The following is a 40,760-nucleotide window of genomic DNA, read 5'->3' on the forward strand; positions in this document are numbered from 1 at the left end:
TTCAGGAATTAATTACGGGCGATATTCTTTTTTCATGTTTGGGAACAACTTTAAAAGACGCAGGATCAAAAGAAAAACAATGGAAAATCGATTATGATATTCCAGCCGATTTCGCTTCTGCTGCACGAAAAAACGAAGTACAATCTTTGGTTTTGGTTTCTTCGTATGGAGCTTCAGCCAAAAGCAGTGTATTTTATTCGATGATGAAAGGAAAGTTAGAAGATCATCTTCAAGAGCTAAATTTTTCACAATACATCGTTTTTAGACCAGGACCGCTTATTCGCGAAAATACAGATCGTTTGGGAGAAAAAATTTCAATAAAAGTGATAAAATTCTTCAACGCCATAGGACTTTTCAAAAACCTAAAACCAATCACTACGGCATTTCTAGCTCAAAAATTAATAAAAGCACCAAAAACGCTTCCATCAGGAAATACAACTCTTAAGCTGGATAGGATTCTTGAGTTATGAATTATGAATTATGAGATTACAGATGCTTTCCAACTTATAATTCATAACTCATAATTTTAAAAAAAACTATTTTTTATCTTCAGAAAGAATTAAAGTAGAAGGTATATTAGCCAGCCAAGGACTTTTATTCTCTACCAAATGTTTCCATCCATCAATAGAAATTAGCATAAGATCTTGGTGTTCTAGAAAATCTTTTTCAATAGATTGTTCTTTTCTCAAAGTTATTTGGTTTGGAGCTGCTTGTTCTATCATTCTAATTTTTTCTTTCGTATCTAGATCAGCCATAATTTTGCCTTCAATATCCAGAATTTCAATTCTCGCATTGATATTCTGAATGAACTTCTGAACGTAGTTCTGAACAGAATCCCAATCTTTTAAATTAAAAAGAGGAATAAAAATCGTATTGATATCAGTTAAATCCTTATCAATTAAGACGCCAACAGGAATATGCGATTTTGCAATAATTTGTCTTGTTCCATCGTCAAAAGGTGCAGATTCTAAAATGTTTTCCTTTCCAGTTACGGTATTTAATATCTTTTCAGGATTAATAATTCGGGTTGTAAATCCAAGTACTCGCCCTAGTAAACTTCCTTGGTAAATAGATTGTCCAATTCCAACCAATAATAAATCATGTTTGCTTTTATTAGCAACATTTACAATTTCATTGTCAATATCAGAAGAGGCTTTAAACATAGTTGTAATATTCCTGTTTAATGCAACAGATTCTTCTACAATGCCTTTAAATTTTTCATCTTCATAAACATCTGTGTTGTAGTGATGTAATTCTTCGGTAGGAAGAAAGTGCATTGCCGTAATTTCAGAACTTTCAGCTCTTTTGTTCGTTAATCCGTCAGCCACTTTAAGTAACGCTCTTCCAGATTCTGGTCTGTCAAAAGACAATAAAATTCTGTACTTATTTTTTAGCGCAATATCTTCTTCTTTTTCTTCTTTACTAGATTTAAAAAGCCAATTGATTAAATCTAATGTAGGGCCTGTCATAAATGTTGTGGCAAGCGCCATAATTACAAACATAGAAAACAATTCTGGGCTTAAAACTCCTAGATCGTAACCAATATTTAAGGCAACCAATTCTGTTAGACCTCTTGTATTCATTAGAGCTCCAATAGATAAACTATCTTTCCAGCTTTGACCCACAAATTTGGCAGCAAGCATACTGCTAACAAATTTACCCACAACGGCTACTGCAAAAATTAATCCCGCAATTTTCCATAAATAAGGCTCATTCAATAAGCCAATTTGAGTTCTCAAACCTGTAAAAACAAAGAATAGAGGCAATAAAAGTACAAGCGCAACGTCTTCAACTTTCTCAATAAAGAGATTTCTAAATCTAATGTTTTCAGGCATAATAGCACCTGCAATGAAAGCTCCAAACAAAGCGTGGATTCCTATAACTTCAGTTAAATAAGAAGAAACCACCAGCGTCAAAAAGAAAATGGCTACAATTGGTTTGCTTAATTTTTCGTTTGTAGCGTATAGATCTCCAATTCGTTTAAGGAACGGACGAACTACTTTTATCATTAAAAAAACATAGCCTAAAGCTAAAACAACTGTATATAAGGCACTTCCAAAAGAACCTGCTTTTACAATCGCAATTACAACTGCTAGAATACACCAAGCTGTAATATCGTCGGCTGCTGCACAAGTAATTACGATTGTCCCTAATTTTGTTTTATGTATGCCACGTTCTTGCACAATTCTGGCAAGTACCGGAAAAGCAGTGATACTCATCGCGATTCCGGCAAACAAACCAAAAGATGTAAATTGTACATCTGCGGGGGCAAACTCGTCATATATAAAATACGCTAGACCCATTCCTAAAACAAAAGGAATAATAATACTTGCGTGGCTTATAACTACAGCATCATGGGCTTTGTTTCTAAGAATCTTCATATCGATCTCCATTCCTACGATATACATGAAAAGGATTAAGCCAATTTGACTTAAGAATTGAAGATTTCCAAGAGATTCTGCTGGAAATAAAGCCGCAGAAAATTCAGGAAAATACATTCCGATTAAAGAAGGTCCCATTACAATTCCGGCAATCATTTCTCCAATAACGGCTGGCTGTTTTATTTTAATGCAAATCCATCCAAAAATACGGGCAACAAAGATAATCGTAACAATTTGTGCGAGTAAAAGCGCTAACGGATGGTGTAAGTTTTTTATAAGAGAATCAAGAAATTCGCTCCATTGGGTTTTATCTGAGGTTGGAATTTTAAGATTTCGACCGGTTTCTAGTTTTACTCCCAATAAAATAATCCAATACATTAAAAGAGAAAATCCTCCGATAACTCCAACGTAAAAAATACTGTTTCTTAAGTTTTTCATTTACTTTAATTTTTTGCTCTTCGCAATGACTTGATTTTCTTGTAAAAAAGATAGAAAAATGGCTTTTTTTGAAGAGATTAGTTGATAAAATCAGGGCAATTTTATAACAAAATTAGCATCTGCCCAATAGCAGCAATTCAATTTTGTAATGACCTAGAAAAAATTTGTAATGAAATGAAAAAAGGAAGATTTGACGGATAAAAATTTAGGCATCTCGAACAATTTTTCACAATAAAGTCGAGATAAGGCAGGGGTTTTAGTCTAAATTATTTTATCTTTATGCCTTTACCTCTATGAAAAAATGAATAAAGATTATCCAATTCCAGATAACGAACTACAACGTTTGGCTGCCCTAAAACGTTATAATATACTCGACACGCTCCCAGATGATGCTTTTGACGATGCTACAAAGCTTGTTGCTTACATTTGCGGTGTGCCAATTGCTCATATTTCTTTTATTGATGAAAACAGGCAATGGTTTAAATCTGAAATTGGAATAGGAGTTTCAGAAGTCCCTCGTGAAATCACTTTTTGCAATTACACTATTTTAGATACAAAAATTCTAGAAATTAACGACACTCATGTTAATGAAACATTCAAAGACGACCCAAATGTAACAGGCGGATTTAATGTGCGATTTTATGCAGGTGTGCCGCTTACCACGCCAGATGGCTATAATATTGGAACTTTGTGTGCAGTTGATCATGTTGTTAAGGAATTGAATGAAAATCAGCGCAACGCACTTTCTATCGTAGCAAAACACGTGATGGCGCAGTTAGAAATAGGTACAAAAAACAATCAACTATACGCACAGAGAAAAATTGCAGAACGTGCAGTTTTGGCAAGAGACAGTTTTTTGGCCAATATGAGTCACGAAATCAGAACGCCTTTAAACGCGATTATTGGTTTTACTGATTTGCTTGCGCAGACCGAACTCGATGATACACAGCGCGATTATATTGGAAGTGTACAGATTGCAGGCGAAAATCTGCTTCTGATTGTAAATGATATTCTGGATCTTTCAAAAATTGAATCTGGAAATTTACCTATAGAATCTGAACCTTTTAATTTGAAGAAAACGCTTAAACATGTTTATAGTTTACTGAAAGTTAAAGTACAAAAAGACGTCGAGTTTAATCTTTTTCTTGATGCCGAATTGCCAGATTTGGTTGTTGGCGATCAAGGCAGATTAAATCAGATCTTGGTAAACCTTATCGGCAACGCGCTTAAGTTTACAAATGAAGGAGAAGTAACCGTTTCGGTAAAGAAAATAGAGGAAACAGAAGATAGCTATTCGTTTAAGTTTTCTATAAAAGATACCGGAATCGGAATACCAAAAGATAAACTCGAAACAATTTTTGAACGTTTTACACAAGGCGAAGAAAGTACAACAAGAACATTTGGCGGTACTGGACTCGGACTTAATATTGTAAAACAGTTAGTAGAACTTCAGAAAGGAGAAGTTCACGTAAAAAGTACTCTAAACCGCGGTTCTGAATTTTTCTTTACCCTTTCGTACAAAAAATCAAACTTTGAAGAAACAACGGTAAAAACGGTTTCTAAAAATGATTTAGGAAATCTTAAAATATTGCTTTGCGAAGACAATGTTCTAAACCAAAAGCTTGCAAAAAGCGTAATTAATAATTTTGGTTTCGATTTGGATATTGCACAAAACGGTGAAGAAGGCATCGAACTTTTATCTCAAAATGAATATGATCTGGTTTTAATGGATTTGCAAATGCCTGTAAAAGATGGCTACCAAACCACAGAATATATCAGGAATGAAATGAATTCAAGCATACCAATTATTGCCATGACAGCACATTCTTTGGTAGGAGAGCAGGAGCGATGCTACAAAGTGGGAATGAATGCTTATGTGCCAAAACCTTTTAAACAGTCTATACTTTTAAAAGCTATAAAAACGGTAATGACGCCAGATAGCGATACACATCATAAAAGAATTATCGATATGTCTTTTTTGGATGAAATGTCTGGAGGCGATGCCGAATTTAGGAAAGATATGATAGATCTTTTTATTGAAAAGATTCCAAGTCAGTCGGAACAGTTAGAAGAAGCCTTTAAAAATACCGATTACGACAGCGTAAAAAAACTGGCGCATAATATGAAATCAAGCATGGATATTTTTATGCTGCAAGATTTAAGCAATTGTTTGTCGATTATCGAAGAAGAAGCGTCATCTGGCGAATTTACAGCAGAAACATTAGATAAAGTAAATATTTTTCACTGTGGAATTGAAGAAGTCGTTAAAATTTTAAAAGAGCTATGATATAAAGGAAATATACAATAGCTTTACTATATAAGACGTTATAATTTAAATTGTCCCCAAGATAAAAAAAATAAAAAATGAGAATTATTGTAGCCGAAGATAATGATATCCTACGCAAATCGTTATCTTTTTTCTTAGAGTCCAAAGGATTTAGCATTGACCAGTTTTCTGACGGAAAAGAAGCGCTTGAAGCGATCGAAAAAGAAAACTATGATTTAATATTGACTGATATAAACATGCCGGGCGTTAGCGGAATGGAAATTACGCAGCACGTGCGAGAAAACCTTAAATCTGATATTCCCGTAATTATATTAACCTCTTCAGGTGTGGAGCAGACAGAGCTTGATTCTTTTGACATTGGAGCAAATGAATTTATTGCAAAGCCTGTAAGTCCAGCTGTACTTTTAGTGAGGATTAATAAATTACTAAAAACCCGAATCTAATGAAGTTTATATATTACTCTATTTTCCTGGTTTTTATTTCTTCTGTTGCATTTGCACAAGAAATCAATATAGATGAGACTTTGGCAAATGTTAAACGCGAAGTCGAAAAAGAAAATTTTGATAAAGCATTATCGCTTATCGAACCTTTGCGTGCCAAATACCCAGAAAATGAAGATATACAAACCTACACAGGACGCATTTATAGCTGGAAGAAAGATTATAAAACAGCTGTAAAAATTTTGTCTCCAATGGCAGACAGAAACAATCCAAATCCAGAAGCTTTGCAAGCACTTGTAAATGTTTATTTCTGGCAAGAAGAGTATGAAAAATGTATTTCGTATTGTGATAAGTATTTAGCGATTGATCCAAAATCGGTAGATGTATTGAAGATCAAAGCGACTTGTTTAGAAAAACTAAATCGGGATCAGGAAGCATTAGATTTAATAGATAAAGCATCTTACATTGATAATAGTACTCAAGCCTTTAGCGGAATACGCACACTTATTGGGCGTAAAGCAAAAAATACAGTTTCGGCTTCTTACCTAAATATTTCGACTTCAGATCCTGGACAGCAACCATTTCATTATGGATATGTTGAGTATTCGCATAAATTTAGCAAATCGGCAATTGTTGGGAGAGCCAATATCGGAAACATAAGTGGCGACACGCAAATGTTATTTGAAACCGATTTTTATCAGACCTTTTCAAACAAAAGTTATTTGTATGCAAATGCTGGAGTTTCTACAGGAGAAACCATATTTCCTGTAGCCAAAGGAGGTTTAGAATACTATTTTAAGCCACAGAAAAAATTCGATTTTTCGCTTGGAGGACGATATATGCATTTTGAGACAGACAATATTACATTGCTTACTGGTCAAGTTGCTTATAATGCAGGGATTTATACTTTTGCTTACAGGCCTTACTACGATATTTCGAATGAATTATTTTCTCATGTTTTAAGTGTTCAGCGTGTAAACGAAGAAAAAGAGCGTCTTGTAAGACTGGAATTGCAATACGGAAATGTACCGTATTTGTATCTCTACAATAATTTTACACAGCCTCTAAAAGCGTATAGAGTAGGAATTCAATATCAGCACCGTTTTGGCGATTCGTTTTTTGTGCGTCCGATTTTCCTTTACGAATATGAAGAATATACACCAGGAGAATATCGAAATAAGTTTAATGTGCAGTTAATTGTAACGAAACGTTTTTAAGATGAAAGAGATCTGGGATTTATATAAAAGCGGAGGTTGGGAAGTACCTTTTCTCACGTTTTCCATTTACTTGTTTGTAACGGCATCATTTATCTTATATCTTATTATTGTAGCAAGCAGAAACAATAAAATAAAAAAGGAACGACTTACTAAAGAATACAGCACAGTAATCGATAAAGTAATGTCGGATATTATTTTTGGCAATATTCCTTTTTCCAAAATCAAAGAAGACAAGAATTTTCTAGTGCTTTTTGACACATCTTTTTTTAGAGAAGTTTTGACAGAATCTCTAATTAATCTGCATAAAAACTATGAAGGTATTTATGCCGAGAAATTGGAACGGTTTTATGAGGATTCTGGATTGATAAAATCTTCGTTTAAAAAGCTCAAAAGCTTAAGGTGGGAAGTAAAATGTAAAGGAATTACCGAATTGGCAGAATTTAATATCAAAGAAGCGTTTGATCAAATTATTATTTGTTCTAAAGCCAGAAATAAAACATTAAAAATTGTTGCCATAAATGCTTGCATAAAACTTGAGGGAACTCAAAGCATCCAGTATTTGGTGCAACATTCTGATCCTATAGACGATTGGATGCAACTGAATATTATAGGCGCTTTTAAAAAACACGATATAGGTGATACAGAAGGAATTGAGCATTTACTTGAATCGCAAAACACAACCGTTATTACGCTTGGTTTAAAGCTTATAAAAGAACTGAAATTATCGCAAAAAGTTCCGCAAGTAGCGCAACTGGCTGCCCAAACAACAAATGCTATCATAAAATACGAAGCGCAAAGTATTTTGCAGACATTAACAGCATAATAGTATAAGAAAATGACTTTTTTTAATCCTGAAATAACATGGTTTTTGGATGTATATATACTCCTAATACTTGGTTACGCCATACTGATAATGTCGTCTTATTTAATGCTGGCCTATATTTCGACAAAAGAGCTCAGAAATTACCTCAAACGTAACAGCTTTGTTGATTATGATGTGCTGTTAAGCACTGAGTTTGCACCAAAACTTTCGCTTATTGCGCCTGCTTATAATGAAGGTCTTACGATCGAAGAAAATGTAAAATCATTGCTTTCGCTTAATTATAATAATTATCAAGTTATTGTAGTAAATGATGGAAGTAAGGACAATTCGATGGAAATCTTGACTAAAACCTACGATTTGGTTTTGACTAATTTGGATTTTCATCCGCAGATTGAAACAAAAAAAATAAAAGGAATTTACACTTCTAAAAATGCCGCTTTCAAAAAGCTAATTGTCGTAGACAAAGAAAATGGAGGTAAAGCCGATGCATTAAACGTTGGACTTAACATTGCTCAGAATCCGTATGTGGTTTGTATTGATGTCGATTGTATTTTGGATAAAGATTCGCTTTTAAAACTGGCAAAACCGTTTTTAGAGGCATACGGAAAACGCATTATTGCAACTGGAGGAGTGGTTCGAATTGCTAATCAATGTGTGATCAAGAACGGACGTTTGGTCGAAGTGAATATTCCAGATGTTATGTTGCCGAGAATTCAAGTTTTAGAATACTTAAGAGCATTTCTTTTGGGAAGAATGGCTTGGGGAAAACTAGATGGCTTATTGCTTATTAGTGGAGCTTTTGGAGCTTTTGATAAAGAAATTGCCATACTTTCTGGCGGTTACAGCACCAAAACGGTTGGAGAAGACATGGAGCTGATTGTAAGAATGCGCCGTTATATGCTAGATAATAAATTGCCGTACTCAGTAAGTTATATTCCAGACCCACTTTGTTGGACCGAAGCGCCAGAAGATTTTAAAATATTCAAAAAACAGCGTTCGCGTTGGATGCGCGGAACTATAGAAACATTGAGTTTTCACAAAAAAATGTTCTTAAATCCAAAATATAAATTATTAGGAATGTTAAGCGTTCCATATTGGACTTTGTTTGAATTTTTAGCTCCTGCAATTGAATTTATCGGACTTGTAATAACAGTCGTGTTTATTGTATTGGGATTATTAAACTGGCATTTTTTCTTCTTATTACTTCTTTTTGTATATTCGTTTGCTGTTTTATTTTCGGTTATTGCTTTATATAGCGAAGAAAAAACCTATCATAAATATCCAAAACAAGCCGATTTTTTAAAGCTTTTAATGGCTGCTTTTATTGAACCTTTTTATTTCCACCCGCTTACTGTTTATGCCGCTTTGATTGGTTACAAAGAAAAAGTTATGGGAACTAAAGGTTGGGGCGAAATGACTAGAAAAGGATTTACTAAGAAATAGTGAATATGACAAAGAAAATTTTAATTGTCGATGATCATTTGGTAGTGCGAAATGGAGTTGCAATGATTCTTGAAAGACAATTTGAGGATGTTGCAATCTCGCATGCTGAAAATTTCTTTGAGGCTATTACACTTTTAAAAAATCTTCTTTTTGACTTAGTAGTTCTAGACATTAATATTCCTGGAGGAAAGAATACTGATATGATAACCGACATTAGAGCTATTCAATCTGAAGTAAAAATACTGGTTTTTTCGGCTCACGAAGAAGAACAATACGCCTTGAAATACCTTTCTAGCGGAGCCAATGGATATGTCGATAAATTGTGCAGTGAAGAAAAAATCATGTTTGCCATTACTTCCATTTTTGAATCAGGAACTTATGTTTCTCCTGAATTGGTAAGTAAATTGGTAAGCATCCAGACTAGTAAAAAGACTTTAAATCCTTTTGAAGGTTTATCTAAAAGAGAGCTTCAAATAACCGATTTATTGATTAAAGGAAATGGTAATTTAGAAATTTCAAACATTCTAAATATTCATATGTCGACCGTGAGCACTTATAAAGCTAGAGTTTTTGAAAAACTAAAAGTCAATAATCTGGTAGAACTCATTAACTTGTATAAAACTTTTCAGGGCTAGTTATATTCGACCATTATTTCTATTGTAGTCCCTTTGTCAATATCACTTTTAATATTGATGTTTCCTTCAATAAGAATAAGAAGCTCAATAATCATATGAAGCCCCAAATGATAATTTTTCGAAATTGGATTTTTATAAAAATTGTGATAGTAATCAATAAGTTCTTTACTCATTCCTTTACCATTATCAATAATTTTTAAGGTTAGAATATTGCTTTGAGTGGTGCATAATAATTCAATTCTACCATTTTTAGTGTTTTTTATGGCATTATCAATCAAATTATGAATAATAATAGAAAGCGCTTTTTTATTTGTCTTTACCCATAAATCCTTAGGTACACTATTTATAATCGCATTATTTTCTGCTTCTGCAATCTTTTCAAAAATATGAATGCTTTCTTCTATTAATTTGTTCAGAGAATAGCTTTCTCCTTCAAGTTTTTTCCCTTCAATAAAAATAGAGGAGTATTTGATAAGATTTTCGACATACTCATACAATTGTAAAGTTGATGTTTGCAACATGCCTAATTGCTGTTTAAGCTTTGGATCTTGCTGTATGGTACTGTTTTCGAAAAGATGTTTTACAGAAGAAGACAAGAATTTTAATGGACTTTTGATATCATGGCTCATGCTCTTTACAAGCATTTCGTGCTGTTTAATTTCCTGTTTTAAGTTGTTTTCTGTTATCTCAAGTTTCTGAACCGTAGCAGCTAATTTTTTTGTCTTCTTTGCAATAGTAATTTGAAGCTGTAAGCTTTTCACTTTTTGATAATATAATCTGATGTACCAGATTGAAATAACAAAACCAACAAAAAGAAAACAGCAGAGAATAGTGAACCAGATTGTTTGATGAAATTTTGCAGGCACAACAAGAATTACTTTTTTGTAGGCATAATTGGCATTAAAACCAGATAAACTTCTAAAGGTAAGTGTATAAGTTCCTGGAGGCAATGTTGTAAAAGAAATTGATTTATCGGCTTTTAGTCTTTCCCAGCGATCACTGCCAATTTTGTCCATTTTAGCTTCTATGGCCACATTTTTAGGATTACCGTAATAAGGATATGAAACTAAAAAACTTACTCGCTGAAAATTGTTTTTTAAGACAATAGTATCTTTCGGAGTAATCATTTTCTGATCTAGAACAACTCTGTCAATAAAAAGATCTTTTCCCGGAAGTAAAGGAGATATTTTATACGGATTAAAAAATACAATGCCATTCATGGATGGAAAAACAATATCATTATTTTTTAGAAAATTCCCGCAAGGTTGGCAGCCGCCGTTAAATTCATTAATCAGAAAACCGTCTGCTTTATTGTATTGATGGTAATATATAACCGTATTTTTATTTTTATAATGTTGTATCAACGCTTTTCTAGAAACCTGAAAAAGTCCTTTATTGGTTGATATCCAGAAAAACTCGTTTTTGTCTTCAATGATGCAATGAGCAGAATTAAGATAATGCTCTTCGTCTGTTGGAAAAGAATATAGAGTCTGATTTTCGTAAAGAAAAAAGCCTTTTTCGTATGTGGTAAGCCATATTTTTTGTTTGCTGTCTATAAAAACGCTTCTAATGTTTATCTTTTCAGTGTTTTTTGCAAAATGCGGTTTTTTAGTTTTTAAGTCATACAAAAACAATCCGTTATCTCCAGCCAAATACAAAATGCTGTTTTGCTGAACGATATAATTGATGTTGTTTTTAAAAACAGCTTTAAGCATTACAACTCCATTTTTTATAGCATACAATTTAGGTTTATGAAACTCATCTATTCCCAGAGAAACCCAAATGGTATTGCTATTATCTTTAAAAATGGTTTTCGGATTTTGATCAAAAGGGTAGGTGATATATTTTTTGTATCCTGATTTTTTTAGATAACAAAATACTTTCATGGCTCGACTAATCCATATATTTTTCTCATCGTCGAGAGCAATATTTATACGTTCATCCAAAAGAACACTTTTAGGAAAAGGAATACTATCAATAACTCTTTTATTATTAATAATCAATCCTTCAGAAGTGATTACAGTACTATCGCTAAAAGCTTGTGCAGCATAGTAAACTTCGGCTCTTTCGTTGCTTTTTTTGATGGTTTTAAAAAGAGGAAAAGAAATAATGCACAATCCGTTTGTACCGCTCCCTAAGTACAATTTATTATTTTTTTGATCAAAATAAGCTGCGATAATATTGCTTGTTTCAAAATCTTTGTATTCGACAATTAATTGAGCAGTTAATTGGTCATTTTGATTTTTTAACTGATAAATTTTATTCTTTACAGATAGAAAAACCTGACCTGTTGTGATGTTCCAGAATAACTTACGATTTCTTGTAGGTATTACATTCAGTTTTCCAGAAGATTCACCTTTTTTAGAAAAACAATGATAATAGCCGTTATCAGAGAGGTAAAAAAGAGAATTGCTGATTGCAAAAAAATTAAAAACATTATCGTTTTTAAAAGAAGCTCTAGAAATCCTTTTCATTTTAGAATCGCACAATTCAATGGTTTGATTATCTATAAAAAATATATTTCCATTAGATAATCGAATGTAATAAGGCTCATGCTGATTAATAGAATAGTTGGACGGAAGACCGTCATGAAAAAAGAAATGTCTTCCGTTTCGCACCAAACTAGATTTTGGAGCATTTTTTTTTAGAATTTGGACTTTGGCATTTCTGATAAAGACAAGTTCTTTTTTGCTTTCGTTGTAGCTTGTAAGACTGTCTTTTTCTATGTTTCCAAAAATGTCAGTAAAACGAGTATGTTCTAAAGAGGTATTGGATGAATTAAAAACAAGAAAATTATTGCCATCATAACGAACAATACCATTTTCGGTAGTCATCCATATAAAATTGTGTTTGCCCTGAACGATTGCTTTTATACTGTTCTGTTGCAGTTCATTATTATCCGCAGTGTACCATCTAGCCGTGTAGTTTTCTTGGCAGGCCATTTTAGTTGTAATAAGCAATAGCAAAAAACAACAATAACGAAATGAAAAAGAAGCCGTTATTTTGGACATCTGACTAAATTATAGCACAAACTTAGCAAACATAAATCAGAAATCATGGTTTGTAGTTTTAAATCTACAACGTTGTAGATTTATTGAGACAGACAAGATAAGCTATCTAATAGTCTATAAGACTATATTTGCCTTATAAGGTTAAAGGCAAAGTTTAGAAATATGAAGATAGGAGTAATTGGTTTATGTAGTTTTACAATGGATTTTGTGAGCCGTGCAGTCGAGGCAGGACATCAAGTATTATTGAGTTCTACCCGCGAAAATAGCCAGTTTAAAGATATAGGTAAGACCTTAGGAAAGAATGTAAAATTGGTAAGCAAATATGAAGCAGCAAAAGCTAGTATTTTGATATTATTTATTCCGCGTGAGGATGTTGGATTGTTCCTGACAGACTTGCCAGATATGAATGAGAAAGTATTAATACATTCTAGCAATCCAATTTTTAGTTTAGAATGTCTGGAGCCAAATGCAAAGGCATCATCTGAAATAATTGCATCACTTTTGCCAGAAGCTCATGTTGTTAGGGTGCTTAATATAGTGAATCCAGAAGTGCTTTCTATGATAAATCAAAAGCAAAATGGCAATGAAATATTTTATACAGGATTGGATAAACAGGCAAAAAATAAAGCTAAAACATTTTTTAAAAGCCTAAATCTTACTGGGGTCGATTTTGAAGAATTGCACCAACTTCCAATGCATTCTTGTTTCATGAATTAGAAAATATATTACGATACCAGCTTTGAATAATTAGAATTGTTCAAACCCTCGAAATGTTCCCAGAAAAGCTAACTTTCTGGGACATTTCTTTTTGGGATTTTTTTTATTCTTTAATCTAAATCTGTTTTCAAAACAGCTCCAGTACTTGCATTAGTTACTAATGCTCTATATTGAGAAAGCCATCTTGAGTTTAATGGTTTTTTTAATGGTTTGAAAGCTGCTCTTCTTGCTGCAATTTCTTCATCGCTTAAATTAACAGACAAAATATATTGATCTACATCAATGTGAATTTCGTCACCATCTTTTACCAAACCAATCATTCCGCCCTCGGCAGCTTCTGGAGAAACGTGTCCGATTGAAGCTCCTCTAGTTGCACCGCTAAATCTTCCGTCAGTAATTAAAGCTACAGAACTTCCAAGCCCCATTCCCATAATTAAACTCGTAGGAGAAAGCATTTCTTGCATTCCAGGTCCGCCTTTTGGTCCTTCGTAGCGTATAACTACTACATTTCCTGCTTTTACTTTTCCCATCATAATTCCGGCAATTGCTTCGGCTTGACCGTCAAAACAGACTGCGCTACCAGTAAATACGCGATCTCCAGTTAATCCTGCAGTTTTAATAACTGCACCTTGTTCAGCAAGATTTCCGTATAAAATAGCCAATCCGCCAACTTTGCTGTACGGATTATCAATGGTATGAATAATATTAGTGTCTTTAATTTCGGCATTAGCAATTTTCTCCAATAAAGTTTCACCGCTGATTGTTAGATTATCAATTAAAACGCCTGAACCTCTTTTGTTTATTTCCTTCATAACTGCATTTACACCACCAGCTCGGTTGATATCTTCCATATGAACCGTGCTTAAACTTGGCGAGATTTTAGCAATATGAGCAACATTTCCAGAAATGGTATTAATGTCTTGCAGTTTAAAATCAACATTAGCTTCGTTCGCAATTGCAAGCATATGAAGAACAGTATTCGTGCTTCCGCCCATTGCCATGTCTACAGCAAAAGCGTTGCGAACGGCATTTTCGTTCAAGATATTTTTCAATTTGAATTTTTCAATAGCCTGCTGATCTTTAGCAATATCACAAATTCTTCTTGCAGCCTCTCGATACAATTGTTCACGTTCTGGAGTTTGAGCCAAAATTGTTCCGTTTCCAGGAAGCGCAATTCCCATTGCTTCCATCAAAGTATTCATAGAATTTGCGGTAAACATTCCGGAACAGCTTCCACCGCTTGGACAAGCATTACATTCAATATCGTATAATTCTTCGTCAGAGATTTTTCCTGCTTCGTGTTTTCCAACTGCTTCAAAAGCTGTTGCTAAGTCAATTGCTGTTCCGTTTTTAGTATATCCTTTAGACATTGGGCCTCCGCTTACAAAAATGGTCGGAACATCCACACGTAAAGCGCCCATAATCATTCCTGGAACAATTTTATCGCAGTTCGGAATTGCAATCATCGCATCCAATTTATGAGCATTCATAACACTTTCTATAGAGTTGGCGATAATTTCACGACTCGGAAGCGAATACAGCATTCCGTCATGTCCCATTGCAATTCCGTCATCGATTCCGATTGTATTAAATTCAAAAGGAACACAGCCATTGGCGCGAATTTCTTCTTTGATAATTTCAGAGACTTTGTTTAGGAAAAAATGTCCTGGAATGATTTCGATAAACGAATTTGCCACTCCAATAAAGGGTTTGCTGAAATCTTCATTTTTCAAGCCCGTAGCTCGCAATAAGGATCTGTGAGGAGTTCGCTGAACGCCTTTTTTTACTTCATCACTTCTCATGATAGAAAATGTTTTTTAATGTTGTTTTTTGTTTTTTTTTGATAGTTAACAGATTATAATTAAATCTGCGATTTTATTCTGCTTAATGTTTCTGGCGAAATATTAAGGTATGCTGCAAGATTGGCATTGGACAATCTCTGAATAAGTTCTGGGTTGTTTTTGAGAAGATTTCTATACCGTTCTGCAGCATTTTGTGTCAATAGGCTGCTAAGTTTAGAAGTAATCACCGTAAGACCATATTCGAGAATATAGATGTACATTTTATCCCATTGCGGAATGGTGTTGCGAAGATGAAAGAAATCTTCATAAGAAATAGCCAAAAGCTCTGAGGCTTCAACTGCCTCAATGTATTCGGTGCTTGGTTCTCTAGAAATAAAACTGACAATCGAAGTTAGAAAGGTACCTTCAAAAGCCATAAAACGTGTAGTTATATTATGATCTTCTGTGCTGTAATACAATCGCAGACAGCCTTTTTTTATAAAAAATATTTTATTGGCAGCGGTTCCGCTTTTAAGCAACTGCTCATTCTTCTTTACTTGTATTAATTTAAAGCAGGATAAAATGGTGTTAAGTTCATCATTTTCCAATTGTAATTTGCTCTGAATTAAAGCCTCAAGTTCACTCATCATTTCTCAAAAATTAATCATTATCAAAAGTAAAGTTAATCAAGGAAAAAAACATTGACGAATGTCAAAATCGGTTTAAGAATGAATATAAATAACTTTGCGTCTTAGCGACTTTGCGAGCAATTTTTCAAAGGATGGAAAGAATGCTTAAAATATAATCTCGCAAAGTCGCTAAGGCGCAAAGTTTTGAAGTTTTAATCTGCTCAAATCTGCAGAATCTGCGTGAAACAAAAACAAATCTGTAATTTAGTAAAATGAAAATCGAACTGAAACAATCTTCTTTTCTTGAAAAGGCAATCAACGAACCGTATTACAAAATTTTGATGTTTGATGGAGAAGCGGCTTTTTCTGTTGATTTAACTGATTATGAATGCAGAGGAAAATGTCTTTTGTTTTTAACACCGTATCAGTTATTGCAATGGAAAAATTCGACAGCACCTTTCCTAAATATTCTAAGTTTTCACGGGGATTTTTACTGTATTGAATACCATAAAAAAGAAGTAGCTTGCAACGGAATTTTATTCAATGATATTTATAGTGAACCTTTTGTAGCTGTTTCCGATTTTATTTACGAGGAAATCACGAGCATTATGGAAAGAATGAAAAGGGTAGAAGACTCAGAAATGGATTATGATAATTCGATTCTAAAGTCTTATCTGCAAGTTATTCTAGCCTTGAGCAGTAAAGAAAAACAGCTCAAAATGTCACCACAGATTAAGGAATCTATTGGAAACGCTGATATTTTGAAGTTTCAGCATTTGTTGGATTCTCATTTTTCAGAGGCAAAAGAAGTTGCTTTTTATGCCTCAAAATACAATTTGAGCGTCAATACTTTCAGTAAAAGAATAAAAAAACATTTCGGGAAATCGCCTTCTCAGCTTATTCAAGATCGCATTGTTTTGGAAGCTAAGAAATTGCTTCATTTGACAACCAAAACAATAAAAGAAATTGCAGACGATCTTAATTTTGAAGACGAATTTTATTTCAGCCGATATTTTAAGAAAAGTGTAGGCATTTCGCCGAAAGAATTTAGAAAAGAAGTTGGCATTTCTATCGTGGCAAAATAGTCCATGAAAACTCCTTTACGTCCATTTTTATCCAGATAAGCATAAAGTAATTTTGATTTGTATTTAAAACAGAATCAAAATGGAAAAATTTATACGATTTATTGCGGGTGGACAAAACAACTTTATTCACTTTTTAAGAATTGCCATATTTGTTGTAATGGCGTGGATTGGCGGATTAAAAGCCTTTAAATATGAAGCTGATGGAATTGTTCCGCTGGTTGCGAATAGTCCGTTTATGAGTTTCTTTTATAAAGATGCTAATAAACAAGTTGTGAATGATGAAGGTAAAACGGTAAAAGCCTACACACTTTACAAAAACGTTGAAGGTAAAACTGTTGAGAAAAACATCAAATGGCACGAAGCCAACGGAACTTATATTTTTTCTTACGGACTAGGAACTGTTATTGTGACAATTGGTTTGTTGGTTCTTTTGGGAATCTGGTTTCCTAAAATGGGCTTTTTGGGCGGACTTCTGACATTCGGAATGGCGTTTGTAACCTTATCATTTTTAATCACAACGCCAGAAGTTTATGTGCCGAATCTGGGCGGAGATTTTCCAACACCAGAATTTGGGTTTCCGTATCTTTCTGTAGGAGGCCGTTTGGTTCTCAAAGACATTATCATGATGAGTGGCGGATTGATTGTCGCTTCAGACAGTGCAAAGAAAATTTTAAAACGATTTTACGATTAATCAAAAATAAAAAAAGCTGCGCAAGGGCTCAGACTTGCACAGCTTTTTACAAAAACTCAAAACTAACTTATTCGTATTTTAAATATTTTAAGACATCTACTTTGGTCACTTGATAAGCTTTTACCAAAACAATTGTCAGAGTTAGAAATAACAGTGACACAAAGGCAATTAAGAAAGGTAGAAATGTTATATCAATTCTGAAAACAAAATTTTCAAGCCATTTTTGCAATAATAAATATGCGGGAACTATTGCGATTAAAGAACCGATTATACAATAAATGACATATTGTTTTGATAGCTCTTTTAGTAATGCATTGGTTTCTGCTCCCAGTGTTTTTCGGATCGCAATTTCTTTTAGTCTTCTTTGAATAGAATATGATGCCAATGCAAACAAGCCAAACAATGCGATAAGAACTACAATAATGTTCAATATCGAAAATAAATTCTTTTGCTTAACGTATGATTCATAGGTTCGGGCATATTCCTTATCGACAAAATCATATTTAAATGGATATTCCGTATCGATTTTAGACCATAATTTTTCTATGCTCGCAATGGTATTTTCGGAGTCATCCATTTTTAATTTTATGAAAACTTTATTGATGTTGTGCACCATTCCTAAAGTCTTTAAATGATAGAAAGTGATGGGAGGTACTTCCATTTCTGGACTCAATAAATTAAAATCCTTTACAATACCAATGATTTGTACCTTTTGCTCTCGTACTATAAGTTCTGTACCAATAGGGTTCTTAATGTTCATCTGTTTTAAAGCACTTTCATTTATAATAACAGAATTAATAGTATCAGAAGCTAGTTTTCTGTCAAAATTTCTTCCTTTTATAATCTTGATATTCAGCATTTCTAGCATATCATAGTCTAATCCAATTGTTCTTTCTTTAAAAAGTTCATTATTATAAAGAACTGGACTAATAAAATTGTCAGAACCATCGAAAGCGATAAGACCTGTTGAAACTTGTTCAATACCTTTTATTTTGCTGAGTTGTTGTTTTATAAGACTGTATTTATTAGAGATGTTTTGTTCTACTTTTTCATCTTCATAATCTGAATGAGGAAAATTTAATGCTACAGAAATTACTTGATCTCCTTTAAAACCAAGATCTTTATTTTGCAAATATTTTATTTGTTCATAAACAATATAAGAACCAATTATAAAAAAGGCGGCAATTGCAAATTGAAAAATCAACATTCCGTTACGCAGCCAAATTCCGTTTTTACTTCTTCCAAAATTTCCTTTCAAAACTTTCAAAGTTTCAAAATTTGCTACGTAAATAGATGGAAGTAACCCAGCTGTGAATACTGTAACTATAAAAATTAGAATTAATTGCCAGTAAAATTGATTGCCAAGCAGAATGAGATTTTTGTTTAAAAAATTATTGTAAAAAGGCAAAGCTATTTCGACAATAACTAAGGCTAATAGAGTTGAAAATAAAGTTATTAAAACCGTTTCAAAAATAAATTGACAGATAATATTCGTTTTGGAAGCACCTGTAATTTTTCTCACGCCAACTTCTTTCGCTCGCTTTACGGCATTTGCTGTAGCGAGATTGATATAATTGACAATTGATAAAATGAGAATCAAAATTGATAATCCCATCATAATTATTAAAAACTGATAATTGCCTCTGCCTTCGGGATAACCGTCTGTTATAGAGTGTAATCTTGCTTTCGAGAGCGGTTCGATTACGACATTAAAATGACCTACTTTTTTGCTCATTTCCTCAAACGTAAATCCTGCTTCTTTAGATAAACGTTTAATGAAATCGTAGTTGTAGATATGATCCAATTTTTTTCTTGTAATCTCAAGCTTTGATGGATCTTTTACTTTCAACAATAATTTGAAAACAAATGGATTTTTAATATCCGAATTAACCAATTCCTCCATTTTATTGATTATCACATTTGGAGCGATTGATGAGTTTCCTGGAACTCGATAAACTGCTTGAACAGAAAAAAATTGATTAAGACATTTAATTTGTTTTCCAATCGGATTTTCATTGCCAAAGATTCTTTTTGCAGTGACATCAGAAATGGCAACACTAGAGTCATCTCTAATTGACGAAATCGCATCTCCCTTGATAATTTCAAAAGGGAAAAATGAAAAAAAGTTGTGTTGTACATTAATGATTTTATCTACAAATTCCTTTTTTCCTTTGTAAACAATTTTATCTTTTTGATACCAATCTTCTCCATACATTACAGCTTCAATGTTTGGATCTGCATCCAAAGCTGGTTTTAAAAACAAAGCACAATTTGACCAAGATGGCATGCCGCTTATTTGCACCAAAACCTGATATACATGGTCTTTTCCAGGATTCCAAGAATCATAACTTTGTTCATCGTTCCAATACAATAGTGCGAAAATTAGACCTGAGATTCCTATTGATAATCCGAGAATATTGAGAGCAGTAAAAAGCTTACTGTGTTTGATTTGATAGATAAATATGTTGATCCAGTTCTTTAGCATTTTATTGGTGTTTTTTGGTTTTGGAGTTAGTTTACTCGTATTTTAAATATTTTAAAACATTTACTTTGGTCACTTGGTAGGCTTTTGCTAAAACAATCGTCAGCGTTAAAAACAACAGTGATACAAAAGCAACTAAGAATGGTAAAAACGGAATATCGATTCGAGAAGCAAAGTTTTCTAGCCATTTTTGCATCAATAAATAAGCGGGAACAATTCCGATTAAGAAACCAAGTGCGCAGAAAATTACATACTGTTTTGATAATTCCTTCAATAGAATATTGGTTTCCGCTCCAAGTGTTTTTCTAATGGCGATTTCGCGCAATCTTCTTTCCATAGAAAAAGAAGCCAAAGCAAATAATCCGAAAACAGCAATTAATATTACGACCACATTCAGCAGAGCAAACAAGTTTCTTTGATCCTCGTATTTTTTATAGGTTCTGGCAAAGTTTTTATCTACAAAATCATACTCAAAAGGATATTCCTGATCGACTTTAGATTTCCAGAATTTATTAATTGCAGCAATGGTTTCAGGCATTTGATCTGGCGATATTTTAACAGAAATATAGTGCATATCATTTGTAATCCAGTCAAAAGCATTGATATGGAAGAAAATCATTGGAGCGATATTATATTCCATTCCGACATAATGGAAATTTTTGACAATACCCACAACTTTAAATTTTTTCCCTCCAAAAGTGATATCCTGATTTACAGGTTCCTTTACTTGAAGCGTTTTTGCGGCGGTTTCATTCAATAAAGCACTCGAAATGCTGTCTGTTGCCAATTCAGGATTCAAATCTTTTCCTTTGATTACTTGGATTCCTAAAAGATTTAATTGTCCAAAGTCCATTGGCATTTGCTGTGTTATGACTGCTTTATTGGATTTATAATGAAGCTCTTGCCAAGAATTATCATTGCTTCCAATAGAAAACATTCCTGCAGAAACTCCTTCAACACCTTTAATTTTTTGTAGTTCTTGTTTAATGGTTTTGTACCTTTCGTATTGATTTTTTCCTTTTTGCGGTTTAAAAGAAATATCCATAACCTGAGATCCATTAAAACCTAAATCTTTCGCCATCATAAAGTTTACCTGTCTATAGACAATAAACGACCCGATAATAAAAAGGGTAGCAATAGAAAACTGCAAAACAAGCATTCCGTTACGAATCCAGACACCGTTCTTACTTCTCGAAAAATTGCCTTTTAATACTTTCAGTGTTTCAAAATTTGCAATGTAAACAGCAGGAAAAACGCCAGAAACAATAATTACAAAGCAGAAAATTAGAATTAACTGCAGGTAAAATTGAGTTCCAATTAGCATTAAGTCTTTGTTTAAAAAAGCATTATAAAAAGGAAGCGAAAGTTCTACGATTACCATTGCCAATAGAACCGAAAACAAAGTAATAAGAGTGGTTTCAAAAACAAACTGCATAACAATCTGCGATTTGGTGGCACCAACTATCTTGCGAACGCCAACTTCTTTTGCTCGCTTTACTGCATTTGCAGTAGCCATATTAATGTAGTTTACAACCGAAAGTATTAAAATTAAGATAGATAAACCCATTACAATTTTTAGAAATTGCAAATTGGCATTCTGTTCAGGAAATGCATAATTTCCTTGACGAAGCCTTGCTTTTGTAAACGGAAGAAGCCTTGTTTTTATAGGTTCTCCGTATTGCTTAATAAACTGTTCAATTGATAAGCCTTCAGCTTTTGCCTGTTTTTTGTAGTTGTCTTCAAGAAATATTTTATCTAAATTTTGAATAACAGCTGTTGTATCGCTAGGTCTTTTTAGCTTAAACATTAATCCGTAGCTAAAACCCCAGTTATCTTTGTTTTGTTCTAATTCCTCTTCTACAACAGGAGTAATTACCGAAGGCATTACTGACGATTTTTCAGGCGTTTTATATACACCGCGAACAACAAAAATTCGATCGGCGTATTTGACCTGTTTTCCCATTGGGTTTTCATTCTTAAAAATGCGCGCAGCAGTTTCTTTAGAAAGCACCATGCTGTTGCGATCGCTAAAAGCTGTCTTGGCATTACCTTGAATAAATTCAAAAGGAAAGAAAGAAAAGAAACTTCTTTCGGCTGAAAAGATTTTGTCAACCAATTCGATTTTTCCATTATACTGAATAGTTTCCGTGGTATAGTTTACTCTGAAATAGCAGTATTTATCCAAATATGAAGTAGTTGCATTAAGCATTTTACCTGGAATTGGAGAATTTGTTGTCCAGATATTTCCACCGCCAAAATCGTTCATTGCAATGAAAATTTTATCTTTCTCAGGGTTCCATTGATCATAAGAATGCTCGTCGTTCCAGTATAGAATCGCAAAAATTAAACCTGCAATTCCAATACTTAAGCCCAATATATTTAGGGCAGTAAAGAATTTGTTGTTCTTTATATGATAAACAAATATGTTTGTCCAATTTTTAAGCATCTTACTCGTATTTTAAGTATTTTAAAACATCCACTTTTGTTACTTGATAGGCTTTTAGCAATACTATTGTCAGTGTAAGGAAAAGCAAAGACACAAAAGCAAGAATAAAGGGTAGAAGAGTAATATCAATTCGGAAAGGGAAATTTTTAAGCCATTTCTGCAATAAAAAATAAGCAGGAACAATTCCGATAAAGAAACCAATGATACAGAAAACTACATATTGTTTAGATAGTTCTTTCAGTAAAGTATTGGTTTCGGCGCCAAGTGTTTTTCTGATCGCAATTTCTTTCAGTCTTCTTTCCATAGAAAAAGAAGCTAAGGCAAACAGCCCGAAAACGGCAATTAGAATCACAACAACATTCAATAATGCAAATAAGTTTCTTTGATCTTCGTACTTTTTAAAAGTTTTCGCAAAGTTTTTATCTAAGAAATTATACTCAAAAGGATATTCTGAATCTACTTTTTTAGACCAATAAGTTTTAAGTGCCGATATAGTTTGAGGCATATCTTTTGGTGAAACTTTTACTGTAATAGATCCGATATTACCTTGTGTCCATTTTTGGGTATTGATATGAAAGAAAATCATTGGACTAATCTCATAATCGAGACCATAATAATGAAAGTCTTTTACGACTCCCACAACTTTGTATTTTTGGCCTTGCCAGTCAATAATTTTATCCAAAGGATTTTTTTCATTTATTTTTTTGACTGCTACTTCATTAAGTAATACATTAGAAATCGTGTCGGAAGCCAGTTTTTCGGTAAGAAACCGTCCTTTAACTAATTTAACACCCAACATTTCCAGCATTCCAAAGTCAGAACCCAATTGCTGAACGAGAACTTCTGGAATGCTTTTATAATGTAATCCACCTTTTGAAGACCAATTTTCTCCAATAGCAAAAGCGCCAGCAGAAACGGCTTCAACACCTTTAAATTTCTTTATTTCCTCCTTTATGGTTTGATATCGCTTAAATTGTTCTTTGTCCTTTTGTGCTCTAAAAGTGATGTTCATTATTTGAGATCCGTTAAAGCCCAAATCTTTTTCTACCATAAATTGAACTTGCTGGTATACAATAACAGAACCGATAATAAAGAAAACAGCGATCGAAAACTGTAAAACAAGCATAGTGTTTCTAAGCCACAAACCGTTTTTGCTGTGCGAAAAATTTCCTTTTAAAACATTCAAAACTTCAAAATTTGAAATGTAAATTGCAGGAAAAACACCACTCACAATTACCACAAGAATAAAAATTACAACAAGCTGTAAATAAAATTGAGATCCGATAAGAACTAATTCTTTGTTTAAAAACTGATTGTAAAAAGGCAGAGAAACTTCCACAATAACAAGTGCCAATAATAAAGCAAAAAGCATGGTTAGGGCAGTTTCAAATATAAATTGAAGAACAATCTGTCCTTTTGTGGCACCAATTATTTTTCTCACGCCAACTTCTTTTGCTCGTTTTATAGCATTGGCTGTAGCAAAATTGATATAATTTACAATTGACAGCAATAAAATCACAATTGATAAACCCATCAAGATTCGTAAAAACTGAAGATTTCCTGTTCCTTCTGGAAACGGATAACTTTCATTGTGAAGTCGAGAATTTTCAAAAGGAACAACTATGGTTTTCAATGGCTCACCGTATGTTTTTATAAACAATTCAAGCGTCATTCCTTCATTTCTTGCTTGTCTTTTATAGTTTTTTTCTATAAAAATTTCATCTAAAGATTTGGCTACAAATCCGGCATCACTCTTGTTTTTCAATTTTAAGATTAAACCAAAATTAAAGCCCCAGTGGTCTTTATGTTTTTTAAGATCTTCTTCGATGCTGTTGGTAACCGCGCTTGGCATTACAACAGATTTTCCAGGCATTTTGTAAACGCCTCGAACAACATACATTTTGTCGGCATATTTTACTTGCTTACCAACTGGATTTTCATTTTTAAATAATTGAAAAGCAGTTTCCTCTGAAAAAACAATACTTTGTGGTTCTTGAAGTGCTGTTTTTGCATTGCCATATTTGAATTCATAAGGGAAAAAAGAAAAGAAACTTTTCTGTGCAGAAAAGATCTTATCAACGATTTCTATTTTGCCATTATATTGTACCGTTTCCTTGGTGTAATAGTCATTGAAATAACAATAATTTTCTACATATGGAGTAGACGATTTCAATAATGGCGCGGTAATAGCAGAGTTTGTCGCAAAAATATTTCCTTTTCCTACATTGTTCATAACAATAAATGTCTTATCCCTTTCAGGATTCCATTTATCATACGAGTATTCATCATTCCAATACAGCGTTGCAAAGATCAAACCCGCAATTCCAATGCTAAGACCTAGAATGTTCAGAGCTGTGAAAAGCTTATTATGCTTTAATTGATAAATAAATATATTAATCCAATTCTGAAGCATAAACTAGTTGTTAGAATTAACTAAAACATCAACATTTCTATGATTTACTTTTTCGGAAAGGATTTCACCATCTTTCATTAAAATTGTTCTTTGAGAGAAAGAAGCGTCATAATCTGAGTGCGTTACCATCAAAATTGTCGATCCGCTGGCATGAAGATCGGTCAACAATTCCATTACTTCATTTCCGTTTCGGCTGTCTAGGTTTCCTGTTGGTTCATCGGCCAAAATAATTTTCGGATTATTGATTAAAGCTCTTGCTACGGCTACACGCTGTTGCTGTCCGCCTGAAAGCTGTTGCGGAAAATGCTTCAATCTATGAGCGATTCCCAAAATTTTTGCCATTTCGTTTACGCGTGATTTTCTTTCGGCAGAAGGAACATTGTTATAAATTAAAGGCAGTTCGATGTTATCAAAAACCGATAATTCGTCAATTAAATTGAAGTTCTGGAAGATGAATCCGATGTTTTCTTTTCTGGCTTGCGCTCTAGACTTTTCTTTTAAGCCAACCATTTCCTGATCCAAAAGCTGGTAACTTCCGCTAGAAGCGCTATCCAGAAGTCCAATGATGTTCAATAAAGTCGATTTTCCGCTTCCAGACGGTCCCATAATCGATACAAAATCGCCTTGATTGATGGTTAACGAAATTTCACTTAATGCTTTGGTTTCTAATTCCTCAGTTCTAAATACTTTTGAAAGTTTTGTAATGGTAATCATAATTTTGACTGTTTTAATTTTTGATTGATTTTCTTTTAAAATTTTTATGTCCTCGGAAATGAAAGAAACAAGTCTGAAAATTAAGATAAATTATTTTTAATTTATCGCTATTTATTTTGTTATTTGTACTTCCGAAAGAGGTTAATTATTAATGATTTACAAGTTCTAATGTGATTTTCGTGCCAGTAAATTAAACATTGTAAATACCTTGTTTTTAAGGGATTATTTTTCTGAATGAATTTAAACTGTCCATAAGTGGACACCTTTCGTCCAAAACTGAACAATAATGAAAAAGACCAACGCATCTATTTTAATCATCGACGATCAAGAAGACATTCTTTTTGCGTCAAAAGTCTACCTGAAAAAGTATTTTGAAAACATTTATACGCTCAATAATCCGAAAAACATTGTCGAATTGTTGGCAAAAAATGCCATTGATGTTGTTCTTTTAGACATGAATTACAGATTAGGATTTGAAGATGGAAGGGAAGGTTTATATCTATTGAAAGAAATAAAAACGCTTTCGCCTAAAACGGTGGTAATTCTAATGACTGCTTTCGGAAAAGTAGAAACAGCTGTTGAAGGCTTAAAATCGGGTGCTTTTGATTATATTCTCAAACCTTGGGAGAATAAAAAGCTTTTAGAATCGGTAAAACAAGCTGTAGACAAAGCAAGAAAAGAACAGAAGAAAAACAAGGAAGTTGAGATAAAAGAAGAATTTTTTGTTGGCAGTTCTGAGATTATAAAAAAGGCTTATTCTCTGGCAGATAAAGTCGCAAAAACAGATGCAAATGTTCTGATTTTGGGCGAAAATGGAACAGGAAAATTTGTTCTCGCACATCATATTCATACACAATCCGAAAGGAAAAACCAGCCGTTTATTGCGGTTGACTTGGGTTCTTTAAATTCTAATATTTTCGAAAGTGAATTGTTTGGTTATGCCAAAGGCGCTTTTACAGATGCTAAAACCGATACAGCCGGACGTTTTGAAATGGCACAGAACGGAACCATTTTTTTGGATGAAATAGGAAATGTGCCACTTCATTTGCAATCAAAATTGCTACAAGTTATTCAAACTAAAACGGTGACAAGATTAGGAGAAACCAAAGCGAGACCTTTGAATGTGAGAATTATTACTGCAACAAATTTGAACCTGAAATTAGAAGTTGCTGATAAAAACTTCCGTGAAGATTTGTATTATCGTATAAACACGATGGAAATTATTTTGCCTCCGTTAAGAGAAAGACATGAAGATAAAATTCCGCTTGCGGAATATCTTTTGGATAAAATGATTGAAAAATATAGCCGTGACGAAATCACTTTTGATAAAAAAGTCTTGGAACAGATTGAAAAACATGCTTGGAATGGAAATATTCGTGAAATGGAAAATAAGATTGAACGTGCCGTTATTCTCTGCGAAAACAATACCATCACGGTTTCTGATCTGGATTTAGAAACAATAACGCCTTATGAGGAAAACTCAGATGATGTTCAGCTTTCTTCGGTTGAAAAAGCAGCGGTTGAAAAAGCACTGCTTAAAAACAATAATAATATCAGTAAAACAGCCGAAGAATTAGGACTGTCAAGAGGCGCGCTGTATAGACGTTTGGAGAAATTTAATATCAATATCGACTAATTATGCTAAGGACTTTACAAACTTATAAACTCCTTTTTCTGCGATTAATTTTTATCGTGATCGGAATCGAATTGTCGCTGTATTTCTTTAGAATTGGTTTGCTCTTTACGGGAGTTTTTGGTCTCTGCATGGTTTTTCTGCTAGGAAGGGAAATGTATTTTTATGTTAGAAATATGGTCTTGATTTATAATAAAACCATTTCTTCGATATTGCAGGATGATTTTAGTTCCGATTTTTCGAAGCATAAATTCAATAGTACTTATAATGAGTTGTTTACTTTGTATGAAACTTTAAAAAGTAAACAAAATGAGCAAGTTACGAGAGATATTATTTATCGTTCGATTTTAAACAATATAGAATCGGGTGTAATTATTTTACAGAAACAAGAAAGCGATTGGAGTATTTTTTTGATGAATGATTACTTTTCGAGCCATTTTAATGTTCCGAAAGTTTCAAAATGGAAATACCTGAAAAACCAGTTGCCATCTTTGTGTGAAATAATCGAAGAAGATGATTTTCATGAAATTAAAACTTCAATCGAGCTTAGTATAAACGAACAAAGCAAACAGACGTTTGTTTTGCAGGCTTCTCGTACTGAAATTTTTGGACAGGATTATTTTATTGTTCTATTAGATTCTATTCAGAATGTTGTAGAAAAGAAAGAAAAAGATGCTTGGATTAATTTGATGAAAGTGATTTCGCATGAATTGCTAAATTCTATAACACCAATTCGTTCAATCTGCCAGAATTTGGAAGATTTGGTAGAACAAGATTCGCTTTCGACAGAAGACTTAGAAGATATAAAAAATAGCGTGCAGACGATGCTGAGACGAAGCGACCATTTGCAGAAATTTGTTGAAGGGTATCGAAAACTGGCTATGTTGCCTTCTCCTAAAAAAGAAAAAGTAGCATTGCCACAGCTGGTTGAAAATTGCATTCAGGTTATGAATCCTTTGTTTAGGAAAAGTAATATTGAAGTCAAAAATGCTGTTACCCAAAATTATCTTATAAATGTCGATTCGCAGCAAATAGAACAGGTATTAATTAATTTATTGACAAATTCTATTAATGCTTTAGAAAATAGTAATACGAAGCAAATTTCGATTTCGGCGGAAGCCAAAAACAACCGTATTTTTATAAAAGTTTCGGACTCAGGAAAAGGCATTGAAAAAGAAATTGAAGAAAAAATATTTCTTCCGTTTTTCACGACCCGAACCGAAGGAGCAGGAATTGGACTTACTTTGTCTAAAAATATTATTGAAGCGCACGGCGGTTATATTTCGCATAAAACTGAAGACGGAAAAACATTTTTTGAAATTAGTTTAATTGAAGATTGATAGAATAACGGTTAAAAAGCATTTTTAAAATTGGGCTAATTTTTTTTGCTTAAATTTGTGAAAGAGGAGTTGCAAATTGACTCTTGTAAATAAATAATATTAAAATAATGAGCACAAATCCAACTTCTTCAGTAGCTTCAAGCTTTCTTAATGATCTAAAAACGCAAACTGCTGATTCTCATAAAAAATTAGAAGAACTTCCAGTTTCCATGTCAATTATGTCTCCCGATATGAAAATTGATGAATATGCAAAATACTTAAATCTGATGCATGATGTTCATCAAAATACAGAGGAAACGATTTTTCCTTTATTTGCCAATCAAATTGACGATTTAGAACAAAGAAGAAAAAAACAGCTTATAGAAGCAGACCTTTCATTTTTAAATTACGAATTAACTCCTTCTGAGACAGTTTTTAAGACCAAAGAAATTTCGGTTCCTTTTGCACTTGGTATTTTATATGTTGTTGAAGGTTCAACATTGGGCGGAAGATTTATTTTAAAAAATGTTTCAAAAGTGCCACAACTTTCAGGAGATAAAGGCGTTTCTTATTTTAATGGTTATGGAGAAAAAACAGGAAGTTTCTGGAAAACTTTCTTGAGTTTTCTTTCTGAATATGAACAAGAAAATAATTGTGGAGATGCTATCATAGAAGGAGCTGTATTTGCTTTTGATAGTATTTATAATCACTTTGAGAGCAGATAAAAAGAATGAAGATTAAGGATATAGTTAATCGCGATATCGTTACGTTAACCAACTGTGAGCATGAGCCTATACACATACCAGGTAAGATTCAGCCTCACGGTTTTTTAATTGGTGTTACTTCCAATTGGAAAATAGATTTTTGTACAGAGAATATTTCAGTCTTTTTAGATTTGCTTCACACGCAGGTTTTAGGAAAAGATTTCGCGGCTGTTTTTGGTGCAAATGCAGAAAAGCAAATTCTAGAATATATTAATGAAGATAAAATTCAGGATGTTTTTCCGTTAGAAATAGAGCTTTTCAATAAATTATTTCAAATCAGCATACATAAGAGTCATGATATTTATGTTTTAGAGGCCGAACCTCAATTTCCTGGTAAAGAAAAACTGGCAGACGTTTATACACAGACTATTCAGTTTGTGACGCAGATGAATAATACCAAATCGCTGAAAGATTTGTGCGCACTTGTAGCACAGGGAACACGCGAAATTACTGGTTATGACCGTGTCATGATTTATCGTTTTGACGAACAGTATAATGGGGAAGTTTTTGCTGAAAACTGCCGAGAAGATTTAGAGCCTTTTTTAGGATTGCATTATCCACATACCGATATTCCAGCTCAGGCGAGAGAATTATACATTAAAAATCAGCTTAGATTAATTGTAGATATTGATTATAAGCCAGTTCCTATTTATACCGTTGATGATAAAGAAGGAAAAAATCTCGATTTAAGCCTTTCTATATTAAGAAGTACATCGCCGATTCACGTAGAATATCTAAAGAATATGGGAGTTGGCGCAACCTTAACAATTTCCTTAATTCACCATGATAGATTATGGGGATTAATTGCCTGTCATCATTATTCAGAAAAGAATATTTCGCCAGAAATTAGGCTTGCCGCAAAGCTTCAAGGGCAATTCATTACGTCTCAAATTGATATTCGCCAATCAAATGATGAGAATATAAATGCGCAGAAAACCAATGTGGCATTCGAACAGCTAACCAGTCTTGATCTTCCGATTTTACAAAATTCATTGGAAACAATTGCGGCAATGCCTCAATTGCTAGAACTTTGCAATGCTGCTGGTGTTTCTATTGTATCCAGAGAAAAAATCTACAAAAACGGATTAACGCCTTCTGATGAAAAAATTACGGCGCTGATTGAAGCTATTGCAAATAAATTCCCGAACGAAATCTTTGTAACCAATAAAATCAGCGATGATTTTTCTGAAACAGTACAAGATTCCAGTTTTGCAGGTATTATTTATCATTCTTTAGGAAATAATGATCATATAATATGGTACAGACCAGAGACCATTTCTGAGATTAATTGGGGAGGCGATCCTGAAAAAAGTATTATAAAGGACAGTAACGGACTTCATCCGAGAAATTCGTTTAATATCTGGAAACAAATTGTCAAAAACCAAAGTAGTAACTGGAAACAATACGAAATTAATGCGGCGGTTAAATATGCGCATGCTTTACACAATCAGCTTATTTTGATTATGTTGAGTGAAGAAGAAGAGAAATACCGTAGTCAAAGCGAACTATTAAAAGAAACCAATTCGGAACTTGAAAATATCAACTGGATCAGTACACATGATTTGCAGGAACCGTTGCGTAAAATTCAGCTCATTACTTCAAAAATGCTTTCAGAATTAGATGTTATATCTACAGAATCAATTTCAAATTCTTTACAGCGCGTTTCTAAATCTGCCAACAGAATGAGTGGTTTGCTGGAAGATATCCTAAAATATACCCGTATAAAAAATACAAGGGACAAGCTGGAAGAAGTAGATTTAAACAAAATACTGAAGTCTACAATTAAAGAAATGCATGAAACTATTGCAGAAAGTAAAGCTATAATTGAGCATGAAAATCTTCCTGAAGTGCACGCTATCAGCTTTTTAATGCGCCAGTTGTTCATCAATATTCTTCAGAATTCAATAAAATATGCTTCTTCAGAAAGACAGCCTAAAATTGTAATAACGGCTTCTCAGGAACCTGTTTTGATTCATGATAGATACAAAGTATATTGCCATTGGGTTTGTTTTTCTGATAACGGAATTGGTTTTGAACAGCAATATGCAGAATCTATTTTTAAAGTTTTTACAAGACTCCATACGCAAGAACAATACACAGGTTCGGGCGTTGGACTTGCTTTATGTAAGAAGATTATGCAGGCAGTTGGAGGAGATATTCGAGCAGAAGGAAAACCAAATCAAGGTGCCGATATTATTATTTATTTCCCTTGCGATCCCGAAGACACATTATTGGCTTTGTAAATAAATTTTTTTCACGCAGATTCAGCGGTTTTAAGCAGATTTTAATAGATTATAAAATGGATCTGTTTAAATCTTTTAAATCTGCGTGAAATTCATATAAAAGGAAAACCAAATCAAGGTACCGATATTATTATTTATTTCCCTTGCGATCCCGAAGACACATTATTGCCTTTGTAAATAATTTTTTTTTCACGCAGATTCAGCGGATTTAAGCAGATTTTAATAGATTATAAAATAGAATCTGTGTTGATCTGCTTAAATCTTTTTAAATCTGCGTGAAATCTTTTAAAAATATTAATTTTTTCTAATCAGCATTTTTAATTTTTGGCTTTTAAAATTGACTTCAGAAATAATAGTCGCTGAGAAAATTAAAGTTCCGCCCAAAAGCAAGCGCCATGAAAGATTTTCTCCTAAAATAAAAAACGCTCCTATTGCCCCGAAAACGGGTTCAAACAAATAAATAACAGCTACACGTTCTGCCGATAAATAGCGTTGCGAAATGTTTGAAACCGTGTACATAAATGCTGTAGAAAACAAAGCGCAATAAACGGCACCAAGCCAAAAGGTATCGTTTTTAGGAAACCAAACGGCTTGCGAATCGGTAAGCGCGATGCAAAAAGTAAATAAAGCACAAAACGCAAACATAGGAACAATCGAGTACAAAAGATTTTTGGCTGCAGAATGTTTTTCGACAGAAATCAAGTAAACAGCAAAAGCAAATGCACCAGAGATTGTAAATAAATCGCCAACGTTTATGGTAAATTTATCGGTTATAGCAATAATAAATAATCCTGTTAAAGCAGTGAGAGCGGCAATCCAAATTTTTAAAGGAGTATTCGTTCTATAAATCGCTAATTTCAACATCGGAATAATAATTACTGTTAGCCCTGCAATGAAAGAACATTGTGAAGCATCGGTATATTTGAGTGCGGTTGTCTGTAATTGAATTCCTAAAAACATTGGAACTGCAAGTATAAAACCTGTTTTGATAGCTTCTCTATTAATGTCTTTAACGTATTTCCAAAAAACTATACTTAACACAACTACAGCCAGCAAGAAACGGTAAAACAAAAAAATGTTTAGCGAATAGTGGCCAATTGCCATTTTGGTAACCGAGTAAGAAACTCCCCAAAATGCAGTGCCAAGAATTAGTAAAAACAATAATAACTGTCTTCTTTCCATTTTAAATCAATACTTTTTTCATCATTAAATCGGTTTGTTCGTCGTCACCTAATCTGAAAATATGCGTATCAAATTGTACGAAACCATTTTTAGTGTAGAAACTTACAGCTCTGAAATTCTTCTCCCATACGCCAAGCCACATGTACGAAGCTTTTATTTCTTCGGCGATTTCTTCTGCTTGAGCATATAATGCCTGAGCAACTTTTTTGCCATGAAATTCCTTAGCTACATAAATACGTTCTATTTCTAAGGCATTTAAATCTTCTTTTTCGGTTTGTGCATCGGATGTATTCAATTTTAAGTAACCGACTATTTTTTCATCTAAAACAGCTAAATAGAAATACGATGACGGATTGTTTAATTCGGCTGTAAGCTTTTCTGCAGCGAAACTTTCTTCCAAGTATCTTTTCATGTTTTCTTCACTGTTGACGTCGGCAAAAGTTTCAGAAAAAGTTTGTCTGCCAATTGATTGAAGTTTTAAAACATCTTCAGTTGTGGCTTTGGTTATTTTTAGCGTGTTCATTTTTTATTTCTTTAATGCGTTTAAAGCTGTTTTTTATTCTTGATAAATGCGTAAATTGCATCAATGGATTTACAGCAGATTAAATATTTTTTGGCTTTGGCCCGTGAACTTCATTTCTGGAATACCGCCGGAAAAATGAATATTACACAATCGGCACTCAGCCGTCAGATTCAGTCTCTTGAGAATCAGCTTGGCGTTCAGTTGTTTGAGCGTAATAAACGCAACGTTAAACTTACTGCTGCTGGTCAGTTCTTAAAAGAAAAATGGGAGGTTGAATTGAGTAAACTAGAGTTTATTCATCAATCTGCCCGCCAAATTCAGCTAGGCGAGAGTGGTACGATTACCATTTCTCATCCCGATTCTATTTCGGCTTCTCTAATGCCCGAAATTTTGTTGCGTATTTCAGAAGCTTTTCCAAAATTAAAAATCAAGCTGGTTCAGGTGCTGTACGAGAATCAGCAGGATTTTCTGCGAAATTATAAAATAGATCTGGCGATTACCAGAGATATCAATAATTCAAAAGATATTCAATCTCAAAAAATATATACCGATCACTTAGCAGTTGTTGTTCCCGAGAATCATCCGTATCAAACATTTGAAGATTTAAATAAAGAAACCCTCGCTTCTCAGAAATTTATTTTACCAACAAATGACGAAGGCAGCAGTTACAGCGATCTTATTCAGAGATTATTCAATTCTTTGGAGAACGCACCAGAAGCCTATCTTCATTCTGAATTTGGTTCTTCTATAATCGCTTTAGTCCGCAAAGGACTCGGAATTGCCATTTTACCCGATTCGTATGTCTTTCATGAAATTCCAGGAATTCGATTTATCAAATTACCGCTAGAAACCGATTTATATGTCAATTGGAGAACCGAAGATCATAATCCGGTACTATCCAATGTTTTGAAATTGATTATTCCTTAAACTCTAAGCATTCCGATATGCGGAATCCCGTCTTCATCATACACTTCTCCTTGTTCTACAAATCCCAAAGACTGATAGAATTTGGATAAATGGTATTGCGCACTAATTCGGATTGGACCTTTTCCGAATTTCTCTTCGCAGCCCGCAATTGAAGCTTCCATTAGTTTTACTCCTAAACCTAATCCACGATGCGATTTGGCAATTACAACTCTTCCTATTGAAACTTCATCATACGATACTCCTTTTGGAAGTAAGCGCGTCACACCTGCCAATTCATTATCAACGTAATACAATAAATGAAAACCTTTCTGGTCTTTATTGTCTAAATCGAGATAAGGACAATTTTGTTCTACTACAAAAACATCGCTTCTTAACCGAAGCATATTGTACATTTCGTAATTGGTTAATTCGTCAAAAGATTTAATGGAATGGCTGAATGTCATTTTTTATTTTAGGCTTTAATTTTTGGCAAATATAAAGCAGAGAATAATGATTAAAAATGCTATTTTTTTATCATGTGATGCTGGAATTGCATTAGTGTGTGAAGTCGAAAACTTTGTCAAAGTTTTAAACTTTGACAAAGTTCAGGCAACAGTTTGTCATTCCAACGAAGGAGGAATCTCCGCAATTAGCTCCGTTCAGAATAGTTGCCAATCTTTGTAGCGTTTCTTGTGGAGATTCCTCGTTCCTCGGAATGACAAGATTGGGGAAATTTCCAAGATTGAGGAAATTCCTATGTGTTTAAAACAAAAAAACTTTGTCAAAGTTCGAAACTTTGACAAAGTTGTATCCAATTTGTGTAATATATTTTTAGTGAGAAACTGCCTTTAAACCAACAATAGAACCAACTAAAGTAGCCAAGAAAAACAATCTCCAGAAAGCTGCAGGTTCTTTAAAAACAAAGATGCCCACTAGAACCGTTCCAACAGCTCCAATTCCTGTCCAGACAGCATAAGCAGTTCCCAATGGAAGTGTTTCCGTAGCTTTCATTAATAAAAGCATACTTACAGTTAACGAAATAAAGAAACCAATATACCAATAGTACATTTCAGTTCCAGTAGTTGCTTTTGCTTTTCCAAGACATGATGCGAAGGCTACTTCAAATAGACCCGCGATGATTAAAATAATCCAGTTCATATAGTTAAAATTTTGTGATGCAAAGTTCTTTTATGGAAATCAGAAAAAAATTAACAAATGATAAAAAATGAAGTTATTTTAATCTGTTTTACACAAGAACTAAAATCTAATTTGATCTGCTAAAATCTGTGTAAATCTGCGTGAAATACCTTTTCGTATGGAATTTTTCACGCAGATTTACACAGATTAAAGCAGATTTGTTCAGATTTAAATGTCGAGTTTTAAAAAAAATCTCTTAAAAGGTTATTTTATTTCCGCACGAATTCTGCTTAAACTTACTTGTGTAATTCCTAAATAAGAAGCAATATGTCCTAGTTGAACTCTTTGTAAGAGTTCGGGATGATCTTTCATTAATTCCAAATAACGTTCAGACGCATTTTTGAACTGTTTAGAAATTAAACGTTCTTCGGTTTTGATTAATTCTTTTTCTGCAAATTTTCGTCCCCAATTGGCTATATGAACGTCTTCATTAAAAAGTTTTCTAAGATTTTCTGTTTTGAGTTCGTACAATTCACAGTCTTCCAAAAGCTCGATGGTTTCATATCCAGGCTGGTCTTCAACATAACTTTTCATCGAAATAATGGTTTCACCTTCTTTTCCAAACCAAAACGTAACTTCATTATCTCTTTCTACATAAGCTCGGACCAATCCTTTCTTTATAAAATAAATATTCGATTCTACTTTATTGGCTTTTAGCAAAATATGCCCTTTAGAAAATGTTATTTCTGTAACATTGTTTTGCAAAGCGAACTTAGATTGCTCAGGAAGTTGGTGTATGTGATCAAGAATTTTGGAAATATCCATCAACGGAATTTTATTATTTTGGAATAAAGGTAAAAAGTAAACGGTAAAATGAGTGTTGGTTTTATAAAAAAAATCCCGTTTCAAAATAGAAACGGGACTTAAAAACAACCTCTGCGATGAGCTATTATAAACAGAAGCCATTTTTGACCAACATATAAACTAATTTATTCCTCCACCTAAAGCTTTGTAAAGCAATACTTGTGAGTTTGCATTTCGAAGTTGGATATCAACAAAATCCAATTCGGCCTGCAATTTATTTTTTTGAGCATTGATTATTTCCAGATAATTGGCATAACCGCTCAAATACAAGTCGTTTGAGACATTTACAGCAATTTCGAGATGATCAATTTCGTTCAATTTATATTTTAAAATATCTTCATAAGCTTCATTTCGGTGCAGTAAAGCGCTCAATTCGTTGAACGCTGTCGTCACTGCATTTTGATATTGAAGAAATGAGATTTCCTGTCTTCTGTTCGAAACATAAAATTCTTGTTTGATCTGTCCTTTATTGAAAACAGGAGCTGTTAAACCTCCTAATAACTGCCAGGCAAAAGAACCCGCGTCAAAAAGAGTGTTGAATGAAAACGAGTTGAAACCTGCATAACCGCCCAAATTTACCGTTGGAAAAAAGGCAGCGCGAGCCGATTTAGCATCTGCGTTACTTGCTAATAATTCGAAGTAAGCTTCAGATACATCAGGTCTTTTATGAATGATAGAATCTACGCTTATTTTTTGGTTTAAGACCTCTAAATGTCCAGCGAGAAAGTCGCTGCTTCGGTCAATTTTTCCACCATATTCCCCCAAAAGAGTCAATAAAGCTTTCTCCGTCTGATCAATGCTTAAATGCAGTTCTGAAGCTTCTGCATGAATGTTATTGTTTTGGGCATTAAACTGTTGTACGGCCAATTCTGTCGCTTTTCCGACAGATCTTTGAGCCGATACAATATCAAGAGCTCTTTCCTGTGTTTTTAAGTTGTTATCGTAAATCGACTTTTGTTTGTCTAATGCAATCAGTTTGAAATATAAGTCAGCAACATCACTTAAAAGACGCGTTTGCAACAATCGCATTCCTTGCTGAGAAGCAAAAAATCGTTGTTGTGCAGCTTTTTTACGATTGCTCAGTTTTCCCCATATATCAGCTTCCCAAGAAACTTTTGCTCCTAGAAAAAAGTTAGGGGTAACATCTTCGTTGATTCTTTGCTTGTCTGTAATATTCTGAGAAAAATTAGTATCAAAGTTACCAACTCCGTCCATTGTATATTTTCCGTAATGTGTTCCAGAAGCATCGGCAACAAAATCTAAAGAGGGAAGAAGCGCCAGTTTTGCCACTTTTAAATGAGAATTGGCAATCAGGATTCTTTCCTGCATGATTAAATAATCAGGATTTTTGGCAATGGCTTTTTTTAGCAATTCCTCTAATTTAGGATCTTTAAAAAAAGTTTCTGTTTTTAATGGAATAAAAGTCTCACTTGATGCTTCTTTTCTTTGTGCATCAAAATTTTCTGGAAGCTTTGCAGCGTCTAGTTTAGTGCTAACTTTTGGTGCAGAACAAGCTGTTACAAGTAAAATTCCGGTTATTATAAAGGCACTTTTGGTTGTCCTTAGAAACTGTATTTCAGTATGTTTATATTGATTTAATATCTCTTTCATTGTTTAATTTTATTTGTTCAATCTGCCAAGCATTTTTTAATCGTATTCATTAGCTTAGATTAATCTGTGTAAATCTGCTTTAATCTGTATTAGTCTGCGTGAAAAAAACTATGCGTAAAAAAATATTTCACGCTCCCGATCGCTATCGGGATTAAAAGATTGTTGCAGATCAAATTAGATTTATTTACTCTATTTTGCTCAACGAATTAATTGTTTGACTTGCTCATTCGTTTTTCCAATTTCGCAAACAGTATGTAAAGTCCAGGAATGATTAAAAGACCAAATACAGTTCCGATAAACATTCCACCCGCTGCTGCTGTTCCGATCGAACGGTTACCAATTGCACCCGCACCAGAAGCGATACATAACGGAATTAAACCTGAAATAAAAGCAAAAGAAGTCATCAAAATAGGACGGAAACGAAGTCTTGCTCCTTCAATCGCCGCTTCGACAATATCACGTCCAAGCTTATTCTGTGCCATCGCAAACTCTACAATCAGAATGGCGTTCTTGGCGAGCAGACCAATCAGCATGACGAGTGCTACTTGAGCATAAATATTATTGTCCAGTCCGACCATTACAAGCGCGATGTAAGAACCAAAAACTCCAACCGGAAGACTTAATAATACAGGGAACGGAAGCAATAAACTTTCGTATTGTGCGGCAAGCAATAAGTATACAAATAGTATACAAAGGGCAAAAATGTAGATGGTTTGGTTTCCTGATAAAATCTCTTCACGCGTCATACCAGACCATTCCAACTCGAAACGGCTTGGCAATTTTTCTGCAGCAATTTTTTCGACAGCGGCAATGGCATCTCCAGAGCTATAACCTTCAGCAGGTTCGCCGTTAATCATAGCTGACATGTACATGTTGTAACGCGTTAAAACCTCTGGTCCATAAACTCTTTCTAGCTTGATAAAAGTAGAAAATGGAACCATTTCGCCTACATCATTTTTCAAATACATATCCAAAATACTTTCTGGATTTTGACGGAATTGCGGACTTGCCTGAACCATTACTTTATACATTTGAGAGAAACGGATAAAGTTGGTGGCATAAAATGAACCCAACATGGTTTGCAAAGTAGACATAGCATTGTCTACCGAAATTCCTTTTTTGGCCGCCAAATCGTAATCAATATGAATTAAATACTGCGGAAAAGTGGCATCAAAACTCGAGAAAGAGTTCTGAATTTCTGGCGAAGCATTTAATTCTTTTATGAATTCTTTGGTCACTTTATCGGTATTGGTAATACTTCCTCCAGATTTATCCAGCAAACGAAGCTCAAAACCACTCGTGTTACCAAAACCAGGAACAGTTGGTGGTGCAAAAATCTCTATTTGTGCATCGGTAATGTTTTTGGTTTTTTCTGTAAGTTCTGCCATGAATTCGGTTACCGAAATATCACGTTCACTCCAGTCTTTTAGGTTGATCATTCCCATTCCGTACGAAGCTCCAGCGATTTCGGTTACAATGCTGTATCCTGCAAGAGTTGTTACGTTATCTACACCTTTTATGCCTTGGGCAATTTTAGTTACTTCGTCCAAAGCTTTTTCAGTACGTTCTACAGTTGCTCCTTGTGGCGTTGTAACACTTACGTAAACCATTCCCTGATCTTCCGTCGGGATAAATCCTGACGCTAAAAACTTGGTTGTTCCCCATGTAAGGATGCAAAACAATACTAATAATCCAATGGTAACAGTACTGCGATCAGCAAATTTTACTAATACTTTGATGTATTTTGAAGTAATATTATCAAACCAATGGTTGAATCTGTTGAAGAAACGATCTAAAAGCGATTTTTTCTCTTTATTCGGATCGTGCGCTTTTAGCATAATAGCACAAAGAGCAGGAGTAAGGGTAAGTGCGTTAATACCAGAAATTACGATACTTATTGCCATTGTCAATGAGAACTGTCTGTAGAAAACCCCCACAGGACCGCTCAAGAACGCAACCGGAATAAACACGGCAGCCATTACAATTGTAATTGCAATAACGGCTCCGGTGATTTCTTTCATGGCACTAATGGTAGCTTCCATTGGCGACATATGTTCTTCGGAGATTTTTACGTGAACGGCTTCGACGACGACAATCGCGTTATCGACCACAATTCCGATAGAAAGTACTAAAGCGAAAAGTGTCAATAAGTTGATTGAGAATCCCATCATCGACATAAAAGTAAACGAACCAATAAGCGCCACAGGAACTGCCAATACTGGAATTAAAGTCGATCTCCAATCTTGAAGGAAAAGGAAAACGACGAAAGCCACTAAAAGAAAGGCTTCAACCAGTGTTCTCAAAACTTCGTGAATCGAAGCATCAAGGAAACGAGATACGTCATAAGCAATGTTGAATTCCATTCCAGGAGGAAAAGAAGAACCTTTTAATTCGGTCATTTTTTCTTTTACGCTAGCAATAACTTCAGAAGCATTCGAACCTGGACGTTGTTTCAACATGATTGATGCTGAAGGTTTTCCATCGGTTTTAGAAACCATTCCGTAACTCATCGCACCAAATTCGATTTTCGAAATGTCTTTCAATCTTAAAATAGTTCCGTCTGAATTGGCTCTTAACGGAATTTCTTCATATTGACTTGGCTCAAAGAATTTTCCGCCATATTTAATTACGTATTGCAGTTGATTGTTCATTTGTCCTGAACCTTCACCCACTTTACCAGGTGCGGCAGAAATATTTTGTTTTTGAAGTGAAGCAATAACTTCATTTGCCGAAATATTATACGAAAGCATCTTTTCTGGATCTAACCAAACACGCATCGAATATTCTTTCTGCCCCATGATTTCGGCACGTCCGACACCATCAATACGCTTTAATTCCTGTAGAATATTAATATCGGTAAAGTTGAAGATAAATTGCTCGTCCTGAGTTTTGTCGGTACTTGTAATGTTCAAGTACATCAACATACTGTTTACCTCTTTTTCGGT

At 33.9% G+C, this 40,760-nt stretch carries 30 protein-coding genes; 15 read left to right on the forward strand and 15 right to left on the reverse strand.

Going from position 1 to position 40,760, the window contains the following annotated elements; genetic code table 11:
* On the forward strand, window positions 1-470 hold a 470-nt coding region (locus tag B3J44_RS06240; protein ID WP_286966874.1), incomplete at its 5' end, for a semialdehyde dehydrogenase.
* Window positions 471-536: 66 nt separating this feature from the next.
* On the opposite strand, the gene B3J44_RS06245 is transcribed toward B3J44_RS06240, so the two are convergent.
* Window positions 537-2,819, reverse strand: a complete 2,283-nt coding sequence (locus tag B3J44_RS06245; RefSeq protein ID WP_286966876.1) for a cation:proton antiporter — start codon at window positions 2,817-2,819, stop codon at window positions 537-539.
* A 301-nt stretch (window positions 2,820-3,120) separates the two neighbouring features.
* On the opposite strand from B3J44_RS06245, the gene B3J44_RS06250 reads away from it, so the two are divergent.
* The 6 genes from B3J44_RS06250 (at window position 3,121) to B3J44_RS06275 (ending at window position 9,664) form a co-directional block, all read left to right on the forward strand.
* Complete coding sequence (locus B3J44_RS06250; protein ID WP_286966878.1) at window positions 3,121-5,106, forward strand: GAF domain-containing hybrid sensor histidine kinase/response regulator; 1,986 nt, start codon at window positions 3,121-3,123, stop codon at window positions 5,104-5,106.
* 77 nt (window positions 5,107-5,183) lie between these two features.
* On the forward strand, window positions 5,184-5,549 hold the full coding sequence (locus B3J44_RS06255; RefSeq protein WP_111423610.1) for a response regulator transcription factor: 366 nt from the start codon (window positions 5,184-5,186) through the stop codon (window positions 5,547-5,549).
* Window positions 5,549-6,763 carry a tetratricopeptide repeat protein gene (locus B3J44_RS06260; RefSeq protein WP_286966881.1) on the forward strand — a complete coding sequence of 405 codons (1,215 nt, stop codon included), beginning with the start codon at window positions 5,549-5,551 and terminating at the stop codon, window positions 6,761-6,763. Before B3J44_RS06255 ends, B3J44_RS06260 begins: the two co-directional genes overlap by 1 nt.
* A 1-nt stretch (window position 6,764) precedes the next feature.
* Complete coding sequence (locus B3J44_RS06265) at window positions 6,765-7,586, forward strand: hypothetical protein (RefSeq protein ID WP_286966883.1); 822 nt, start codon at window positions 6,765-6,767, stop codon at window positions 7,584-7,586.
* Window positions 7,587-7,598: 12 nt separating this feature from the next.
* Window positions 7,599-9,029 carry a glycosyltransferase family 2 protein gene (locus B3J44_RS06270; protein WP_286966884.1) on the forward strand — a complete coding sequence of 477 codons (1,431 nt, stop codon included), beginning with the start codon at window positions 7,599-7,601 and terminating at the stop codon, window positions 9,027-9,029.
* 5 nt (window positions 9,030-9,034) lie between these two features.
* Window positions 9,035-9,664: a response regulator gene (locus tag B3J44_RS06275; RefSeq protein ID WP_286966886.1), complete on the forward strand. Its 630-nt coding sequence runs from the start codon at window positions 9,035-9,037 to the stop codon at window positions 9,662-9,664.
* Here B3J44_RS06275 and B3J44_RS06280 read toward each other — a convergent pair.
* Window positions 9,661-12,606: a sensor histidine kinase gene (locus B3J44_RS06280; RefSeq protein WP_286966888.1), complete on the reverse strand. Its 2,946-nt coding sequence runs from the start codon at window positions 12,604-12,606 to the stop codon at window positions 9,661-9,663. The genes B3J44_RS06275 and B3J44_RS06280 overlap by 4 nt on opposite strands.
* A 231-nt stretch (window positions 12,607-12,837) precedes the next feature.
* Between B3J44_RS06280 and B3J44_RS06285 the strand changes: the two genes are divergently transcribed.
* Complete coding sequence (locus B3J44_RS06285) at window positions 12,838-13,392, forward strand: NAD(P)-binding domain-containing protein (RefSeq protein ID WP_286966889.1); 555 nt, start codon at window positions 12,838-12,840, stop codon at window positions 13,390-13,392.
* A gap of 110 nt (window positions 13,393-13,502) precedes the next feature.
* Here B3J44_RS06285 and ilvD read toward each other — a convergent pair whose 3' ends face one another.
* Window positions 13,503-15,194 carry a dihydroxy-acid dehydratase gene (ilvD, locus tag B3J44_RS06290; protein WP_286966891.1) on the reverse strand — a complete coding sequence of 564 codons (1,692 nt, stop codon included), beginning with the start codon at window positions 15,192-15,194 and terminating at the stop codon, window positions 13,503-13,505.
* Between the two features lie 59 nt (window positions 15,195-15,253).
* Window positions 15,254-15,823 (reverse strand): Crp/Fnr family transcriptional regulator, encoded by a 570-nt coding sequence (locus B3J44_RS06295; protein WP_286966893.1) that lies wholly within the window; start codon window positions 15,821-15,823, stop codon window positions 15,254-15,256.
* 251 nt (window positions 15,824-16,074) lie between these two features.
* Here B3J44_RS06295 and B3J44_RS06300 point away from each other — a divergent pair, with 251 nt between their 5' ends.
* Both B3J44_RS06300 and B3J44_RS06305 read left to right on the forward strand, forming a co-directional pair.
* The gene (locus B3J44_RS06300) at window positions 16,075-16,887 is read left to right on the forward strand and encodes a helix-turn-helix domain-containing protein (protein WP_286966895.1); all 813 of its coding nucleotides are present in this window, start codon (window positions 16,075-16,077) and stop codon (window positions 16,885-16,887) included.
* 79 nt (window positions 16,888-16,966) lie between these two features.
* Window positions 16,967-17,578, forward strand: a complete 612-nt coding sequence (locus B3J44_RS06305) for a DUF417 family protein (protein WP_286966896.1) — start codon at window positions 16,967-16,969, stop codon at window positions 17,576-17,578.
* A gap of 67 nt (window positions 17,579-17,645) precedes the next feature.
* On the opposite strand, the gene B3J44_RS06310 is transcribed toward B3J44_RS06305, so the two are convergent.
* The 4 genes from B3J44_RS06310 to B3J44_RS06325 are packed head-to-tail and all read right to left on the reverse strand — an operon-like array spanning window position 17,646 to window position 25,633.
* Window positions 17,646-20,063 (reverse strand): ABC transporter permease, encoded by a 2,418-nt coding sequence (locus tag B3J44_RS06310; RefSeq protein WP_286966898.1) that lies wholly within the window; start codon window positions 20,061-20,063, stop codon window positions 17,646-17,648.
* 31 nt (window positions 20,064-20,094) lie between these two features.
* Window positions 20,095-22,506, reverse strand: coding sequence for an ABC transporter permease (locus B3J44_RS06315; protein WP_286966900.1), 2,412 nt, complete (start codon window positions 22,504-22,506; stop codon window positions 20,095-20,097).
* Window position 22,507: 1 nt separating this feature from the next.
* Window positions 22,508-24,919 (reverse strand): ABC transporter permease, encoded by a 2,412-nt coding sequence (locus tag B3J44_RS06320; RefSeq protein WP_286966902.1) that lies wholly within the window; start codon window positions 24,917-24,919, stop codon window positions 22,508-22,510.
* 3 nt (window positions 24,920-24,922) lie between these two features.
* A complete protein-coding gene (locus B3J44_RS06325; RefSeq protein ID WP_286966903.1) occupies window positions 24,923-25,633 on the reverse strand; it encodes an ABC transporter ATP-binding protein in 711 nt (236 codons plus the stop codon).
* A gap of 286 nt (window positions 25,634-25,919) precedes the next feature.
* Here B3J44_RS06325 and B3J44_RS06330 point away from each other — a divergent pair, with 286 nt between their 5' ends.
* The 4 genes from B3J44_RS06330 to B3J44_RS06345 all read left to right on the forward strand — a co-directional run bounded on the left by B3J44_RS06330 (window position 25,920) and on the right by B3J44_RS06345 (window position 31,592).
* On the forward strand, window positions 25,920-27,269 hold the full coding sequence (locus B3J44_RS06330) for a sigma-54-dependent transcriptional regulator (protein WP_286966904.1): 1,350 nt from the start codon (window positions 25,920-25,922) through the stop codon (window positions 27,267-27,269).
* 2 nt (window positions 27,270-27,271) lie between these two features.
* Entirely contained in the window at window positions 27,272-28,606 is a 1,335-nt protein-coding gene (locus B3J44_RS06335; RefSeq protein WP_286966906.1) for a sensor histidine kinase, read from the forward strand.
* 107 nt (window positions 28,607-28,713) lie between these two features.
* Window positions 28,714-29,310, forward strand: coding sequence for a biliverdin-producing heme oxygenase (locus tag B3J44_RS06340; RefSeq protein ID WP_286966908.1), 597 nt, complete (start codon window positions 28,714-28,716; stop codon window positions 29,308-29,310).
* 5 nt (window positions 29,311-29,315) lie between these two features.
* Window positions 29,316-31,592, forward strand: coding sequence for an ATP-binding protein (locus B3J44_RS06345; RefSeq protein ID WP_286966910.1), 2,277 nt, complete (start codon window positions 29,316-29,318; stop codon window positions 31,590-31,592).
* A 294-nt stretch (window positions 31,593-31,886) separates the two neighbouring features.
* Here B3J44_RS06345 and B3J44_RS06350 read toward each other — a convergent pair whose 3' ends face one another.
* Both B3J44_RS06350 and B3J44_RS06355 read right to left on the reverse strand, forming a co-directional pair.
* Window positions 31,887-32,774 carry a DMT family transporter gene (locus tag B3J44_RS06350; RefSeq protein ID WP_286966911.1) on the reverse strand — a complete coding sequence of 296 codons (888 nt, stop codon included), beginning with the start codon at window positions 32,772-32,774 and terminating at the stop codon, window positions 31,887-31,889.
* 1 nt (window position 32,775) lies between these two features.
* Window positions 32,776-33,297, reverse strand: coding sequence for a GNAT family N-acetyltransferase (locus B3J44_RS06355; RefSeq protein ID WP_286966913.1), 522 nt, complete (start codon window positions 33,295-33,297; stop codon window positions 32,776-32,778).
* Window positions 33,298-33,360: 63 nt separating this feature from the next.
* Between B3J44_RS06355 and B3J44_RS06360 the strand changes: the two genes are divergently transcribed.
* Window positions 33,361-34,224 carry a LysR family transcriptional regulator gene (locus B3J44_RS06360; protein WP_286966914.1) on the forward strand — a complete coding sequence of 288 codons (864 nt, stop codon included), beginning with the start codon at window positions 33,361-33,363 and terminating at the stop codon, window positions 34,222-34,224.
* Here the strand turns inward: B3J44_RS06360 and B3J44_RS06365 are convergent.
* The 5 genes from B3J44_RS06365 to B3J44_RS06385 all read right to left on the reverse strand — a co-directional run.
* Window positions 34,221-34,667 carry a GNAT family N-acetyltransferase gene (locus B3J44_RS06365; protein ID WP_286966915.1) on the reverse strand — a complete coding sequence of 149 codons (447 nt, stop codon included), beginning with the start codon at window positions 34,665-34,667 and terminating at the stop codon, window positions 34,221-34,223. The two genes, B3J44_RS06360 and B3J44_RS06365, sit on opposite strands and share 4 nt — an antisense overlap.
* A gap of 367 nt (window positions 34,668-35,034) precedes the next feature.
* The gene (locus B3J44_RS06370) at window positions 35,035-35,361 is read right to left on the reverse strand and encodes a DMT family transporter (RefSeq protein WP_026728926.1); all 327 of its coding nucleotides are present in this window, start codon (window positions 35,359-35,361) and stop codon (window positions 35,035-35,037) included.
* A 243-nt stretch (window positions 35,362-35,604) separates the two neighbouring features.
* On the reverse strand, window positions 35,605-36,165 hold the full coding sequence (locus B3J44_RS06375) for a Crp/Fnr family transcriptional regulator (protein ID WP_286966919.1): 561 nt from the start codon (window positions 36,163-36,165) through the stop codon (window positions 35,605-35,607).
* 159 nt (window positions 36,166-36,324) lie between these two features.
* Entirely contained in the window at window positions 36,325-37,815 is a 1,491-nt protein-coding gene (locus B3J44_RS06380) for a TolC family protein (RefSeq protein WP_286966920.1), read from the reverse strand.
* Between the two features lie 206 nt (window positions 37,816-38,021).
* A partial coding sequence (locus B3J44_RS06385) for an efflux RND transporter permease subunit (RefSeq protein ID WP_286966923.1) occupies window positions 38,022-40,760 on the reverse strand: 2,739 nt, incomplete at its 5' end.

Source organism: Flavobacterium sp. UBA4854, assembly GCF_002399805.1.
Lineage (GTDB): Bacteria > Bacteroidota > Bacteroidia > Flavobacteriales > Flavobacteriaceae > Flavobacterium > Flavobacterium ginsengisoli.

Bases quoted from the DNA above. Each gene is read 5' to 3' on its own strand.
- B3J44_RS06365 (WP_286966915.1), bottom strand. From the start codon at position 34,667: ATGACATTCAGCCATTCCATTAAATCTTTTGACGAATTAACCAATTAC.
- B3J44_RS06340 (WP_286966908.1), top strand. From the start codon at position 28,714: ATGAGCACAAATCCAACTTCTTCAGTAGCTTCAAGCTTTCTTAATGAT.
- B3J44_RS06305 (WP_286966896.1), top strand. From the start codon at position 16,967: ATGGAAAAATTTATACGATTTATTGCGGGTGGACAAAACAACTTTATT.
- B3J44_RS06255 (WP_111423610.1), top strand. From the start codon at position 5,184: ATGAGAATTATTGTAGCCGAAGATAATGATATCCTACGCAAATCGTTA.
- B3J44_RS06295 (WP_286966893.1), bottom strand. From the start codon at position 15,823: ATGATGAGTGAACTTGAGGCTTTAATTCAGAGCAAATTACAATTGGAA.
- B3J44_RS06310 (WP_286966898.1), bottom strand. From the start codon at position 20,063: ATGCTAAAGAACTGGATCAACATATTTATCTATCAAATCAAACACAGT.
- B3J44_RS06280 (WP_286966888.1), bottom strand. From the start codon at position 12,606: ATGGCCTGCCAAGAAAACTACACGGCTAGATGGTACACTGCGGATAAT.
- B3J44_RS06320 (WP_286966902.1), bottom strand. From the start codon at position 24,919: ATGCTTCAGAATTGGATTAATATATTTATTTATCAATTAAAGCATAAT.
- B3J44_RS06245 (WP_286966876.1), bottom strand. From the start codon at position 2,819: ATGAAAAACTTAAGAAACAGTATTTTTTACGTTGGAGTTATCGGAGGA.
- B3J44_RS06260 (WP_286966881.1), top strand. From the start codon at position 5,549: ATGAAGTTTATATATTACTCTATTTTCCTGGTTTTTATTTCTTCTGTT.
- B3J44_RS06270 (WP_286966884.1), top strand. From the start codon at position 7,599: ATGACTTTTTTTAATCCTGAAATAACATGGTTTTTGGATGTATATATA.
- B3J44_RS06300 (WP_286966895.1), top strand. From the start codon at position 16,075: ATGAAAATCGAACTGAAACAATCTTCTTTTCTTGAAAAGGCAATCAAC.
- B3J44_RS06330 (WP_286966904.1), top strand. From the start codon at position 25,920: ATGAAAAAGACCAACGCATCTATTTTAATCATCGACGATCAAGAAGAC.
- B3J44_RS06285 (WP_286966889.1), top strand. From the start codon at position 12,838: ATGAAGATAGGAGTAATTGGTTTATGTAGTTTTACAATGGATTTTGTG.
- B3J44_RS06335 (WP_286966906.1), top strand. From the start codon at position 27,272: ATGCTAAGGACTTTACAAACTTATAAACTCCTTTTTCTGCGATTAATT.
- B3J44_RS06350 (WP_286966911.1), bottom strand. From the start codon at position 32,774: ATGGAAAGAAGACAGTTATTATTGTTTTTACTAATTCTTGGCACTGCA.
- B3J44_RS06250 (WP_286966878.1), top strand. From the start codon at position 3,121: ATGAATAAAGATTATCCAATTCCAGATAACGAACTACAACGTTTGGCT.
- B3J44_RS06360 (WP_286966914.1), top strand. From the start codon at position 33,361: ATGGATTTACAGCAGATTAAATATTTTTTGGCTTTGGCCCGTGAACTT.
- ilvD (WP_286966891.1), bottom strand. From the start codon at position 15,194: ATGAGAAGTGATGAAGTAAAAAAAGGCGTTCAGCGAACTCCTCACAGA.
- B3J44_RS06265 (WP_286966883.1), top strand. From the start codon at position 6,765: ATGAAAGAGATCTGGGATTTATATAAAAGCGGAGGTTGGGAAGTACCT.
- B3J44_RS06325 (WP_286966903.1), bottom strand. From the start codon at position 25,633: ATGATTACCATTACAAAACTTTCAAAAGTATTTAGAACTGAGGAATTA.
- B3J44_RS06380 (WP_286966920.1), bottom strand. From the start codon at position 37,815: ATGAAAGAGATATTAAATCAATATAAACATACTGAAATACAGTTTCTA.
- B3J44_RS06355 (WP_286966913.1), bottom strand. From the start codon at position 33,297: ATGAACACGCTAAAAATAACCAAAGCCACAACTGAAGATGTTTTAAAA.
- B3J44_RS06370 (WP_026728926.1), bottom strand. From the start codon at position 35,361: ATGAACTGGATTATTTTAATCATCGCGGGTCTATTTGAAGTAGCCTTC.
- B3J44_RS06345 (WP_286966910.1), top strand. From the start codon at position 29,316: ATGAAGATTAAGGATATAGTTAATCGCGATATCGTTACGTTAACCAAC.
- B3J44_RS06275 (WP_286966886.1), top strand. From the start codon at position 9,035: ATGACAAAGAAAATTTTAATTGTCGATGATCATTTGGTAGTGCGAAAT.
- B3J44_RS06375 (WP_286966919.1), bottom strand. From the start codon at position 36,165: ATGGATATTTCCAAAATTCTTGATCACATACACCAACTTCCTGAGCAA.
- B3J44_RS06315 (WP_286966900.1), bottom strand. From the start codon at position 22,506: ATGCTTAAAAATTGGACAAACATATTTGTTTATCATATAAAGAACAAC.